The following is a 50,284-nucleotide window of genomic DNA, read 5'->3' as shown; positions in this document are numbered from 1 at the left end:
ACACCTTCGCTCGACAGCAGGTCGACTTCTCATGCAAGGTAGCCATGCACGAGAATACAGCAGAGAAAACAGACTTAACTCACTCATCCGCAACCACTAGCCGCGCTCACTTTCAACGGCATTTCCGCCACGCTTGCCCTTGGAGACAACGTCGCGCAGGAGGTAGCCGGAAACCATCCGGTTGACCACGTCTTTGAAGACCGAGGCGATGACGTCGCGCCGGTCGCCGCCGTTCGCGCCCGCTAGCCCGCGCAGGTACTTGAACAGGCCCGGGCCCTTCTTGCCGTCCGGGCCGCGCGCTTCCTCGCTGTTGATGAAGGAGGTCAGGTCGTCGCCGGTCAGCTTACACTCGTCTGCTGCCCAGTCGCGCCAGCGGTACGGCGCTTCGACCGCGGGCCGGAACCGCTTGCCTTCGAGCTTCGCCTCCTGCTCGCGCACCTTCTCCATGTCGTCGAGGAACTTGAGGAACATAATCCAGGTCAATTGCGGCAGCCGATCCAGGTCGCCCGAAAGCCCCCGGTCCTTGCGCATGATGTCCCGCGCCGACTTCACCAGGCTTGCCAATTGCTGGGCGGTAGTCAGAGGCACAGCGGCGTGCTTCGCGGTTCGACTCAAAGGTTACCTCCCGCCTGGCTCAAAGGCTGAAACGCTGAACGGCTCAAAGTGGAACGGCCCGGCCAGTCTCCGGTCCTTGCGCATGATATCCCGCGCCGACTTGACGAGGCTGGCGAGTTGCTGGGCGGTAGTCAGAGGCACAGCGGCGTGCTTCGCGGTTCGACTCAAGGGTTACCTCCAGCCTGGCTCAAAGGCTGAAACGCGGAACGGCTCAAGGCGGAGGGGCTCAAGGGCTGACGGCTATGTCCCATCGGAATGCCCGCGGTTGCGGATGTTGGCTTGCTGTGCGGCACGTAGGGCCTGGATGCGCTTCTCGACTTCTTCGGCGGCCTGATTGCGCGACGAGGGCGTGAACTTCGGCCCCTGCAACTTCGCGCCCTTGAGGTAGTTGATGAAGCTGGAGAGCATCCCGCTGATGATACGGCAGGTGTCGGACAGCCGCTCGCACTCGGCTTCGGTGATGTATCCCTGGTCCATTGCGACGGTGAGCTGTGCCCGCACTTCGCCGCATGAACCCTTGGCGATGTAAAGGAATTGGACGAACTCCACGTTGGACCCTCGCTCGAAGCCCTCGGCGATGTTGGACATGATGGAGACCGCGGCTCTCCGTATCTGGTCGGCAAGCCCCCAGTCCTTCGCAAACGCCGGCCGTCGGGTAAGCGCGTACACTTCGTTGACCAAGCCCCGCGCCCGCTGATAGACGATCAGCTCCTCGAATCTCTTCCCCTTTGTGCCTTCAGCCTTTGAGCTCCTCATCGTTACCTCCTAGGCCGCATACAGCAGCGCCTGCAATTCGCCTACTGCCTCGCGCAGCTTCTCCGGCCCGCCGAACTTGTCGGCTATCTCGGTCACTCGGCCGTGCTCTGATATCGGCGGGACCTTCAGGATGTCGGGTAACTCAAACTGAGCCGCTCCGAAGTCGGCATACTTCTCCAGCAGTTCATCCAGTATCTGCCGCGCCTCGGGCTGGTACTTCTCGAAGAACCGTTTCTCTTCCTTGCGGAGCCGCTCCGCCCGTTCCCGGCGCGAGCGCAGCGGCGCGTTGAAGGCAATGTTGCAGAGCAGGTCGAACGGATCAGCATCCGGCTGTTTCGTAACCCTGGCCAGGTCGTCGAAGGAGATGCCCCGCTCTGCCAGTTGCAGAATGATCTCCGTGCGCTGGCCGGCATCGGCCCACTTCTTGCGCAACTCGGCAGAGTTGGGAAAGAGCTTGCGCACCTTCTCGGCGGCATAGTCGGTCAGCTCCATCACGCGCAACTGCTTGCCGTCTGCATCCAGCTCATACACAAGCTGCGCGGCAATCTGGATGGTGCCGCCGTCAACGTAGTACTTGCGAGGGGGCTCCGATTGTCGGTCATGGATAATGACGACGGTCGTGCGCTCATCGGGCGGTAGCAATGGCTCGGGTTTGAGCGGCTTGGGCGGTGTCTTCGGTCTGCCGTTGTCGTCTATATCAACCTCATCCAGCAGCTCGGGTTCGCCGTCGAATTCGGGGTCGGCGAAGAGTCGGGTCGCGCTGCCCGTGTAGTCGAGGATGCTGAAGTAGAGCTTGCCGTAGTCATCGCGAACCCTCGTGCCGCGCCCAATCATCTGCTTGAACTCGACCAGTGAGTTGACCACGCGGGCTATCACTATGTTCCGACAGGTTGGCGCGTCAACGCCCGTGGTCAGGAGCTTCGACGTCGTCAGGATGACCGGCGAACGGGTCTCCACGTCCTGGAACTTGCCCAGGTGGCCCATGCCGATTTCCTTCTCGTCGGCGGTTACACGGCAGCAGTAATCGGGGTACTGGACCACGATGTCGGGGTTAAGCTTCACCAGCGCACTCCGCATCTCCCGCGCGTGTTCCTGGTCCACGCAGAAGACCATCGTCTTGGCGTAGCGATCGGTTGAAGCCAGAAAGTCGGAGATGTTGCGCGCGATCGCCTGCGTGCGCACGCGCAGGGCTACGACTCGCTCGAAGTCCTTAGTCTGGTACTCGCCGTCAGGAATCTCACGGCCGTAGCGGTCTAGTTGGCCCTTGTCCGGCCGCCAGCCGGCCGCGTCGAAGGAAGTCAGGATGCGATGAACGCGGTAAGGCGCAAGGAACCCGTCGTCGATACCCTGCTTGAGGCTGTAGGTGTAGACCGGGTTGCCGAAGTAGAGGTAGGTGTCACGGTTCTCCTCGCGCAGAGGCGTTGCGGTCATGCCCAGCTTGTAGGCCGGCTCGAAGTAGTCAAGAACCTCGCGCCAGTTGGAGTCGTCGCGCGCACTGCCGCGGTGGCACTCGTCCACCACAACGAGGTCGAAGAAGTCCTGCGGGTATTCCTTGTACAGGCCGGGTCTTGCCTCGTCCTTGGCCAACGCCTGGTAGATGGCGAAGTACATCTCGCGGCTCTTGTTCGCAACGCCGTTCTCTATCTTCCATGCCGCCTTGTCGAACGGCTTGAAGTCCTTCACTTTGGGGTCGTCCACGAGGATGTTCCGGTCGGACAGGTAGAGGATGCGCGGTCGGCGATACTCGCCGTTGCGGGTCCAGCGGCTGTTCCAGAGCCGCCAGCATATCTGAAAGGCGATGAACGTCTTGCCCGTGCCCGTTGCCAGCGTCAGGAGCGTGCGCTGCTTGCCGGAGAGGATGTGCTCCATCGCACGGTTAATTGCGATTTCCTGGTAGTAGCGCGGGGTCTTGCCCGGAGTATGCAGGCCGGGCGTGAGTAGACGTTCGGTGGATTCCTTCGATAGCTTTGACTTGCCCCGCAGGCGGAGCCACAACTCGTCCGGCGTCGGGAATGTCTCGACCTCACGTTCGCCGCCGGTCAGATAGTCGAACTCGATGATACCGCTGCCGTTGGTGGAGTAGGCGAACTTGAGGTTCAGAGTCTCGGCGTAGTCCTTGGCCTGCTGAATTCCATCGCCGGGCAGCTTGTACTCGGCCTTGGCCTCAACAACTGCGAGCGCAATGTCGCGGGTGTAGCGGAGCAGGTAGTCGGCACGCTTCTGCTTCCTGCGTCCCGTCTTGCCGCCGACAACGAAGATGCGGCCGTCGGTGAACGTTCTCTGCTCGGCTATGGAATGGGGGTCGCTATCCCAACCCGCGGCCAGCAGCTTCGGCAAGACGAACTTGCGACAAGTGTCGGCTTCGTTCAATCCCATCAGGCTGAACCGGTCTCTAACACGCTGGAGGTTATACCAGCATGAGAGGCGTGTGTCAAGCAGAGAAGACCAGGGGGCAAGGAATCCAGGATTCGAGGGGTCGAGGGTGGGGCACATTTTGGATTCTGGATTGCAGATTGTCGATTGGAGATTGGGCGGGCTTGTATGCAAATACGGCTACAAGACGCCGGGGCGGATGCCGGGGCTATCTGCTTGGTGCGCAAGGCGTTAGGCCTGTAGCTCGCAAGTCCACCCTCTCACCCCCTACACCGTTGGCAGGAGCCCCTGCCGGGCAGTGCAGGAGGTTGCGGACAGGGTTGCTTCGTAGGTCGTTCGGAGGGTTATCTCCACCGCAATTCCCGGATGAACCTCCACCGGAATTCGCCGGGTTGGTCTACGGGTTCCTCTCCGGTTAACTCTCCCGGTTAGTCTACGGGTTGCTCCATCGGTTCCTCTCCGGGTTGGTCGGAACGTTGCGGCCCGGGTAAGTCCGCGGGTTCCTGTCCGGGTTGCTCCCGAGTTAGCTCCGGCCGTTGCTCTCCGGTTTGCTCGGAGGTTTGTCTCCCGAGCCGAATGCGGGCCCGCTTCTTCGGTGCAAGGAGGCGGCGCTGGTGGAGGCTGAGGTGGATGGGGACCGACATCCGGACGGCAACCGGTCTATCCCGCCGCCGGGCCGACTCTGCTATCCGCCGGGCCTGCCTGTGCCTTCGTCACCGACCGGCCGGACGTCGTAGACCAGGTACGTTCCGTTGTCGGCCGCGAACAGGAGGGTGAAACGATAGCCGTCGCTCGTGTAGCTCTGGTGCCCGGCCATCGGCCCGAATAGCGGCAGGTAGGTGCGCTGGTCGGCGGGCATGAAGACGGCGAGCGCAGGCATCAGCCCGGACGGCTGGAATCTACCCCGCAGTATGTCGTAGTCGACCTCGCTGAAGGTACGAAAGGGCACGCTTTCCCCGCCGAACACGGTCGCGAACTCGCGGTTGGGCAAGAGGAGGATACGGTGTCCCGGAAAACCGGTCTCACGGACGAAGCTTGCGGTCTGCTCCAGGTCCCGGATGGGAGGCGCGTTGCGGAGCCGGTCGATGTCGGGAATCCTGAAGAAGGTGTCGCAGTCAGCGTAGTAGTATGCGCGGTTGGGGAATCGCAGCATGAGCAGGTAATTGGCGAGGCCGCCATTTCTGGCGTAGATAACCGGCCCGGCGAAGTCGAGCTTGTTGCGGAGGAACCCGGCGCCGTAGTAGTTCTGGAACGTGTCGGACGGCGGGCTGCCGAAGAAGATGATGGCATTGTTGATGCCGCGTCCCTTCACAATGGCGTCAATCCGGTTGTCCACGCCCCAATACCGGTTGCCGTAGGTCCGAAGCAGCCTGGGCAGGCCGACCGCCGCGGTCGTGGCCAGGGAAATGGCCATGCCGATGGCGAGCACGTTCTGCGTCCGGGTCTCGGCTGCGGCACCGACTGCCCGACGAATGAATCTCGGGAATTCAATCAGCCCGCGTGCGCTCAGCAGCAGCGCGGGCGCGACTGCTTCATAAAGGAACCGTGGCCCGAAGCAGAGGTCCTGATACCAGTAGCAGAAGTACAGCGCAGGCAGCGCGACAAATGCTCCGAGCAACGCCCAATCGGCCGGGTTGCGGGTGAACGTCAGGAAGAGCAGTAGGATGAGCAGGAGTCCGGGAAACGGACTCTGAAATAGATGCAGGTTGAGGGCGTTGAGGTTGTTGCCGGTCTGAATCAGCGCACGGAGCAGGGTGTACGGACCCAGGGCCGCGAATCCACGTTGGCCGAAGCCAGGACCCCAGCCGCCGTGGCAGTCCTTGAGCAGACCATCCGCCTCATAACCTGACAGGAGCGGGTTGCCGGTGGTCAGGTAGTTGTAGAGGCAGTACGCAGCGATGCCGAGCAGGACCGGCACCAGCAGAAGCAGAAACGCCGGCAACGTCCTCCATCGGGACTTGAGCAGAAGGTAGACGCCGTAGCCGGCAATCGGCAGAGAAACGGCCAGCGCGCTGAGCGGACGGATGTTCAGCGCCATCGCGAGGCACAGGCCGCTGAGTAGCGGGTCGGCGAAGCCCGATGAAGGGGCGAGGGACGAGGGACGAGGGGCGGGAGATGCTTCGGAACGGCGGAGCGGACGGACAGCGCGGAAGAAGAAGAGCAGGAACAACGAGAGAAACAGCAGCGCCGAGGCGTGGTTCATGTACTCCGAAGACATGAAGAGGAGAAAGGGTGAGGCCACGCCCAGCAGGGCAACGATGCGACCGGTCATCTCGTCATAGAGCTCCCGACCGAGGAAGTAGAGCACGACAATCTCACACGCCCCCAGCAGCGGGTTGACCAGCCATTCGGCGTGAATCAGGGTACCCAGCGCCAGCAGCAGCGAGTGTCCAAATGGGTACTGGGCATACATCCTCGAGCCGTCGTTGATCAGCTGACCGTAGCCGAAGAAGAAGTCCTCGAATCGTACCGGGAGAGTCACGCGTCCCGACGCAAAGACCCGGGCCTGGAAAACCTGGCTGACGCTGTCCTGTACGTGAGGGATATGCCGGAATACGAGCCAGGAAATCAGGTTGGCGAGCGTGAACACCGCGCCCGCCGAGAGCAACAGGAAAGGTGCGGGACTGAGCCCCTGAACCAGGAATCTCCATGCCGGGCGGAGGATTGCCAGCAGCCGTTCCAGAACCGGATACCCGACGGCAACCAGGAATGTGAGCGCGGCGCTGCCGACGGCGAGATTGACGACCATCAACCTGCCGCCGGCTCTCTCCGGCAGCAGGGTGAGCAGGAAGCTGATGACCGCGAGGACCGCTATCGTGGTGTGCGCACGTGATGCCCGAATCCGGTCGAGGAACTGACGTCCGCTCTTCCCGGACCTGAGCAGGAGCAGGGCGGCGACCGGTAAGAGCAGAATGACGACTAGCGCAATGACCAGATGCGCCCAATGCCCCGGCAAGACGGCCGGCCGCTCGTTTCCCACAAACCACGACCGCCAGGGCGCGAGGGACACGCACTTGCCGAAGATAATTGCGGCGACGATGGTCAGCGTGACGCGGGTTCCCGTGACCGGTTTCCGGGCAGGTTTCGACCTCGGTGACGCTGTTGCTTTCCGCGGGTGCATGGTGGAATCAGACGGCTTCGTCTTCGCGATGTTGAGGCTGATTCTATGGCCGACGCGCCACGTGTCAATCACATTACATGCTGCCCGCGGCGCAGTTGAAGCCGCGTGACATCCCACCCGGACAAGAAAAGGCGGGGCCTTGCGGCCCCGCCTTCCGGGTTAGGAGGCGCTAGTGAAGATGGAACTGGAAGGGTATTGAGACCCAGACGGCCACCGGTTTGTCACGCTCCCGGGCCGGGGTGAACTTCGCGCCCTGGGCCGCTTCACAGGACGCGGCGTCGAGGAGCGCGTTGCCCGAACTGGCCAGCATCTGCACGGCTGCGACCGAGCCGTCGGTGTCGATGAGCGCCTGGACCACGACCCGGCCTTCGATGCCGGCGACCCGAACCACTTCCGGGTAGGCAGGCACCGGAATGCTGACCGGTTGAGGTTTGACCTCGACCTTGACCCATGGAACGGCGACCGGGGGCACGCGGGTACGGACACCGATGATGGTCCGGACGCCATTCGCCGCGTACTTCTCGCCGACCAGCAGTGACTCAATCGACACCTGGTTGTTGCCGATGATGAGGGTTGGTCCGACCCCGCCGGGGTTCACGTCAATCACGTTCGGGTCGATCTTGCCCTGAGACCGGTCAGGGATCGCCGGACCGTTCGCGGTCTGGTTCGGCGCGACCTCGGGCAGGACCTGGGCGACTTCGGGCCGGTAGCTCGGGTCAACGGGCTGCTCGACCTGGTTCACGTCGTTGAATTCCACATTGGGGTTCTGCACCACTGCCGGGCCGGGATTCGGCCCCGGCGCGGTATGGGACCTGGAGAAGCAAAGGACGAGGCCGGCATGCAGCAATACCGCCATCATCAGCGCGGCCCCGAAGAAGCGGGCTTCATGCTGGCCGTCCATCCGGTGCAGGACGAGCGCGCCGGTGGCTGCCTCGCGGCCATTCCGGCCGCAGTTCACGGAATAGCTTCTGTCTTTCATGTTGACCTCCTGCACTCTCATATACCATGCGGTTGGAAGCCCAATTCCATCCCGGTCGAGCTGAGAGTCTTGAAAAGAAGCGGCGGTGGTAAACCACCGCCGCCCATGAATTTACGCCTGGAACTACTTCTTAGTCTCTTTTCTCAACGGCTGGCCCTTGTCGGCTTTCCTTGCTGCTGGCCGCTGTCCGGAGAATCGTCCTGTTTGTTGACGGTATCCTGCGACTTCACCGCCGGCTGGTCTCCCTGTTTCACTGATTTGTCGGTATGGTTCAGTTTCGTCGGCTGGCTCGGGGTCGCCGGCTGAACCGACTGCCTGGTCTGCGTCTTCTGTACGCGGAAAGGGTATTCGAAGGAAGCCGAAACGCTGCGGTTGTTCCTCACCGTGGCCTGGAACCGCGACCGGCGCATCTGACGCACGGCCACGCTGTCTACTTTGGCCGACCCCGAACTCCGGTGCACGGCGACGCTCAGGACCCGGCCGCCGGTGTCGGTCTTCACGCCGAGCAGGACGGTGCCGGTGTCGAGCGCGTCCTTGTCCGCCAGCGGCGGCGTCTCGAGCAGCACCGGTCCGGAGACGATCCGGCCGCGCGCGCCCGACGCGGCGGCAACCGGCTGGGCCGTCGCCGGCGGGAGTGAAGCCAGCTCGTCGCTCCTCTCCCCGGCCGCGGCCGACCGCGCAGGTGAGGCCCTGTTTTCCGCAAGGGATAGCTTTGCTCTCGATGGAGTACCGGCCGCGCCCAGGCCTTTGCCTCCGTAACCTGCCTCGGCTTTCGCGGCCCCCGGCCGGGTCGCGGCCAGCTCAACCTGCCCCTCGCTGGCTGCAGCCCCGGTGCCGACAGGCTTCGCTGCGGCAACCTGCCCACGCTCTTCGTGAGCCGCCACCGAAGGAGATTCTCGGCCCTGGCTCACTATGCGTTCCACGACCATTCCCCTGCCGGTCATGAATGACTTCTCGCTGAGCAGGTGCCAGCCGGCGACGACCGCTATCAGAAGCACCGCGGCGCTTATCACCGGCATGAGGAGTCTGGTCCACGCCTGCATGGGACGGCGGTTCAAGAGTGGCCGGCGGCCCTCGCTCAGAATCCCGCGCCAGACCCGGTCGCGCTGCCAGTCCCAGTAATCATCTACGAGCCGCGGGCGCTGCACGCCGCGAACGATCCTGCCGAGCCCTTCAATCTGGTCCAGCTCCCGCCTGCAGTCGGCGCAGGTCTCAAGGTGCTGCTGCACCTGACGGGTCCGGTCGGGGTCGAGTTCCTTGTCGGCGAACGCGCCGAGCAAAGGTCGGATGGCATCACATGCGCGTCTCATGTTGCCGGAAGATACTCCTGCAGGAGCCCACGGAGCTTCTCGCGTGCCCGGTTCAGCCGCGACATCACCGTGCCGACCGGGATGTTGAGCGCCTTGCTGATCTCGTCGTAACTCATTTCTTCGTCCACCCGCAGCACGAAAACGGCCCGCTGGTCGGGCGGCAGGTGAGCCAGCGCCGCATCCAGGTCCCGGCGCAGACCAGAGTCGGCCGCCGACGGGTTCGGATCCGCGATATCCACCGATTCCGCCTCGCCGTCAGACTCCGGTAAGGGCACGAAACGGAACTTCTTGCCGCGCTTCAGGTGGTTGAAACAGAGATTGACGGCGATCCGCCGCAGCCAGGTGTAGAACTGGTAGCGCTCGTCGAACCGGGCAATCGCCCGGTAGGCCCGGATGAATGTCTCCTGGGAGAGGTCGTCGGCATCCGCGTGGTTGCGGGTGAGCGAGTAGGTGACCTTGTACACGCTGGCGGCGTATCGTTTCATCAGTTCGTCAAAAGCATCGTTGTCGCCCGAACGGACGCGGTGTATAAGCTGGACGTCGCTTGCCCGCGCCTCGGGCTCACTCATTCAATCTACCGTTGTCGGGCGGAGGGTATTCCGGGATTATCCGAACGAACGGCCCTGGAACTTGCCACCCTTGACCAGGCCTTCATAGTGTCGCATCACCAGATGGGCTTCGATCTGCTGCAGGGTGTCGAGCGAAACGCCGACGATGATCATGAGGGTCGTGCCGCCGAAGTAGAATGGCACGCGGAGCGAATTCATCAGGAACCCGGGCAACAACGCGATAATCACCAGCGTCATCGCGCCGGGCAATGTGATAAGGGTCAGACTGCGGTCGATAAACTGGGCGGTCTTCTCCCCGGCCTGCTTTCCCGGGATCGCGCCGCCGTACTTCCTGAGGTTGTCGGCGATATCGCGCGCGTTGAACACGACCGATGTGTAGAAATACGTGAAGAAGATAATCAGGACCGCGTAGAGCAGGTCATACAGCCAGCCGCCGGCGACCAGCATGTGCTGCATGGACGAAAGCCATGGCACCCTCAGGAACTGGGCGAACGTCGAGGGGAATACGACGAGCGACTGCGCGAAAATGATGGGAATCACGCCCGCGGTCCAGACCCTGATCGGCAGGTTGGTGCGGTGCTCGCGGTACATCTGCCGGCCCACGACCCGGCCCTGGTAGACGACCGGTATCTTGAGCACGGCCATAGTCAGCAGGACAACCCCGGCGTAGACCGCGAAGATGAGCGCGGCCAGCAGCGCCAGCGCCAGCCAGGACGACTCACCGGAACGAACCATGCCCAGCGTGCGGCTGATGTAGTTCGGCGTGTCATCGAGGCAGCCGACGAAGATCAGGAACGACATGCCGTTCCCGATACCCCGGTCGGTGATCTGCTCGGCCAGCCACATGGCCAGGATGGTGCCCGCGGTGAGGGTCATGATCGTGATGATCCGGAATGAGAATCCCGGCTGCATGACGATTGTCCCGTACTGCGTAGTCGGCTGGTTCTCGAGATAGATGGCGATGGTCGAAGACTGGATGATGGCCAGCGCGACGGTCGCATAGCGGGTGTACTGGTTAATCTTCTTGCGGCCCTCTTCCTCTCGCTGCAGTCTCTCCAGGTACGGGAAGACCGAACCGAGCAGCTGGAACACGATCGATGCCGAGATGTAGGGCATCACGCCGAGCGCGAATAGCGACGCACGCGACAGCGCGCCGCCGACGAACACGTCGTAGAGCCCGAATACGGTTCCCCGCATCTGCGTCAGCATCCAGCCGAGGGCGTGGGCGTTGATGCCGGGAGTGGGGACGTGCGTCCCGAGCCGGTAGACCACTACCATCCCGAGCGTGAAAAGTATCTTCCGGCGCAGGTCCGGAATTCTGAAGACGCTGGTGAGCGAACCGGTCAACTTGCGACCTCGGCCTTGCCCCCGGCCTTCTCAATCTTCTCGCGTGCCATCTTCGAGAAGGCGTGGGCCGTAACCGACAGCGCCCGGCCGAGCTCGCCGTCACCCAGGACTTTCACCGACTCGTACCGACCGACAATGCCCTTTTCCCGCAGCAGCTCGACGGTAACGACGTCGACGTCGAGCTTCGCCAGGTCAGTCAGGTTGACCGGGGCAAACTCCTTCCGCGTAGGGTTGACGAATCCGCGCTTGGGAATCCGGCGATAGAACGGCATCTGGCCGCCCTCGAACCGCGCGTCGTGCCGCGGCGCCGAATGCTGACCCGCGCCCGTGTTCCCGCGGCACGAAGTCTTGCCATGGCCGGACCCGATGCCGCGGCCGATCCGCTTGCGCGGCTTGGTAGCGCCCGGCACGGGCTTCAACTCACCGAGCTTCACAGCTCCTCCACTTTCAGCAGGTGTTTCACCTGGAATATCATGCCCCTGATTGCCGGCGTGTCGTCATGGATGCGCGTGGCCCCTATCCGGCGCAGGCCGAGAGCGCGCGCGGTCCGCTTCAGGGTCTTCTTCTGATCAATCAGGCTCCTGGCCAGCGTGACCTTAAACTGCTTCATACTCTGGCTGCTTCCGGGTCAGGTGGCTCACCGGCTTGTTGCGCGCCGCCGCCACCTGCTCTATGGTTCTGAGCTGCTGCAACGCAACGATTGTCGCGCGGGCCGTGTTGTAAGCGTTGCGTGAACCGAGTGACTTGGAAAGTCCGTCGTTCAGGCCGGCTGCCTCGAGCACCGCCCGAACCTGCGGACAGGCGATCAGGCCGGTACCGCGCGCCGCCGGTTTCACCATCACGCGGCTCGCGCCGTACTTGCCGTTCGTCTCGTGAGGAATCGTATGGCCGGCAATCGACACCCTGACCATGTCCTTGCGCGCCCGGGTGGTTGCCTTGCGCACGGCCACCGCCACTTCCGCCGCCTTGCCGTGGCCCAGACCGACCATGCCCTTGCCGTCGCCGACGACAACCGATGCCGACAGCCTCATCCGCTTGCCGCCCTTCATCACCTTCGACACGCGCTTGATACTGATGACTCGTTCAATCAGTTCCGGCTCGAGCGACGCGCCCCGTCCTTGTTGCTGCATCAAAACTCCAGACCTCCTTCGCGCGCGCCGTCGGCCACTGCCTTGACGCGGCCGTGATAACGATAGCCGGCCCGGTCGAAAACGACCTGCTTGATACCGAGTTCCTTCGACTTGCCGGCAATCAGCTTGCCGACTTCCTTGGCCGCTTCGGTCCGCTTGAGCTTCTTTTCCCGGACTTCGGCGACCTGCGACGAAATCCCGGTCAACACGCGGTTCCGGCTGTCGTCAACCAGCATCGCGTAGATGTAGCGGTTGCTCCGTTTGACGCACAACCGTGGACGGTCGGGCGTTCCGGCGATACGCCGCCGGATGCTCATATGTCTGCGCTGCCGCGAGTCGCGAATCATTCCGTGAATACTAGTGAGAAACGTCTGGAAGTCAAGCCAATCGCCTGCATGAGACTACGCCAGCGCATCCGAGAGGATCCGGAATATCATTTCGTCGTAGGATATGCCGGCATTCTCGGCCTCGGCCGGGAAGTCCGAGATATCAGTCAGGCCAGGCAGTGTGTTTATCTCCAGGAAATATGGCAGCTTGCCCTGCTTGACCACCAGGTCGATCCGCGAGAATCCCGAACACCCGGTCAGGCGGTGCGCCTTCAGCGCCAGTTCCTTAATCTTGTCGGCGACCTTAGCGTCGATCCGCGCCGGCAGCACGAACTCCGTTTCCCCGCGCGTGTACTTGGCCTCGTAGTCGTAGAACGGCTGCTGCCTCGGCACGAGTTCGAGAATCGGCAGCGGTTCATCCAGCAGGATGCCGACGGTCGCAATCATGCCCGGGACGAACTGCTCGAGCAGAATGTCGCCGAATCCGCGGCGCACCCGCTCGCAGCGGTCAACGGCGCCCCGCCGGCCTTCCAGCAGTTCGATGCCGACGCTCGAACCCTCGGCCCGGGGCTTGGCGATCATTGGATAACCGAACTGCTTCTCCGCCTCCGCCACGACCGCGGACACGTCCGCACCCGTCTCGATGACGAAGTGCGGAGGCGTCGGTATGCCGACCCGCTCGAAGAGCATCTTGGTTATCACCTTGTCGATACAGATGGCCGACGCGGTCACGCCTGACCCGGTGTACGGTATGCCGAGCAGATCCAGATAGCCCTGAATTGTGCCGTCCTCGCCGGGCCGGCCGTGCAAGATGACAAACGCCAGGTCGATCTTGGCGTGCTTTATCTGGTCCGTGAAGTTGCGGCTGATGTCGATGCCCACCGCCTGGAAACCCTGGCCCTTCAGCGAGTTCAAGACCCGCTGTCCCGACAGGAGTGATATCTCGCGCTCGCTTGACCACCCGCCCATGAGGACTCCGATCTTGCGTTTACGCAATCGCCGGACGATGTCACTTCTGCTCATGTTCTAGTACCTCGCTTTCGGCTCGCGTCGAGCCTCGCGCTTCGGTTGCCTGCTCCTGACTATCATCTCCGCTACCACTGGCCGGTCTTTAGATACTCGTCGATCGAGTTCGCCGCCAGCCTGCCCGCTCCCATGGCCAGAATCACGGTCGCCGCACCGGTGACGATATCGCCACCCGCGAACACGCCCTTCTTCGAGGTCCGGCCCGTCTTTGGATCGGCCACGACGTTGCCGTGTTTCGCCGTTTCCAACCCGGGCGTAGTCTGAGGAATCAGGGGGTTCGGGCTGTTACCGATTGCCACCACCACCGTGTCGACCGGTATCTGGAACTCGCTGCCTTTGACGGGCACCGGCCGCCTCCGGCCGCCTGCGTCCGGCTCGCCCAGTTCCATTCGCAGACATTCGACCGCTTTCACCCAGCCCTTCTCATCGGCAATGTACCGCACCGGGTTCGTCAGCAGATTGAATTCGATCCCTTCCTGCTCGGCATGGTGCACCTCGGCCGTCCGCGCCGGCATCTCTTCCCGCGAACGCCTGTAGATAAGCATGGACTTGTCAGCACCGAGTCTCAGCGCGGTCCTGGCCGAGTCCATCGCCACGTTGCCGCCGCCGACCGTCGCGACGCGTTTGCCGCGCACAATCGGCGTGTCGTACTTCGGGAACAGGTACGCCTTCATCAGGTTTGAACGAGTCAGGTACTCGTTCGCCGAGTAGATGCCGAGCGAGTTCTCGCCCGGTATGTTCATGAATGACGGCTGACCTGCCCCGGTGCCCACGAACACAGCGTCAAATTCCTTCAGCAGCTCGTCGACGCTCTTGAGCTTCCCGACCACATGGTTGAGTTCGAGTTTCACGCCCATCGACGTCACGAAGCCCACTTCCCGTTCGACAATTGTCTTGGGCAGGCGGAACTCGGGGATACCGTAGACCAGCACTCCGCCCGGCTTGTGCAGGGCCTCGAACATCATCACCGAATGACCCAGCTTCGCGCAGTCGCTCGCCACGGTCAGTCCGGCCGGACCCGCCCCGACCACGGCCACCTTCTTGCCGGTCGCCGGCTGCATCTCGCACATGACGCACTCGTTCTGCTGCGCCTCCCAGTCGGCAATGAACCGCTCCAGGTTACCCACCGCCACCGGCTCGTTCTTCTTGCCGAGCACGCACTGCCCCTCGCACTGGCTCTCCTGTGGACATACCCGGCCGCAGATGGCAGGCAGCGTATTGGTCTGCTTCATTATCTTCATCGCTTCCCAGAAGTTGCCCAGAGCAATCTGGCCGATGAAGCCCGGAATGTTGATGTTGACCGGGCAGCCCTGCACGCAACCCGGCTTCTTGCAGGTAAGGCAGCGCTTCGCCTCTTCCACCGCCTCCTCCGGCGAGTACCCGTAGGGCACTTCCTCGAAGTTGCGGGCCCGGACCTGCGGGTCCTGTTCGCGCATCGGCGTCTTCTTCGGACTCGGCTTAGGCATGGCACGCTCCTTTTCCGCCGCAACACCCGCCGGTCAGATGCGTCGCCTCGAACAGTTCAAGGGACTGCTTCTCCTCGGGCAGGTAGGTGCGCAGCCGCGCCATCAGGAGGTCGAAATCCACCTTGTGACCATCAAACTCCGGCCCGTCCACGCAGGCAAGCTTCGTCTCGCCGCCCACCTCGACCCGGCATACTCCGCACATCCCGGTCGCGTCCAACATGATCGGGTTCAAAGACACCACAGTGGGAACCTTGTGGGGCAGGGTCACCTTCGACACCATCTTCATCATTATTACCGGGCCGACCGCGAACACGTGGTCAACCTTCTCTCCCCGGCCGATGACCTGGTTCAGCATGTCAGTCACAAAGCCCTTGGTGCCATTGGAACCGTCGTCGGTCGCGACTATCAACTCGTCGGAAACCGCACGCATCTCGTCCGCCATCAGGATCAGGTCCTTGTTGCGGAACCCTATGATGGAAATAACCTTGTTGCCGGCCTGCCTGAGTGCCCGGGCAACCGGGAGTATCTCGGGCGTGCCGACTCCGCCGCCCACGCATACCACGGTCCCGAACTTCTCGATATGCGATGGCCGGCCCAACGGCCCAATCAGGTCAAGAATCGAGTCGCCCTCGTTGAGCGAGCCGAGGAGTTTGGTCGACTTCCCGGCCTCCTGAAACACGATGACGAGAATGCCTTTGTCCGGCATCGTGTCCGCCACGGTCAACGGAATCCGCTCACCCTCTTCATTGACGCGTAGGACGACGAACTGCCCGGGCAGGGCCTTGCGCGCAATCTCCGCGGCATCCAGCTCGAATCGCTTGATGCCCGCAGAAAGCACCTGCTTCCTGAGAATCTTGGTCGTGACTCCTCCTAGAAATTAGGATTGTTGGCGCGAAAACGATGACGGCTGCAAGACCGCGAGGCGGCCGAGGCCCGTCCCCGCGGGCCACGGTCGGGGCTCGAGGCTTGCCTCCAGCCGCAGCGGGGGCAAGTATACTGATAATCGCAGTAAAGTCAATGGAACTGAAGGTCAGAGAGCCCGCCATCCGGATCGGTGCGGGCTCTCGCAGGAAGTGATCTGAGGCGGTCCCGGTAATTGTCGACCAAGCCATAAGAAACGTTCCGACAGCAACTTACGAACGGTCACCAGCGGCAACCGGCTGCCGTCAGCCTACCTGCAGTATGAAGCCGCGAAGGTATTCCGACTCGGGCATCGAGAGCAGGACCGGATGGTCCGGGCCCTGGGTCGTGCGGTCGAGAATGGTGAACTCGCGGCCCGCGTCCTGCGCCGCGGCCACGAGCATGTCGAGCATGTCCTGCCAGAACAGGTAGTGGGAGCAGGACGAAGAAACGAGTATCCCACCGGCGGGCAGGAGCTTCATTGCCAGCGCGTTGATCTGCCGATACCCACGCATTCCTGCATTCTTGTCTTTCAGCGCCTTGATGAACGCGGGCGGGTCAAGATTGATGAGGTCAAACTTCCTGCCCTGGGTATCAAGTTCAGCCAGGGCCGTGAACGCATTGTCGGTGGCGAACTGGCACTTGTCCGCGACTCCGTTCAGGACCGAGTTTTCCGTGGCAATGGTCGCGGCCGCAGCCGAGGCGTCAACAGCCAGCACGCTTTCGGCCCCGCCCAACGCCGCGTTGATGGCGAACGAACCGGTGTACGAGAAAACGTCGAGCACCCTACGCCCGGCCGAGAGCTGCCTCACCTTGCGCCGGGTCAGGCGATGGTCGAAGTAGTACCCGGTCTTCTGCCCGCCGGCCACGTCCACGTAGAACCTGGCCCCACTCTCGGAAATCACAATCCGCGGTTCGGGTGTGCCGAACAGCACGCCGGCGCGCCGAGGCAGGCCTTCGGGGTCGCGCAGCCGGAAGTCGTTCTTCTCGATTACTGAGGCGACCTCGAAGACCTCGCGCAGCGCGGCAACGACCAGTTCGTGTCGCATGTCCAGGCCCAGCGCATAGGTCTGAACCACGAAGTGGCTGCCGTACTTGTCTATCACCAGCCCGGGCACCCGGTCGCTCTCACTGAACATCAGCCGGAAGTCGTTCTCCCCCGGCAGCATCATCCTCCGGTACTGGAGTGCGGCCTCGATCCGTCGCCGTAGAAAAGCCGTGTCAAGTTCCTCGTTCTGGTCCGAGTAGAACCGAACACGGATGAGCGAATGTGCGTTGTAGATGCCGGAGCCGAGGAAACGCTTCCGGTCAAAGACCTGAACGGTTTCCCCGGGCCCGGGATTGCCTTCGGTCCGAGTTACTTCGTTGGAGAATACCCAGGCATGCAGACCCCGGCTCTTCTTGCGGACGACGTGGACGAGCTTGTCAGGCATAGTAAAAGGTCTAGGTTGAGGTTGAGGTTAGGGTCCAGGTTGAGGTTGAGGTGAAGGTTGAGATTCGGATGTCCTGACCTGACCTTGGCCTTGATCTAAACCTTAGCCTGTCCATTGCTCCTCCGGCCTGGCATCGAGTATCGTCAGCCGGCCGAAGTCATCGAGGGTATAGAGCAAACTGCTGGTCAGGCGCGTGTCAATCTGGACTCCCGGACGGGCCCGCAGGACCAGGTCCGGCCTGCCGGCGACGGTCCAGCCATCACTGCCGTACCGCAGTTCGGTCGGACCGGTCGCGAACACCGGCTGCGGATTACCCTCGCCGAAAGGTGCGAGTCTGACCAGCTCGGCGTCGAACTCCGCCGGCGCCAACACGGCATCGGCTCTGACGATGTTCTCGACCTGAACCCGGCCCGCGAAGTGCTCGTGCGCGTAGGCCTCGGCGCAACGCACGAACTCATCGACCATCTCATCCTTGATCGAGAACCCTGCCGCCTTCTTGTGCCCGCCGTAGTCCATGAAGAATCGGCTGCAGGCCGAAAGCAGGTCCATAAGATTCACGCCCTCGATTCCGCGGCCTTCACCGACCCACGCGTCACCGCGCCAGCCCATCACGATCGCCGGTGACTGATGCCTTTCCTTCAAGCGCATCGCGCACGAACCGAGCGCACGCAGCGAGAGCCCCCGGTCCCATGCGAACACAATACCGTCGCCGACCGACAGATGCTTCAGGGCAAGCCCGTAGGTCTCCTCAACCTGCCGCTGCCATTCCTCACGTCGCCGGGCCAGCTCAACTACCCACACGCGCGCCTCATCCATGTCCGCTCTCAGGAACTTCTCGACGCCCTCGTTGCCGTCGGCCGCGGCAAACAGCGGCAGCAACTCGGTAACGAAACCGTGCACGGTCAGCCGCTCGCCGGCGTTCAGGTACTCGAACACTGCCCGAACCGCCGGTACGGGGATCTCCGTGAGCTTGCTCAGGCTCGCGGCGACTATGGTCCGGTTCTCGCCGGTCAGCGGCACGCGGTCCGCCAGCGTGCCGAGCACGGCCATCGCGAACTCCTGCGGCTGCACCGAGATGAACTCGGCAACGGACAGCCCGAGTGCCGCGCGCGCGACGCCCATCGCCAGCTTCAACGCCACGCCGGCGCTCGCCAGACCGCGATACGGGTACTTCGAATCCGGCCGCTTGGGGTCAACGTTGGCAACCGCCTCAGGCATCAACTCGGCCACCTCGTGATGATCAGTTACCACCACGTCGATGCCCTTTGACCGCAGGAAGGCAACCTGCTCGCGGTTGGTGATGCCGCAATCAACGGTGACTACGAGGCCATGGTCTCCCCCCACAAGCTCGGCGGCAAGCTCACCGTTCAGCCCGTGCTTCTCCTTGCCGCGCTGAGGGATGTAGTACTTTACCCCGGCCCGCAGGTCTGTGAGCAACCGGCAGAGAATGACCGTCGATGTGATACCGTCCAGGTCGTCGTGCCCCCAGATGAGAATGGTCTCGCGCCCGGCGATGGCCCGGCGGATGCGTGCCACGGCCGGCGCGAAATCGGGCAGCAATTCGGGCGGGTAGAGATGACTGAGTTCCGGAGCCAGCCAGCGGCGCACGCCCTCCGCATCGCGCACTCCGCGCAGCCAGAGCAGGCGCGCGGTCAGACCCGGGACGCCGGATTCCTCGGCCAGCCGCGAGGCCGCGGGCTCATCGACATCGCGCAGGGGCCACATGCTAGGAAGAATGGCGAATTGCGAATGGCGAGTGGCAAATGGAAGATTCGGAGTCGAGAACTCGGGCTTCGGGGCTGGTCATTGAATGGTCATCGGGGTTGGGACGCCGGGGCGTTGCGCTCGGTCGTTGGCATGGCGTCCATTCTACTGCCTCACCCCTACCAGTCAAACCGCACCCGGCATCTTTGAACGCCGCACGCAGATTCCCGCATCCTCCCATCCTCACATCCCCCCAGAACCGATATTGAAGCCACGAAAGACACGAAACGAATTGGTGCAGGATGCCACAAGTCCGTTTCACTCCGTTTCCGTGTCTTCGTGGCCATCTATTCCGGATTCAGGGATACCTAGGCTGCTTGACAGAATCCAAACTAGGATTATTCTATGAGCGGCAATAAGCATATGTACGCCCCACCAGACGTCTGTCGGCAGATGTTACAGGGAGAGATGTGAGCGCTGAGACTCGCGTGCGCCGCCTGATTGTCCTGATGTGTGCCGGTTTCCTTGGGTTGCTTTCCCCAATTCAGGCAGGCTGGTGGAAAACCTACGGCACGCCCTACTATGACGACATCGGCCTGGCGCTTGAAAAGACCACCGACGGCGGATACATAATGACCGGTTATACCGCGCCCCATGGCGGGGGACATGCGGATGTCTACCTCATCAAGACCGATTCTTCGGGCGACACGCTTTGGACCAGAGCCTATGGCGGGACGCTGAACGACGTCGGCCGCTCGGTGGCATTGACAGCGGGCGGCGGATACATTGTTGCCGGCTCCACCGCGTCCTTCGGCGCAGGGAACTTTGATGTCTACCTCATCAAGACCAATGCCAGTGGCGACACACTCTGGGCCAGAACGTACGGTGGTGGCAGCCGGGATGAGGGCTACTCCGTCCAGCAGACAACCGACGGCGGATACGTCGTCGCCGGCTACACCGAGTCGTTCGGCGCAACGCTCGGTGATATCTACCTCGTGAAGACCGACGCGTTGGGAGACACGCTTTGGACCAAGACGTATGGTGGGTCGGGACAGACTTCTGCTGCGTCGGTCCAGCAGACTACGGATGGAGGTTACATTATCACGGGCTTGACCGGCCCAGACGGAAATTTCCACGCCGATGTCTATCTTGTCAAGACTAACGCTCAAGGCGACAGCACCTGGACTCGAACGTACGGCGGGCTAGGAAACGATTGCGGCAACTCGGTTCGGCAGACCTCGGACGGTGGCTACATTATTGCCGGCATCTACACCTTCAGCTCAACTAATTGCGACGTCTATCTCATCAAGACAGATTCCGTGGGCGATACAGCCTGGACCAGAACCTATGGCGGGGCGAGCAACGACGTCGGCAACTCGGTTAGACAGACTACCGACGGCGGCTACATCGTTGCCGGGTACACCGATTCCCACATGTCAGGGGACGACGATGTCTATCTCATCAAGACCAACTCCTCGGGCGATACGCTCTGGACGAGCACGTTCGGCGGGTCAGGCGCAGATCAGGGCAACACAGTCAGGCAGACGGCCGACGGCGGTTACGTCATCGCCGGCTACTCCAGTTCCTACGACGGAGCGTTAGCCGACGTCTACCTCATCAAGACCGACGCCAGCGGCAGACTCGACGTAGAAGAACCTCCGGCCAGGCATCCGGCAAGTACGACCAGCTTTCTGGTTCGGCCCAATCCCTTCACTTCCCTGGCCCGAGTTCCGGGGCATGAAACCGAGACCTTCACACTCTCGGACATTACCGGTCGCCGGGTCGCTGTCTGTAGGGGCGACCGAATCGGTGCAGGCCTCCGGCCCGGTATCTACTTCCTGTCGCCGGTCGGGTCCAAGACCGGCAAACCGATCACTACAACCATCATCAAGGCGGCGTTGCAGGAGCGCGGCCCGATTGCGCCCGGCCATCAATAGCTACTGCCTTGCCCTGGAGGCGCCAAGCATCAAGCCCAAGCACGAGCCATGCCATGTCGGATTGCAGGCTCTCGACTCCCGACTACCGGTCGCGGGTCGGCCGTAAACTACCGGCCGCGAGCAATGTCCCATGAAAAGGGGGCCGCGCCAACCGGCGCGGCCCCAGCGTTCCGGCCCGGCCTCGTCTACTTCGTGATCACCACTCTGCTCGTGGCCTGAGCCTGTTCCTCGCGGACAAAGTACACGCCCGGGGCAAGCGCCCGCACGTCGTTCGCGCCGGGATGGAGTTCCGCCACCTTCCTGCCGCCGATGTCGAGCAGCAAACACGACGCCTCACGCTCGACGCTCGCAGCCGGAAGGTACAAGACGCCGCGGACGATTGTGGCTCCGCCGCTCCTCACCCGCACTTTGGCGTTTGGCGTCTCCTCGATTCCCTGTCCGGGAGTCGGGTTCATGCAACCCCAGATCCGGTCCGTGTTGTAGGTCTTGTTCCCGATCATCCCGGCCCAGCCCTCGTACGCAAGGAACAACTGGCTGTCCGATCCGCGCACCATCGCCAGGTACGACTGAACCCCGTCCTGGGTAATAACCCGCCCGTAGTCGAAAACCGACCCGCTCTGTGACACCCGCGTCCCGTAGATGTCGGGCGAGCCGCTGTTGCATTCGTCCTCCCACAGCACGAGGTAGTTCGTGCCGTCAAACGCAAGGGCCGGGTCGAGCTGGTTGAATTCCGAAGTCGAGATGGCAATGCCCGCCGGGTCAAGCACCGCGCCGCCGGTCGACACACGAGCACCGAAGATGTCAGTGTAGATGCTCCGGCGGTAGTCTTCCCAGGCGACGAGGTAGTTCGAGCCGCTGTAGGCCAGGTGAGGACTCGCCTGGTTGCCCGGCGCCTGCGTGATGGCAATGCCCGATGGGTCAAGCACCGTGCCTCCGGGTGACACCCGGGCTCCGAAGATGTCAAAAAGAGTGCCGGTGTCGCGGTCGTCCTGCCAGACCGCGAGGTAGTTCGAGCCGTCAAATGCAAGCGCGGGACTGCGCTGCCGGTTTATTGCCTGCGAGATGACGAAGCCCGATGGGTCAAGCACCGTCCGTCCGGGCGTAACCCGCGCTCCGTAGATATCGGAAGTGCTGCCGTTGCGCGTATCTTGCCAGACTACGAGGAAGTTCGTGCCGTCAAAGCTGACGGCGGGATAACTCTGCACCCCTGCCGCATTCGAGATAACAAAACCGCCGGGGTCGAGCACGTTTCCCCCGCGCATCACGCGCGCTCCGTAAATATCACTGGAGTCGCTGTTGCGGTGGTCTTCCCACACCACGAGGTAGGTCGTATCGCCATAGGCGACGGCCGGAGCGACCTGGTCATTTGCCGCCGTCGAGATGGCGATCTCTGAAAGATCAAGCACCGTACCTCCGGGCGACACCCTTGTACCGTAGATATCGGAGTAGCCGCCGCGACGGTCGTCCCATACCACGAGGTAGTTCGTGTTGTCGAAGGCAACCGCCGGCGTGCGCTCTTCCCGTGCTGCTTCGGTGATGAGAATGCCGCTCGTGTCCAGCACGCCGCCACCGGGCGCCACCCGCGCCCCGTAGATGTCAGGCTCTCCCACTACGTTGCGCTCGTCCTGCCATACGGCAAGCGCGTTCGTGCCGTCAAAGGCAACGGCCGGAACCCCCTGGCCATTTGCCGCCCGGGTGACGGCAATGCCGCCGGCGTCGAGCACCGTGCCGGCGGGCGACACCCGCGTCCCGTAGATGTCGGTGGTGCCGCCGTTGCGAAGGTCCTGCCAAACCACAAGGAAGTTCGAGCTGTCAAGACCAACTGACGGTACCACCTGCTGGCCCGAGGCTGTGCAGAGCCCAAGTGGAGTACTGTCAAGCACCGCGCCCCCGGGTGTAATCCGCGTCCCGTAGATGCCCAGTTCGGGAGGGAAGCTGCCGCGCTCATCCTGCCACGCCAGGAGGAAGTTCGTCCCGTTGAAGCCGATGGCGGGAGAAAACTGCCCATTTGCCGTGTTCGAGACCAGAAAACCATTGGGAAGAATCACGCTCCCCTGCTGCGTCACCAACGTAGCATAGACAAACGAGATGCTGTCGGCGGCGCGCATGTCCTGCCATGCCACCAGGAAGTTCGTGCCGCCGAAACCGACGGCCGGATGGAACTGGGCGTGCGCGTGCGTCACGACGGCAAAACCGTTGGAGTCAAGAACCTGCCCGCCGGGCGTGACCCGCGCACCATAGATGTCGGAAGTGTCCGGCAGATTTCGGCTATCCTGCCAGACCACGAAGAAGTTCGTGTCGCCGAACGCAACCGCAGGATAGGTCTGATCGTTCGGGTCCGCGCAGACGGGAATGCCGTTAGCGTCGAGCACCGTGCCTTGCGGCGTCACCCGCGCACAATAGATGTCGTAGCCGGAGCCCCGTCGGGAGTCCTGCCACGCAACCATGAAGTTTGTCCCGTCAAAACCGACGTCGGGATAGCGCTGGTCGAACGGCGCAGCCGAAATGACAAAGCCTGATGGGTCCAGCAGTGCGCCTTGCGGCGACACCCGCGCACCGCAGATGTCGTAGCTGCCGCTGCGGTGGTCTTCCCACACGACGAGGTAGTCGTTGCCACCATAGGCGACGGCCGGCGCATTCTGCTCACCCGGCGCCGGCACCAGCGCGCTGTTCGTATCGATGAGGAACTCGCCGTCGAGCGGCGCGCCGCAGGCGGACGGCTGCCGGTCACTGAGCCCGCCTGTGGCCGCGCGCGGCTGGTCCGGATGCAACGCTGCGCCCATATCCCCGTGCGCGTGCACTTGCCGGACTACCTGCCTGGGGTCGAATCCCGGCCCGGGCTGGACCGAACCGAATGCGGTCAGAACGCATACCACCGAAACCAGAATGCACAGTCTCACAGGTTCCTCCTACTATCCTGCCACGATGCTGATTGAGTCGGACTGAAGGTCGCGCTCACAACGAATACTGCGAGTCGCGTTCATCACCTTTCCGACTAATCGATGCTAGTGTCAAATGCCGGATTGTCAAGCTGCGACTGGAACCGCGGACTGCGACAAACCACAAGTGACGCCAGGATTAGAAGCGACGCATCCGCAGACGACGCGCATTGTCATGCAAGGGCCGCAGAAACCAAGTGTCCCCCGGCTTGCGTCCGCAGCGCCCGCAGCCGCTTTGAGCCTGACCGGGGATTCACCCTTCATCCCTCATCCTTCAGCCTTCATGCTTTCTGGCCCACTTCCTTCGGTAGTGAAACAGAATCGGCATACTGACTTGGTGCCGGCAGAGCCGCCCCAGTTTAGTATAAGTCCCCAGCAAATCCGGCATCCGCATCTCCTAAGTTGGTCATTAGCAATTGGTTATTGGTCATTCGCCTATCTCCCCTATCCCGTCCCCCCGGCTATTCCGGAGATTACTCCCCGAGTTACCCCGAGGGCAATTCCGAGGGTTACCTGGAAGGCTATTCGGGGAGCAACTCGGAGAGCTACCCGGACAGCTATTCTGAGGACTACCCGGAAGGCCATCCTACCCGCTATTCGGGAATCTACCCGGGAATCTATCGGAAGAGCCATCCCGAGGATTGCTCGCGGAATTCCCCGGAGAATTGCTCGGCGAGTAATCCGGAGAGCAATCTACCGACCTATCGGGAGGATTACCCGGAGGATTACTCGGGGAACTCCAAGGCGGGTCGCCTGCCCGGCCATCCGACGAGCTGTCTGACGGACTCCGGTCGTGACCTACTCAGTGACGACGACCTTGCGGACAGCTTGTGCTTGAGCTTGCGCTTGCGCTTCTCTCACAAAGTACACGCCCGGTGCCAGCGCCCGCACGTCATTGGCGCCCGGTCTCAGGTTCATCACCTTCCGCCCGCTGATGTCGAGCAGACAGGGCTTGGGACACGATCCCAAATGCAGAACATTCGCGTCACGTCCCGCGCCGAGGAACAACACGCCGCGGATGATGGTCGGCCCGTCGTTCATCGTTCCGCGTTTCTCGTTAGTCGTTTCCTGGATTCCCAACATGGTATCGCTCACCACGGTTATGCTGCAGCTGCCCGGGTTCGACACGTAGACCCACGAGTGAACCGGGTTCCAGGCGAGAGCAGTTGATCCCCCGCGCACTTGGACATAGCGCAGGATACTGTCGGTCGTGCCATCAATCACCGTTACCCTACTCAGGTTGTCGGTGCAGTAGAACCGATTGGCCGCGTCCGATCGGCCGTTGTCAAGCATGTGCTCCACGCCCCATAGACCCAGATTCCGGTAGAGCGTGTCGGTCACAGCATTGACGATATCCAGCGCGGTGTCGGTCGAGAGGTAGACCTTGTCACAGTTTGAGTCACCGTAACAAACCCACCACCTGACGGCCAAGTCCGGACTCTTCATGACGGTGTCGCTGGTGCAATCGATGACCGCCAGTCCGCGGTAGCGGCGCACGTACACCCTATCGTGGTTCTGGCTCCAGCAGACCTGCCGGCAGGAGTCGGCGACCGGCACGGTCGCCACGACCGAATCCCGACCCACGTCGATAACGCTCACCTGCCCGCTGCTCCCCATCCCGGCGTACACCTTGTTGTCGGTGCGGTCGTAGCAGAGCGTTATTGGGTCGTAAGGAGTCCGCACAAACGCCCGGATGGAGTCGCCGCTCGGGTCGATGACCGCGACGCCGCCCGCCTTGGTGGTCACGTAGACCTTCCCGTTTTCGCTGCAGCACATCGCATCCGGCCTCGCGCCGGCTGCAACGGCCGCGGTAATGCTGTCGCTCGTGCAGTCGAGAATCGACACCGTGTTGTCCGCCGGGCTGCTGTAGTAGATCTTGTTGTTGGCCGGGTTCCAGACTATCGAGTCGGCCGAGTTCCCGGCCGGGATTTCCCTCCGTACCCGGTTGGAATCGCAGTCAATTTCCGCCAGGCCCCGCCCGAGGCAGTAGAGCCGGTCGTTGTCAGGATTGTAGCACGAGGCTCCGGGGCTGAAGACGCGAAACCATAGCATGTCGGTAAGCTGGTCCGTCGCGCCGTCTATCACGCCAACCGCGGCGCCGTCCGGGCTGGCCGCCCACGTGCTCGTGTCGACCGGGTCGTAGCAGACGAGTCGCGGGTCCTCACCGGCCCAGATCCGGGCCGCTACGGTGTCAGAGGTGGCGTCCACGACCACAACCTTGGCGCTCGAGGCGGCGAAGTAGACCTTGTCGCTAACCGGGTCAGAACTCATGCTCGACAGGTGCAGCCCAACCGGGATTGTGCGCGTCCCCACTGACTCGACCACCGTCACGACCGAGTCGGAGTAGCCGCCGCAGTACACCTTGCCCTCGGGCCCCACCAACATCCGGTCGGGACTGGAGCCAACCGCGACGACTCGAACGACGCTGTCGCCGGCGCAGTCGATGACCGAAGATGTGCCGCTCGTGTGGTTCAATGTGTACACGCAACTGGTCGCCGAGTCGTAACAGATGTCGGTGGGTTCGACGCCGCGCACCCAGATGGTGCTGATTACCGTGTCGGCGCCACAGTCGATGACGGCGACCTCGTTGGACAACGACTTGGCAACGTAGATGCGGTTCAGTTGCGGGTTGTAGCAGAGCGCCGATGGCCAGGATGGTACCCTCATCCTCGCAACCACACTGTCCGTCGTGCAGTCTATCACATCGACCAAAGTCTCCGACGGGCATGCAGCGTAGACCTTAGCAGTTCTCGGGACCAATCCCGCGGCATAGCACATGGCGCACGGCTGGCCGTCCAACGTCACTGTCGTGAGAATGTGGTTGGTCGCGCAGTTCATTACCCATACCGACTCGCCGCAAGACGTCGCGCAGTACAGCTTGTTGACGGCGGCACTGCTACTTGACAGCATGTTGACCGCCCCAGGGAAAGTGGTCCGCGCCACGGTCCTGCGCGTCCCGGCATCGACGGCAACCAGCACGCTGTCACCGGCTACGTAGACGGTGTGCGTCGGAGAGTGGAACTGAACGGAGCAGATGCTATCCAGCCGGGCCAGGGAGTCCGACAATCGTATCCGGTCCTCAATCCACTGTCCTGGCGCGAGCGACACGATGCAGAACAGGGCCAGCAGAGAAGGGACGAGTTTCGTTACTCCTCCCTACCTCGTAACAACGACCTTGATGACCGCTGGCGGCTTACGGCCCACGGTTGACGGTTCAGGACGCACGAAGTAGACCCCCGGCGCCAACGCACGCACGTCATTCGCGCCCGGTCTCAGGTTCATCACCTTCCGCCCGCTGATGTCGAGCAGACAGGGCTTGGGACACGATCCCAAATGTAGGCCATTTGGGTCATGTCCCGCGCCGGTCGTGTCCCGCGGCAAGTACAGCACACCACGGACGACCGTGGCCGAGCGCGTCCTTTGAGCCGCACCTCCTGTCACCTCAGCGATTCCCGGTGCAGCGGTATCGAGTATCACCGAAACGGTGGACCACCGGCTGTTCGCCACGTACATGCGTCTCTGGGCCGAATTCCAGGCGAAGGCCGATGGACCGGAGTCAACCTGGATAGTAGCAACCACCGCATTCGTCTTACCGTCAATCACCGTCACGCTGTCGCTGCCGGAGTTCGCGCAGTAGATTCGGTTGCCGTGCGGATTGTAGCAGAGCGCCTGAGGCTTGGTGCCGGCGGCCACGGTCGTGATAATCCTGTCGTTCTTGCCGTTAATGACGGTCACGTCGTCGCTGACGTAGTTGGCGCAGTAAACCTTGTTGTTGTACGTGTTACAGCAGAAGGCCAGAGGGTAGCTGCCCGCGCCCACGGTCGTGACCACGTGGTCGGTCAGGCCGTCAATCAAGGTCACGTCGTTGTGCACGGAATTGGCGCAGTAGATCCGGTCGTTGACCATGTTGTAGCAAAGGGCGCGGGGGGTCATGCCTACGGAATCGGTTGCGATGACGGCGTTGGTCGTGCCGTCAATCACGGTTACGTGGTAGTTGTTCTGGTCCGCGCAGTAGACCTTGTCGTCATTCGGGTTGTAGCACAGAGCACAGGGCAGGGTATCGGCGACCACGGTCGCGAGGATACCGTTCGTTGCACCGTCAATCACGGTCACGTTGACGCTCCAGAAGTTCGCGCAGTAGACCTTGTTGTCGACCACGTTGTAGCAGAGGGCCCAGGGCGGGGAACCCACTGGTACGGTCGCGACAATGCTGTCGGTCGCACCGTCAATCACCATCAACTCGTGGACCGAGCTGTCCGCGCAATAGACCTTGTCGTTGACCGGGTTATAGCAGAAGACCATGGGCTGACCGGCTGCGGGCACGGTCGCCACGACGCCGTTCGTTGCGCCGTCAATGACGAGCACGTCGGCGCTGTGGTAGCTTGCGCAGTAGACCTTGTTGTTGATCGGATTGTAGCAGAGGGCGCGAGGGTTGTAGCCCGTGGCCACGGTTGCGATAACCGCGTTGGTTGTGTCGCCGTTAATCACGGTCACGGTGTTGCTGGTATCGTTCGCGCAGTAAACCTTGTCGTTGGTCGGGTTGTAGCAGAAGGCACAGGGACCGGCACGTACAGGCACGGTCGCGATGACGCCGTCGGTTGTGCCGTTGATCACGGTCACGCTCCGGCCGAATGCATGCGCGCAGTAGACCCGGTCGTGAGCGGCATTGTGGCAAAGGGCCAGCGGGTGGCCGCCCCCGGTCTGGACGGTCTTGATGACCCCGTCGGTCGCGCCGTCAATTACGACCACGAAGTCGCTGCCGAGAGTGTAGTACCCGCAGTAGACCTTATCATCGGTCGGGTTGTAGCAAATGGACTGCGGCTGGCCGCTCACGGTCACGGTCGCGCGCACGCTGTTGGTCGCACCGTCTATCACGGTCGCGCTGGTGTTCGCGTAGTTCGCGCAGTAGACCTTGTTGTTGGTAGGGTTAAAGCAGAGAGCGACGGGTGCGCTACCTACGGTCACGGTAGCGATGACGCTGTCGGTCGCGCCGTCAATCACGGTCACAGTCGAGTCGAAGTCCGGGTACCCCCAGTTCGCGCAGTAGACCTTGTTATTGGTCAGGTTGTAGCAGAGGGCCCGAGGGGCGCTGCCTGCGGCCACGGTTGCGCGCAGACCATTGGTCGCGCCGTCAATCACGGTCACGTTGTTGCTTGCGTAGTTGGCGCAGTAGACCTTGTTGTTGGCCGAGTTGTAGCAGAGGGCGCGAGGACCGGACCCCACGGCCACGGTCGCGAGCACGCTGTCGGTCGCGCCGTCAATCACGGTTACGTTGTTGCTTGAGTAGTTCGCGCAGTAGACCTTGTTATTGGTCGGGTTGTGGCACAGGGCCATCACGTTAATCCCAGCCGGGATTCGAGCAATCTTCCGGTTGGTTGCGCCGTCAATGGCAATCACGCAGTCGCCGGAACCGCCGCCCACGTAGACTTTGTTGTTGATTGGGTTGTACGCGAGGCACTGCGGAAAGATCAGTCCCGCGAGCGAATCCGGAAGACATATGGTCTTCTCCAGGGTCTGCCCGATGACCGCCGACAGGCAGCAGCAAATGGCCAACAGCACGGCCACGGGTCGCACGGCCCGGATGTGTGAGGAAATGGTTCGAGCCAAAGAACGTCGAGCAGAGTCCGGTGACATTCTGCACCTCCAAGCGGAAATGACCCAGGCAGACTGGCGCCTGCAGGACATGTGGGCGGGCTCCCTTTGCCCCGCCGCACTCGGCGTCGCCAGTTTGAGCATAGCCTTGCGACAAGCAGGAGTCAATATCGCGCGTTCGCCGGCTTTACAGCCGCCGACTGCGGCGTAGAATGATTTGATGAACAGCGAGACATGGCATTCGACAACGATTATCGGCGTGCGCCGGAACGGCAAGGTCGCGATGGCCTCGGATGGACAGGTGACGATGGGCGAAACCATCATCAAGCAGACCGCCCATAAGGTCCGCAGGCTCCACGACGGCAAGGTGCTGGTCGGATTCGCCGGTGCGACCGCCGACGCCTTCACCCTGTTCGAGCGGTTCGAGCAGAAGCTCGACGAGTATTCGGGCAACCTGCCCCGGGCCGTGGTCGAGCTGGCCAAGGACTGGCGCACCGACCGCGTGCTGCGCAGGCTCGAGGCCCTGCTCGGGATCATGGACGGCCAGTATTCGTACGTAGTGTCGGGCTCCGGCGACGTGATTGAGCCGGACGACGGCGTCGTCGCGGTCGGTTCCGGAGGACCCTACGCGCTGGCCGCGGCCCGCCTGCTGCTGAAGCACACACAGCTTCCGGCCGACAAGATTGCGCGGGAGGCAATCGAGGCCGCCGCCGCGGTCTGCGTCTACACCAACACCGAAATCACGATAGAAACGATCTGAGGACGGAAGTCCGAAGGTCGAAGCTCGAAGTCCGATTCAAGTCCGACTTGCCGGACATTGGTTCATTCGAACTTGATTATTTGTCAGGACTTAGGAATTAGGAATTGCCAGTCCGCCTAGCGCGGACTGGCCAGCACGTCTTCGATCGTGTAGAAGCCCGGGCGGCGGCCTTTCAGGAATCTGACCGCCGCGACCACGCCGGTCGCGAACGCGGCGCGGCTTTCGGCCTTGTGGGTAAGCTCCAGCCGCTCGCCGGCACACCCGAAGACCACGGTGTGCTCGCCCACGACCCCGCCGGTCCGGATTGAGCTGACGCCGATTTCGCCCTTCGGTTTCTCCCCGACCTTGCCCTGCCGGCCGTGCACAACACTGGCCTGACCCGCGCCTGCCTTCAAGATGTCGACCAGCCTGACCGCTGTGCCGGACGGCGCGTCTTTCTTCATCCGGTGGTGCGTCTCGATGACCTCGACGTCGTAGTCCGGCCCGAGCCGGCGCGCCGCTTCAGCGACGAGAGCGCCCAGCACGCTCACACCAACCGAGAAGTTTGGTGCATGGATAACCGGAATCTGCTCTCCGCACTTCAGCAGTTCGCTGGTCTGGGTTGCACTAAGCCCGGTAACGCCGGTGATGAAGCTCCTGTCGGCGAACGCCGCGACCCGGCAGTTGGCAACAGTCGCCTCGGGAGTCGAGAAGTCCACGACGACGTCGCAGTTGTTGACCATCGCGCCCAGGTCAGGTCCGACCACGCCGGACCCGAGCTTCGCACCGATCGACGCGTTGCCATTGGCCTCGATGCCGCCGACCAGTTCAACATCTGCCTGTTCGGCGATGAGACGACAGACCTCTGCGCCCATTCTGCCTGAGCAGCCGACGACGATGACTTTCACAACAGGGAATCGGACCAATAGGACATAGAGGACCTATGCCGGCAGGCCGTAGTCAATCAGCGCCTGCCGGATGGCTTTCAGGCTCGCCTCCGACGGTGCGACCAGCGGCAGCCTCGGCTCGCCGGCCGCCATGTTGAGCATGTTCATTGCCGCCTTGACCGGCGTCGGGTTGGTCTCGATGAACATCGCCTTGATGAGCGGGAAGAGCTTGCGGTGCATGCCGGCCGCCAGTTCGACCTCGCCGGCCAGGTAGTGTTCAATCATCTTGGAAACGTCGAGCGGCGCGATGTTGGATACGACCGAGATGACGCCCTTGCCCCCGACCGCGAGTATCGGCAGGGTCAACGAGTCGTCACCGGAAAGCACCGTCACGCGGTTGCCGCACCGCTGGATAATCTCGCTCGACTGGTCTAGGCTGCCCGAGGCCTCTTTCACGGCCATGATGTTCCTGCAGTCCCTGGCCATCCGCTCAATCGTGGCGGGCAGGATGTTGACGACGCTGCGCGGCGGGATGTTGTAGACGATGACCGGCAGCTCCACTGCCTCGGCAATCGCCCGGAAGTGCTGGTACAGCCCTTCCTGGGTCGGTTTGTTGTAGTACGGCGCGACCACGAGCAGCGCGTCCGCACCGAGCGCCTCGGCCCGCTTTGCCTGTTTGATGGATTTCGCGGTGCTGTTGGTCCCGGCCCCGGCCACAATCTTGACGCGGCCATGGACTTCTTCGACGACCGCGGCCAGGGTTCGGTCGTACTCGGCTGAGCTCAGGTTCGGGGCCTCGCCGGTCGAGCCGTTGACCAGAAGCCCGCTGACCCGATTCTTCAGTTGGAATCGGACGTTCTCCTTCAGGCCCGTGACGTCGAGTCGCGCACCCTTGAACGGCGTCACCAGAGCCGTGATGCATCCGGAAAAAGATGTTGTCGTCTTCATGGCAGGTTGTTACGCGGCGACTTCCGGTGCCGCGGGCGGCGGCTCCGCGGGTTCCATGCGCATGGCCCGGTCTACTTCTTCGCCGTTCAGCGTCTCGCGCTCGAGCAGCGCCTTGGCCAGCGCGTCCAGCTTGTCCCGGTTGCTCGTGACCATGCCGCGCGCCCGGTCCGACTGCTCGTCGATTATCCTGCGTATCTCGTTGTCAATCGTCTGGGCTGTCTGGTCCGAGAAGGTCCGGCGCATGCCCAGCTCCCGGCCAAGGAAGACCTCTTCGCTCGGCGAGCCGAAGGTGAGCGGGCCGACCTTATCGCTCATACCCCATTCAGTGACCATCTTCCGCGCCAGCGTCGTCGCGTTGTCGATGTCGTTGTGGACGCCGGTCGAAAGGTCGGAGAAGACCAGTTGCTCGGCGGCCCGGCCCGCGAGCATTATCGCGAGTTGGTCGAGGCAGTAGGCGCGGGAGTAAATCCGCTTGTCATCCAGCGGCAGGCGCTGAGTCAAGCCTAGCGCTTGTCCGCGCGGGATGATGGTGACCTTGTGCACCGGGTCGCTGCCCGGAATCATCCGCGCCACCAGGGCATGTCCCGCCTCATGGTAGGCAATCCAACGCTTCTCCGGGTCGCTGATGAGCAGGCTTCGACGCTCGACGCCCATCAGGACCTTGTCCTTGGAATCCTCGAAATCCTGCATCGTCACCGCGGCCCGCGCCCGCCTTGCCGCGAGCAGCGCCGCCTCGTTCACCATATTCGCGAGGTCCGCCCCGGAAAAGCCCGGAGTCCCGCGGGCGAGCACGTTCAGATTGACGTCCGGCGCCATCGTAATCTTGCGGACGTGGACCTTGAGAATCTCCTCACGCCCGACCACATCGGGACGGTCAACGGTTATCTGCCGGTCGAACCTCCCCGGCCGCAGCAGGGCATGGTCGAGGATGTCGGGGCGGTTGGTCGCGGCCATGATGATGACACCGTCCTGGGTTTCAAAGCCGTCCATCTCAACGAGGAGCTGGTTCAGGGTCTGTTCGCGTTCGTCGTGCCCGCCGCCCATGCCGGCCCCGCGCTGCCTGCCGACCGCATCAATCTCGTCGATGAAGACGATGCAGGGCGCGTTCCGCTTGCTCTGCTCGAACAGGTCGCGCACGCGGGCCGCGCCCACGCCGACGAACATCTCCACGAAGTCCGAGCCGGAAATGGAGAGGAACGGCACGCCCGCCTCTCCGGCCACAGCCTTGGCGAGCAGCGTCTTGCCGGTCCCGGTCGGCCCGACCAGCAGCACGCCCTTGGGTATCCTGCCGCCGAGCTTCTGGAACTTGTGCGGCGCTTTCAGAAACGCGATGATCTCCTTCAGTTCTTCTTTGGCCTCCGGCACCCCGGCGACGTCGGCAAACGTGACCTTGGGTCGGTCCGACGCCATCGGCTTGGCCCGGGACTTGCCGAAACTGAACGCCCGGTCCTGGCCCGAAGACATCCTTCTCATGAAGAGCAGCCACACGCCGAGAATCAGTACCCAGGGCAGGATGTTTATCAGGATGGTAGTCCACTGCGACGGAGCCCGCGCGACGATCTTGACGTTGGCCGCGCGCAACTGCGTCACCAGTTGCGGGTCGTCGGGCATGTAGGTACGGAAGTCCTTGTACTTGACCGTTCCGCGCGGGGTCGAAGCCTCAGCGTCTTGCTTGAGCGAGCCGCTCAGGTCGTGCTCGACCATTGTCACGGCGTCCACATTGCCCGCCTGCAACTGGGTCGTAAAATCGGAATAATCGATGGAAACGCGGGCCCCATGTCGGCCGGCGAAGAAGTTCCACGCCACCCAGGCGGCCAGGAACACGAGCAGCCAGATAGCCAGCGGCCCGATGACCCGATTACGTTGGGTCTTGTCAGGCATCATTCAGAATCTCCTTAGTGCGTTCAAGTTCAATCATCCCCCGGTGCCGGTGCGCCCGCACGCCGCGGGTCAAAGTCAGCTTTCCGCCTGTGTCGCGATTGCAGAACTCAAGGACTCCTTCCACCGCGTGAGAATCCAGTTCGGGAAGAAGAAGCTTTAGAATCCGCCGTTTCAGAGCGACATTATAGGTCTTGAATCTGGGCAGGTCAATCCGCACCCGACCCTTGCCGCACTCTGCCACGTCGCGAACTGCCGCCTCTGACAGGCTGTCGAGGAACTCGCCTTCCTCGGTCAGGAGTTGCGCCGCCCTCCTGGCATTGGCAACTGCACCGGCGTTGAGCCTGAGCATGACCGGCACAACCTCATGCCGGAGCAGATTACGCCGGCAGTTCACATCAAGATTCGACTCATCTTCGACCCACCCGATGCCCCGCGCGCGCAGGTGCTGTTCAAGCTGGCTCCGCTCGATGTCAATCAGCGGCCTTGCGAACCTGACTCGCGTCCTTTGTGTCTTTGTGTCTTTGTGGTGAGATTCGGACGTCCGGGTCACCGGAATCCCGGCCAAGCCGCGCGGTCCCGCCCCTCGGGCGAGGTTCAGAAGCATCGTTTCGAGGTTGTCGTTGGCAGTATGCCCCAGCGCAATAATGCCGCAACCGAGCTTGCGGGCCGCGCGCTCCATGTGCCGGTAGCGCAACTCGCGCCCGGCCTCTTCGATACCCATCTTGTGCCGCTTCGCGTACCCGGCGACGTCGGCCCGCGCGGCCACCAACTCGACCCGCCAGTCCTGACACAGCTTCCTGACAAATCTCTCATCCCGCGCTGCCGACTCGCGCAGACCGTGGTTAAGGTGGAACGCCGCGAGCTTGAGGTTGAACCGGGGCTGGGCCAGTCGCAGCAAGTCGAGCAGGCAGACGGAATCTGCGCCACCGGAGACCGCGACCAGCACGCCGGAACCTTCGGGCAGCAGACCGTACTCCTTCACAGTGGCGAAGAACCGGCCCGAAACCGACAGCTTCCCGGCGCTCATTCCTTCCTGTCGAAGCCGGCCAGAACCTTTCCCACGACCTCGGCGGCGAGGTCAATGTCCTTCTCACGCGCGACCAGCGGCGGCCTGACCGCAATCGTATCAGCAGACACGGCCTGCAGCAGCAGCCCATGCTCGCGGCACTTCTGAGCCAGTCCCTCGGCAAAGTCTCTGCCCTTGCGAAGAACAATGGTCCGCACCAGCCCGACGCCCCAGAGCTCCGGCTCCAGCTTCGGGCTGGACAGAGCGCCGAACCGCTTCTCAAGGTGCGCGGCCAGCTTCCGGCCCTGCTCCAGCAGCCCGGACTCAAGCAGTCGGATAGTCTCAAGCGCCAGCGCGCAGCCCATCGGATTCCCGGCCGTCGCGCACTTCCAGCGCAGAGTGGAACTCCTGGTTACACAACTGCCGAAGGGGAATCCAGCAGCCCAGCCCCGGCCAAGCACATAGATGTCCGGCCGCACGTCCGAAAGCTCGATGGCCAGCATCCGACCGGCTGTGCCCGGGCCAATGCCTGCCTCGTCGTCAATCAGCAAAGCTCCAGCAGCATCGCACGCCTGCCTCGCGAATTTGATGCGCCCGTCCAGAGGATGCGCCACGACCGCGGCCACATCCTTGCCGATTGCCGGCTTCTCCTCAGCGCTGCGCGACAGATATGTCACACTCGTCCTATCGGTCTCATTCCTGGCCAGCTCAATCGCGCGTGCCAACGCCTCCCGCCCGGATTCACACACCAGCACCCGGCGGTTCATCCCGCCCGGCACCAACTCGGCCAGCTTTTGCATCAGTGCGACTTCGTCAGACGTGACGGCCTCGTCTGACCCGGGCGCGTGCCCGACCTGATTGAGAGTACGCCGAATATCAGGATGGTTGTAGCCGAGCGGCGCGCTCCCACCGGAGGCGAAGTCGAGAACTTTCCCGCCTTCGGCATCCCCCAGCCACGCGCCCTCGCCCTTCTCGGCAAAGACCGGCTCCGGCGCGTCCGGTCCAAGTGGCCCATAGCGCCGATACCACAAGCGCAGTTCGTCGTTCTTCACTTAGAGGGAATCATAGGCCGCAGTGCGCCCAAGTCAAACGCCCGCGCCCAAGGACACAGGCTATCTGGTGATTACTACCTTCTGTACGGCTTGGAGCTTGTGGCTTGAGGCTTGCGTTTCCTCCCGCACGAAGTACATTCCGGGTGCGAGACCCGACACGTCGTTTGCACCCGAGCGGAGGTCCGCAACCCGACGCCCGGTCATGTCGAAGAGCGCGGCGCGAACTGGGCGCGGAGAAACCGGAAGGTCTAGAACGTTCCGGACAAGCGCCGCTCTCGGCCACGAGCCGAGAACTGATGGCTCTCGCTGCTCCTCGCTCTGCCCGACGACGTCAACACCGTGCGCCAGGAAGACTCCCTGGCTGGTCGTGTACGCGACGAAAGGCTGTGACTGCTTGTCGATGATTAGGCTGAGAGCCGTTACTCCCGTGACCTGCAGGTCGAAGATGTGCCAAACCCCGACCTCAAGGTAGCGGTACAAGAGCCCGCCCGCGCTCGGTACATAGGCTATCTGAGGACGGTCCCGCGAGTCGAACTTAACTGCCGTTAGATTCACGATGGGGGTGTCGATCGCCGTATGGTCAAGGCACAATTCCGTGGGCCAGTAGCAGTAGCATGAGTGCACTGACCCTTGTCGGTCAACACACCCGGACGCGGCCCCAATCCCCCACGGGTTATCGCGGACAAGGACCACAGCGACTTCAGAATCACGCACCTGGAAGCTGTAGAGATCCATGCCGGACATGTAGCAGAGCGGAAAGTACATGAAGTGAGTGAACACACCCCACACCACACCTTCAGCCGTGGGACCAAGATCACAGCAGTGGAAATCATTTTCATAATCGGAGACGCCACTCATAAGCGTACGGGGCACCCACGTCGTGTCTCGCAGACAGGCGAGCTCGAACACATCGCCCGTCTGGACGGTGATTGTCGGGGCTCCGGCGGTATCCAGTGTTGTCAAGTAAGGATAGTGTGGTGGGATTTCGTTGAATGGCGTCGGGACATCAGTCCAGCCAGTATCAGTCTTCAGAGCGTACCTATGGTGATTGTCGGTGCTCGCATAGGACACACCAATACGCCCACGGCGGTCAATGTCGAATCCCTGCGATCCCGACAGGGTCGGATACCACTGCGGCAGGTCCTCGTAGGACCAGATTGAGTCCTTGGATGCTAGACGAATGATGCCGGACGTGGCGCTGTAGCAGAGGAACAGCCGGCCATCAGGATGCCAGCGCATGTCAACGGCGGCTCCCCAGCCCGCCGAGTCAACCTTTTCGATGTCCCAGTGCTGGGCCATGGCCAGCGCTACAAGCAGCGCCAAGAAAGTAATAGGTTTCACCGTTACCTCGACTACATCTTAGGACGAGCTTCCCACGTGTCAAGCCGCCGAAAACGCACGCCAGCGCCCGCCGACACGCTCCAGACAACCTAAATGGCTGAATCTCATGACGTTAATCGTCAGGACACCCACGAGAACAGACGCCCTGCGGGTCGCCGTGGGAACCGTTCCCGGAACGGTTCCCGGGGTGGTTCGGAGAGGGACTCGCGAGCTCGATTCCAGGGCGATTCTGCGGCCGGTTCGCACCGTGACTCCGACCACGAACCGGCAGGCTTGTCTCGGAGGCATTAGCGGGTTGATTCGCAGGTCCACTCGGACGGTCAGTTGCAGACCAACTTCCAGTGCGGTCGCCACGGCGACTGGCAAGGCGACTTGCGGAGGGACTCTGACAGCGGTTTGCAGGGTGACTCGAAGACCGACTCCGCTGACGCCTACCGGCTACCGCGGTGCTGACGAAGGCTGCGCCCAGCCCTTGATGGTCCGAGTACCTTGAGGGCCTCGCCCGCGAGGTAGAAGGAACCAGCAACCACAACAGGCAAGGATGAACGATGAAGGCTGAGGGATGAAGCCCGAGCTAAGGACAAGGCGGAGCGGACGTTGTCGGCCGTAACGAAGGGAATGCGCAGGTGCGTGAAGACTTGCTTGAGTTCGGCCAGCGGCATCGCACGAGGATTGTCGGGCTGGACCAGAATCGCCTGCTCCACGTATGGCGCGAGCGGAGCGACGGTCTCGGCCACAAGCTTGCCCGAAAGAGAGCCGTAGATCAGGACGACCTTCGGCGAAGGGCGATTCGCGATTGGCGGCTCGACACCCTCACCCCTTCCCTCTCCCTCTGGGAGAGGGCGAGGGTGAGGGAATCGGCGATTCGCAACCTTCGGCAAATGGTCTCGCAGGGTGTTGGCGAGTGCGCGACCCGATTCTGGGTTGTGGCAGGAATCGACGATGGTCAACGGCCTTCGCCTGACGATCTGGCACCTCGCGGGTATCGACACGCGTTCCATCCCTCGCGCGACGCAATGGAACTTGATGCGTCGGCCAAGCATCGAGAGCTCGTTGAGCACCGCCAGCGCAGTCCGGCAGTTCTCGGATTGATGCCTGCCAAGCAGCGGAAGGCGAATCTCGCCTGCCCCGAACCGGCAGCGCGCGTCGAGTCTCAGACCGTCTGCGACGGATTCGACAGATAGGACTGATACGACGGAGGACGGCACGGACCGTGCTCCTGACTCGCGCGCCTTACGTTTGAGCGCCGAGAGCGCCTCCGGTTCCTGCTCGCCGATGACGACCGGCCTGCCCTTACGCATGATGCCTGCCTTCTCCCCTGCAATCTTGGTCAACGTGTTGCCCAGCACCTTCAGGTGGTCATACCCGATGCGGGTGATAACCGAGATTGTCGGGTCGGAGAGATTGGTGGCGTCGAGTCTGCCGCCCAAGCCGACCTCTACAATTGAGTAGTCGGGCTGCCGTTCGGCAAAGAGCAGGAAAGCCATGGCCGTCGTCAGCTCGAAGTAGCTGACGGGGACTGCCGATTGGCGATTGGCGGGCTTCGAGGTCTGAACGAACGGGGCGAGGCGGGCGATGAGACTGGCGAAAAGGCTCTTTGGAATCGGCTTGCCGTCGAGCTGAATTCGCTCTCGCACGTCGAGGACGTGCGGCGAGATGAACATGCCGGTCGAGAGCCCGCAGCCACGCAAAGCCGCCTCAAGCATGTAGCAGACTGAACCTTTGCCCTTGGTACCCGCAACCAGAATGACGTTGCGCAGCTTTCGTTCGGGATTGCCGGCAAGCTCAAGAAGCCGGCGGATGTTGTCGAGCTTGAACTCGTTCCGCGGCCCGGCGAGCTTCTCGTAGTTGACGAGGCTGTCGAGGAAGGCGATGGAGGACCTATAGGTCATATAGGACCTATGGGACTACCGCAGGACAACCTTCTGCGACGAGTGGCCCGACCCGGTAACCTGCACCAGGTAGACTCCATGACGCAGCCCTCGCAGGTCCACTCTGTCCGCGTCCGAGGCAGTGGCCACGAGCGCACCGCAGGCATCAAAGACCTTGGCCGAGTATCGACCCGGAGGAGCTATCCGCACGACCCCATGGGTCGGATTTGGCAGCAAGCAGAAGCTGACGTGGCCGAGACATCGATTCGGCTCGGTGACTCCAGGACCCGGGCCCTGAAAAAGGTACAGGCTATCGTTCATGCCGCCGAAGTAGACGCGCCCGCTCTCGCCAATGGCCGGTGAGGACCAGATGTTGTTGCTGAAGACGAAGCTGTCACGAACGATTGAATCCGGCCCAATGCAGTAGAAGGTGCTGCTCATACTATTGGCCGTCCCGACGTAGACGCTGCCCTCGGCATCAACCGCAGGAGAGCAGTAGTTCGAGCCGCCCAGTGTCCTTCGCCAGCGGACAACTGAGTCAGTACCTATGCAATAAAGTCTTGCCCCGGCCAGAACGTACAGTGTGGAGTCGTTGGCGACCGACGGACAGGATTGAATCATGGCGGCCAGGCTGTCGCGCCACCTGAGCGTACCGTTAGGCCGGACCGCGTAGAAGTAGCGGCCGGCACCGACGTAGATGGTCGAATCCGGGCCGATGGCCGGCGACGCGTATTCAGCCTGGGCCGCAAGGTCAAAGGACCACGGCGACGTACCGTCCGGATTGAAGCCCCAGAGCTTGCGGCTCAGCGTGTCGCGGGTCGTGGCGACGTAGATGCGGCCGTCCATGCCGACTGCCGGTGCGGAATTGACGGCTGCTCCAAGGTCCCTCGCCCAGGCCAGGCTGCAGTCCGGGGTCAGCGCATAGAGCGAATCTGAGTAGCAGGCGAAGTAGACTTTGCCGTCTTGCCCGATGACCGGCGAGTGGCTGATGGAGAGGGAGTTGTTCGAAGGCCACGACCAGAGCACCGCGCCGCCGCTGCCGACCTTGACCAACCTACGGCTGGTAGTTATGTAGACGTTGCCTGAGTCGTCGAGCGCGGGCGAGGAGTAGTAGATATTAGAACCGTAGGGCGTGAGGTCCGCGACCCAGAGCAGCGTATCCAGGCGCGGCCCGAGGCAGTAGAGCTTCGCGTCGCGGGCTCCCACGAGGACACATCCGTCCTGGCGCACCACGGGCGAGCCCGAGATGGAAGTGTCGGCGGCGAATGCCGCCACCCGCTCCAGCGGTCTTCCGACCACGTTCACAGAGCTGCCGGTGTGCTGCGGGTCGCCGTGGAAGCAGGCCCACGGATTACCATGTGCGACGGCCACTGCGAGCAACGCGAGCAGAACGAATGCCTTCCTCAAGGCTCCTTCTCTCCCTGCCGTCCGCTGCGCAGCTCGATTCCGCGACTGCTCGACCTCATGAAGCGGACCAGTTCCTGAAGCTGTTCTTGGCCGCGGCCGGGCACGCTCTGCGGGAGCAGGTCGGCCTCGATTGCAGACAAGGCCTGAGTCAGGTTCAATCCCGCACGGTAGATGAGCCGGTGCGCCCGTCGCAGCAATGCCAGTGCCGTCGCAGTGACCCCGGCGCGCTGCAGCCCAACCGAGTTGATGCCGCGCACGCGGCACGGGTTGCCGGCGGCAAGCATGTATGGTGGTATGTCCTTGCTGACGTACGAACAGGCACCGACCATCGCGAGCGTGCCGACGCGGCAGAACTGGTGGATGCCGGCAAGCCCCCCGATGTTCGCATGGCTCCCGACCTCGGTGTATCCTGCAAGCTGTACGCCGTTGGTTACCACGCAACCATCACCAATCCGGCAGTTGTGGGCGATGTGAACGTAGGCCATGATGAAGTTATCGTCGCCGATGACGGTTGTGTTGCCTTCGCCGCTTGCGCGGTGCACCGTCGTGTATTCGAAGAATGTGTTACCGGCACCGATTCGCACGTCGGTGTCTTCACCAAGGTACTTAGTATCCATCGGCGGTCCACCAATTGCGACCCCGGTCGCGAATCGATTGCGCCCGCCCGCCGTGACCCTGCCCTCAAGATGGCAGAACGGCCCGACCTCGCAGTCCGGCCCGAGCCTGACCTGCGGGCCGACGATGGCGGAAGGGTGGACCGAACCCGAAGGGTTCGAGGGTTCCGGGGTTCCGGGGTTCAAGTGAACGTACCTGCCCGGCGTTCGTCGTGGGGCGTGCTACCGCAGCGCGCCGATGACGGTCGCCTCACATGCCAGTTCGTCGCCCACCTTGGCTGTGCCGTGAATCTTGTACACCGAAGAACGGCCGCTCAAGATATCCGCGGACAACAGCAAGCGGTCGCCGGGCCGAACCTGACGACGGAACCTCACGTTCTCTATACCGGCAAAGAGGGTGTTGCGTCCGCGGCGCTCCTCCTTCATCTTCAGCACCAGGAGGATTCCAGTCTGGGCAATGGCCTCGACCATCAGCACACCGGGCAGAACCGGGAAACCGGGAAAGTGCCCGGCGAAGTAGGACTCTTCCGGCTTGATGTCGCGGTATCCTTCAATCAAGTTCGGTTCGATCTTCGTGACCGCGTCTATGAATAGGAATGGTTGACGGTGGGGCAGCAGGTCCTTTATCTGTTCCATCCCGAGCAATACTTCGGTCATAAATCCTCCAGTTCTTTCTCAACTGTCCGGACAAAAGTGAGATTCAAATCGTGTCCAGGCATGAACGCGAAGACTTCGGCTTCAAGCGGCCTGCCGAGCAATGCCAGGTCACCGAGCAGGTCCAACGCCTTGTGTCGGCAGGGCTCATCCGTGAACCGCAGCCGCTCGGCGCACACGAACCGGCCGACCCGCCTGAGCCGGAAGCGCAAACCGTATCTCTTCTGGACCGCGGCCGGTGACATCTCGGTTCGCGCCAATGTCCGGGCTCGTGCCAGGGCACGCTGGAACGAAGCCGGCGTCACCGTGAGCGCACCGAACTGCGGCCCGAACTCAGGGAAACGCGTCAGACAGCTTAGCGCCAAGCCGTGGGCCGGGACCGCGGCAATGAACCGCGGGCCTTCCTTCACCAGCACTGGCCGGCCCAGGAGCGCCGGCCTTGGCCCTTCCTTGTACCGTACGATGCCGGCCTCACGCAACAGGCGCACGTACGGTCCGGCGCTGCCGTCACCGATGGGTAAGCCGTCCCCGCTTGTCTCCACGGCCAGGTCGGTGATACCCAGCCCTGAACAAGCCGCAAGCAGGTGTTCGACCATCCGGACCTTGTGACGACCTCGGCCGAGGGACATCATGTGGTCTGAGACGCTGGCGCCGGCGGTCGTCGCCCGTACATGCCCGTTGAACCATATTCCCGTACCGGGCCCGGCCGGACACAGTCGTACGCTCGCTTTGGCGCGGCCCATCCAATCCCTGCCGGTGAATCCGGCTGCACTTGATATCGTAGCCCCACTCATGCGTTGCGCCCGAACCGTCGCCAGAGGCTCGCCCAAAGCCGCTTCATCTCCGTGTGGGGTCTCGCCGGGATTCCGGAGTAGCGCGCGCCCGCCGGCACCGAACGGAACACCGCAGACTTCGCATAGATGACCGCGTCGTCGCCAATGGTGACGTGGTCGCTCACTCCGACCTGCCCCGCGAGGACCACGCGGTCGCCGATCATTGCACTGCCCGCGATTCCGACCTGTCCGGCTAGAATGCAGTCGCAGCCAATCACCACATTGTGACCGATGTGCACAAGACAGTCGATCTTCGTGCCGCGGCCGATTCGCGTTTCCCGTCCCGTCTTGGCCCGCGCAATCGTGCAGTTGGCGCCGATGTCAACGTCGTCCCCGATTATGACACGACCGCCGTGTTCGAGCGGCTGGTAGCGTCCGTCCCGCCTCTCATACCCGAACCCGGTACAGCCGATTACGGTGCCCGGACCGACGTGCACCCGCGCGCCGATTGTCGTACTGCCCTTGATGGTCACATTCGACTCCACAACCGAGCCCGGCCCGATTTCTACATCAGGACCAACGTAGACAAACGGCGAGAGCACGACGTCTGGCGCGAGCTTCGCGCCTCTCTCAACCCAGGCCGGCTCAGGGGTTCGCAACTGACGCAAGAAGGACCCGGATTACCGCGCCTACCTTTGACTTCATGTCCTCGGACGGGGCTATCTCGCCCTGCTGGCTCTTGAGCATGGTCCCTTGTTTCACGTCGGCAATCGAGAGCTGGAATTGGATCTTCTGGGCCTGCTTGCTGGCACTGCCGTATATCACGTAATCGGCGTTGAGCGCGCGACCGGCTTGGAGCGCCTTGTCGAGCGGCACCTGCCGATTCTGCAGCCCGTAGGACTGCAACTGCTGGTCGACCTGAGGGTCGGGAATCATGTCCACATTAGGTTGCGCGTGCACGATTGCGTAGGCGGAATCTCGAATCTCCTGCCCCGCGTGGTCCTGCGCCGCAAGGTCGTTGGAGTTGAAGACCGGCATCAGCGCATATACCTTCTTGTTCGTCACCGATGGCCCGACCGGGGCGAACTCGCGGTTCAAGTCGTCCACAACGTCCTGGGTCAGGTCGAGCCCGGCGTCCGAGTAGACGATCCCTGCCTTCGATGCATCCAGTATCAAGGCAAACCCCTCGTCCACCGCCAGTTTCCCCACCGTCGAGTCGATCTTCTGGACGATCGGCGCAATCAGCTCCTTGTAACGCTGGTCAATCAGACCGCCCGTACCGTAGACCTGAGAGATGTAGCTGTCGTAACGACTCTTTCGCTGGTCTACTTCGGCGTTCTTCGCACGTTTTCCCTCCTCGGAGAGCGTGAGCTGCTGGGAAGAGTACTCCGCCTGTGCTTTCTCATAGTCACTCTTCAGCGACTCAGCCTTCGCCTCGAAGCCGGCACGGACGGTATCCATGTCCTTTTTCGCATCCGCCGCACCCTCATACTTGGTAATGACCTGGTCATAGTCAACGTAGCCGACTCGGAACTCCTTGGCCGCAAGAACCGCAGCACCGGCCCCGAGATAGAGAATGATCGCCAGTCGCAAAGCTCTCACAAATCCTCCTAACTACTAAGGACTTCAAAGGTCAAGATGCAACATGCAAGGGTCAAGATGAGGAAACCGACGCCAGAGGTCATACATCTTGCAGTCTGCATCTTGCACTTTTCATGTTGCATCTCCAACATTCTCAGCTTAGGCCTCAGTGCCTGATTGTCAACACGGGCCGCCGGTTAAGACCAAGCCATCCTGACCGATGCGGAGGCTGACGAGCGCTCTCGGCGCAAATTGCTCGGTTGAGGTCACCTTCAGCCGCAGGTAGTTGTCGGTCAGGGCGGTCCGACTTGTCTCGACAATCGCCGGACGAACGGTTCCGACAAAGCGCGCCTGATAGTCGTGCCGGCGCCGGTCGGAAAAGGCCCGCAGGTCTGCGACCCGGTCGCGGACGACCCCATGGCGAACCGGCTCACCCCGGCAGGCAGGTTCGGTTCCGGGTCGGAGCGAGAACGGGAAAACGTGCAGGTAGCCGACCGGCGTACGGGCGAGGAACTCGCTGGTACGCCGAAATGACTCGCCGGTCTCGCCCGGAAAGCCGACCAGCACATCTGTCCCGATGTTCGTCTCCGGCCTGACCTTGAGGACAAGCTCGATCAGCCGGCCGAAATCCGCTGCTTGGTAGCGTCGGTTCATCATGGCAAGCACGGCGTCATCCCCTGACTGCAACGGCATGTGCAGGTGCGGACAGATCCGGCTGTCGGCGAGAACGGTGAGCAGGGCATCGTCGATGGTGTCGGGCTCGATTGACCCCAGCCGGATGCGCGCGCCGCAGCACGACTTAAGCAACATGTCCAGCAGTCCGACCAGCGTCGTCTCACCATCCCTGTAGGTGCCGAGGTTGAGGCCGGTAAGCACGACCTCGTGAAAGCCCGCCGCCAGCAGCCGTTCAAACTGCTCGCGGACCCTCTGCGCCGGAACCGACCGTGGGTCGCCCCGCAGGCCGGGGACGATACAGTACGAACAATGGTGGTCACAACCATCCTGGACTTTGAGTATCGCCCGGCTTCGGACCGGCGCAGGGTCGAGGCCCGCAATCTCGTCCTGCTTCCGCCGGTTGTTCCAGACCTCTGATACTCCGGCAATCTGCCTGACCTGCTCCGGCGAGCGCTCAGCCAGACACCCAAGCACCACGACGCGCGGCCTGCTCTCGGCCCGGCACGCCCGGCGCACCAACTGGACCGAACTTCGGTCGGCTTCGGCGGTCACGGTGCAGGTATTGACGTAGCAGGTGTCAGCCTGCTCCGGCGTATCAACCAGCACAACGCCCTGAAGCGCCAATCGGTGCCTCAGGGCGTCGCTCTCTGATTGATTAAGGCGGCAGCCGGCAGTCAGTACGGTCGCGGTAGGCTGCTTCACACCTAGGGCCGACTCGTCGGACAAGTCAGACCCGTCCGACTCTGCCTAAGCTTCCAGGTCGCGCTCTTCCTCGAACTCCCGGAGGTGGTCTTCGAGCGTGAATCGGTCGTTCAGTTCCTCTCCGCGATACCGCTCGCGGCCGCGGTCGCGGTCACGCTCGCGCTCCGGACGTTCCTCGGTTTCCCCTTCGACCGGTTCGGCATCGGGCTGCAGGGCCCGCTCGCTCAGGGCAATGCGGCGGTGCTCAAGATCGACGCGAATGACTCTCAACTCCAGTTCTTCGCCGATCTCGTATTTTTCCTTGGCCTTCTTGCCGCCGCGTGCCAACTGGCTCAACGGCACGAACCCCTCGATGTCGTAGTTGAGGCTCACGACCACGCCCGGCTTGGGCAGGTCGACAATCCGCGCCTTCACGACGTCGCCTTCCTTCAGCTCCTTGCTGATGCTGTAGAAAGGATCTTCCTGGGTCTGCTTCAGACCGAGCGTTATCCTGCGGTTCTCCTTATCGATACCGAGGATTATGGTATCGACCCGCTGACCCTTCTTGAGCTCTTCGCGCGGATGCTTGATACGTTTGGTCCACGAGATGTCGGCGTTGTGGATCAGGCCTTCGATGCCCTCCTCGATTTCGACAAAGGCTCCGAACTCCTTCAACGCCCGGACTCTGCCCTCGACGCGCTGTCCGACATGGTACTTCTCCTCGACCAGCGACCACGGGTCGGGCAGGGTCTGCTTCAGGCCCAGCGATATCCGCCGGTTCTCTTTGTCGATATTGAGAACGACCGTCTCGATTTCCTGGTCCATCGCCAAAATCTGCGAAGGATGGTGGATGGACTTGGTCCAGGACATTTCCGAGACGTGGATCAGGCCCTCGATGCCCTTTTCCAGCTCCACGAAGGCTCCGTACTCGGCCAGCGTCGTCACCCGGCCCCTCACCTTCCCGCCAACCGGGTACTTCTCCTCGACCCGTTCCCACGGGTGAGGCGTGAGCTGTTTCAGGCCTACGGTTATGCGCCCGGTGCCGGGGTCGGCCGAGAGGACCTTTATCTTCAACTGGTCACCGACGTTCACGACCTCGGTCGGGTGGACGACCTTGTTCCAGGCCAGGTCGGATATGTGCAGCAGGGCATCCACGCCGCCGATGTCGACGAACGCGCCGAAGTCGGTAATCGTCTTCACGGTCCCGTCGATCACGTCGCCCACGCTGAGCCGGCTGAACAGCTCGCGCCGGAGTTCTTCCTGGCGCTCCTCGAGCAACAGCCGCCGCGACACAACGATGTTCTTCTTGTACCAGTTTACGGACAGGATCTTGACCTCGAGTGGCTTGCCGATGAGGTCGTCGAGATTCGGCACCGGCCGCAGGTCAACCTGCGAGCCGGGCAGGAAAGCATCCAGCCCGAGAATCTCGACTGCCAGCCCGCCCTTCACACGCTTGATAACCGTGGCAGGCACGCCTTCGGCACTCTCGGACTTCTGCTTGATGGTTTCCCAGGCAAGCTGGAAATCGGCCTTCTTCTTGGATATCACCGGGAAGCCATCCCGGTCCTCGAAAGACTCGAGATAGACCTTCACCTCGCGTCCTTCCGTTGCGTCGTCGCGGTTCCTGAACTCCTCGACCGACAGCACCCCTTCGGCTTTCAGGCCGATATCCACCAGCACGGCATTGGTCAAACGCTTGACCACGCGACCGGTAACGATGTCACCAAGCCGCAGCCGCGGAAATGAATCCGCGTAGAGCTCGGCGGTCGTTTTCGGCGCCGGCCGCGTTGTGCTCGGTGCTTCAGACTCAGGCAGGCCGGTGGGGCCTTCCTGTTTGCTATCCTCAACTGACATTAAGACGGTCCTCCTTAGCGGGATTTCTGACAATCTCAACGATCTCTCGCACCACCCGTGACGGCGTGGATGAACCGGCCACGACTCCGACCCGGCCGGCCTTGGCGACGGCCCGGCGCGGAACTTCCGCTGCCCGCTCCACGAAGACGACGCGACAGCCCGCGTTGCGAGCAATCTCGGCCAGTCGGGAGCTGTTGGCGCTGTTGCGGCCGCCGACCACGACTACCAAGTCCACCTGCTGTGCGATTCTGGCAGCGGCCTGTTGTCGGGCAGCCACCTCCTCACAGATGGTGTCAAAGATCCGAAGCTCAGTATAGCGAAACCGGGAAAGGTTGGCAACAGCTTCCCTTAGCCGCTCCCGGGACATCGTGGTCTGGGCCACGACCCCGACCTTGCCGCCCCGCAGTCGCATCCGTGGCGAGTATACGCGGCCCCGGCCCTCGCAATAGCCGAGAATGGACTTCACCTCGGGATGATTCCGCTCGCCGACCACCACCACGGTGTACCCTTTCTCCTTCAGACGGCGGGCAACGTTCTGGACCTTGCGGACGTACGGACAGGTCGCATCCACGACCGAGATTCCCAGCCTGTGGCACTCCGCGAGAGTCTCGGGCGGACACCCATGGGCGCGGATGACCAGCGCACCGTCACTCACCTGTTGGGCACGACGGACCGACCTGATGCCCTCTCGTTCCAGCTCCTTGAGCACCAAGGGGTTGTGCACTAACTCGCCCAACGTCGAGATTCGGCCAAACTGTTTCTTCCCCGACTTAGCGAGTCCGATTGCCCGTTCCACCCCGAAACAGAACCCCGTCGGCCTGGCCACGATTACCGAATTCCGCCCGCTTTTCGCCTCTCGCCTTTCGCCTCTCGCCTTCTGCGTTTTGGCTCTTGCCTTTTGGCTTTTGGCCTTTGACTTCATCCTAACGTTCTGCCTTCTAGTTTCTAGCTTCTGACTTCGCTGCCAATTCCCGAACACGATTCTCCACTTCCTGCGTAAGTTCCTCGTATCCCTGCCTGTCGGCAGCAAATCCATCCGGGTAAACCGGGTCCGCAAATGCTATCCTGATGCCCTCGTTGTGCGTCGGCTTCTTCCGATACCCGCGCTTCACGAAGTCCCGGTCGACCAAATAGGAGATGATTGAGCGCGACACGCCACCCAAGTGAACCGGCACCACAGGCACATGGTTACTGATGGCCAGCATGCCTACGCCCGGCTTGAAGCCGTTAATGTCACCGGTCTTGCTTCTCGTCCCCTCGGGAAAGAGCACGATGGTCTGGCGCCTCTCCAGCAGCCACGAACAACTCCTGATTGCCCCTGCGTCTGCCCCGCCGCGTCGCACCGGCCAAGCGTTATAGGTACGAATGAGCCAGTCGAACCAGCGCGAAGCCTTGAACAGCTCCTCCTTGGCAAGAAAGTGAATCTCGCGCCGCGCTCCCAGTCCGACCAGCAGCGGGTCGAAGTTGCACACGTGGTTTGATGCAAGTATCTGCGGCCCTGGGACAAGCTTGTTCCGCCCACTAACGCGCACCTTCAGAACCATCCGTCCGAACGCGTACACAATCGCGTACCCGACCATCCAGCGTAACCGCATCTCACCGCCTCACGCGTTCCGCCCTCATCCTTCTCCTTGCCAGGTCACAAACCACGGAAACCTGTTCCTCTATTGTCAGGTGCGATGTATCGAGAAGCACCGCATCCGGCATCCTCCGCAATGGACTCACCTCGCGGCCCGAGTCAATCCGGTCGCGCTTGACCAAGTTGGCCAGGACTGCCTTCTGTCCGGTGCACACGCCCTGCCCGGCCAGCTCCAGTTGACGTCTTCGCGCCCTCTCGGCCACGTCGCACTCGATGAATATCTTCAGGTCGGCATCGGGAAAGACCACGCTGCCGATGTCGCGCCCTTCACAGACGACTGCCTGACCTTCGGCGACCCGCCTCTGCTCGGCGACCATCATCTTCCGCACCGCCGGAATCGCCGATACTTCGGAGACGAAACCGCTCACCTCCGGGCTCCGAATCGCCTCGCTCGCGTCCCTGCCGTCCAGCTTCACGCGCATGCCAGACCGGCTCCACCCCACCCCCACGCGAGTAGTTCTGAGCATCCGTGCCAGTCCGTGTCCGTCCGCGATGTCCGTGTTCGTCCACAAAGCCTTCAACGTCACCGCCCGGTACATCGCCCCGGTATCTAGATGCCGGAACCCGAGCCGTTCCGCGCACAGCCGCGCGGTCGTGCTCTTGCCCGAACCGGCAGGGCCGTCAATTGCAAGGATGAATCCGCGAGGATGCTTCATAGAGGGCACTATATCAAAGAACCGGCCCCTTTCAAGCCATCCCGCCTCCCCTGCTCGGAGTGACAGGCGGTTCTATGTCGGCTCTAGGGGCTCGACCTGCGTAGCGATGGTAACGCGGCCGTGGCCCGCAAAGCTCGGAAGCTTGCCCCGCGACTCGCCCTGAGAATCACCCTGCAAGTCATCTTCCGAATCACTCCACGAGTAGCAGTGAAGGTCATCTCGCGAGTGACGCCGCGGGTCACGACGCGAATTGCCGTCCGAGAGATACCGCCAGTCGCGTGCCGAGTCGCGGTGCGGGTAGCCCTCCAAACCACGGGACAAGTTGCCCTGAACATCGCCCGCCAAGTCCCTCCGAGAGTCCCCCTCCAAGTCATGTGCCGAACCGCCGTCGGAACCACCTTGGGAACCGTTCCCGGGGTGACCCCCAGGGCGAGTCGCACAGCGTCCCAAACCGCCACTAATCCAAGGACTTATCACCTATCCTTGCCATCTGCCCGCATGA

41 protein-coding genes and 1 pseudogene are annotated in these 50,284 nt (G+C 62.5%); 2 read left to right on the top strand and 40 right to left on the bottom strand.

Annotated features, from left to right (window positions below; genetic code table 11):
• Window positions 1–138 precede the first annotated feature (138 nt).
• The 18 genes and pseudogenes from VMH22_09965 to VMH22_09880 form a co-directional block, all read right to left on the bottom strand.
• Window positions 139–582: pseudogene (locus VMH22_09965) on the bottom strand (type I restriction-modification system subunit M N-terminal domain-containing protein).
• 36 nt (window positions 583–618) lie between these two features.
• Window positions 619–783: a hypothetical protein gene (locus VMH22_09960; protein HTW92020.1), complete on the bottom strand. Its 165-nt coding sequence runs from the start codon at window positions 781–783 to the stop codon at window positions 619–621.
• A gap of 72 nt (window positions 784–855) precedes the next feature.
• Complete coding sequence (locus VMH22_09955) at window positions 856–1,371, bottom strand: four helix bundle protein (GenBank protein ID HTW92019.1); 516 nt, start codon at window positions 1,369–1,371, stop codon at window positions 856–858.
• Window positions 1,372–1,380: 9 nt separating this feature from the next.
• Entirely contained in the window at window positions 1,381–3,747 is a 2,367-nt protein-coding gene (locus VMH22_09950) for a DEAD/DEAH box helicase family protein (protein ID HTW92018.1), read from the bottom strand.
• 682 nt (window positions 3,748–4,429) lie between these two features.
• The gene (locus tag VMH22_09945) at window positions 4,430–6,937 is read right to left on the bottom strand and encodes a hypothetical protein (GenBank protein ID HTW92017.1); all 2,508 of its coding nucleotides are present in this window, start codon (window positions 6,935–6,937) and stop codon (window positions 4,430–4,432) included.
• A gap of 97 nt (window positions 6,938–7,034) precedes the next feature.
• A complete protein-coding gene (locus tag VMH22_09940; GenBank protein ID HTW92016.1) occupies window positions 7,035–7,844 on the bottom strand; it encodes an energy transducer TonB in 810 nt (269 codons plus the stop codon).
• 143 nt (window positions 7,845–7,987) lie between these two features.
• Window positions 7,988–9,154: a TonB family protein gene (locus tag VMH22_09935; GenBank protein ID HTW92015.1), complete on the bottom strand. Its 1,167-nt coding sequence runs from the start codon at window positions 9,152–9,154 to the stop codon at window positions 7,988–7,990.
• Window positions 9,151–9,723 carry a sigma-70 family RNA polymerase sigma factor gene (locus tag VMH22_09930; protein ID HTW92014.1) on the bottom strand — a complete coding sequence of 191 codons (573 nt, stop codon included), beginning with the start codon at window positions 9,721–9,723 and terminating at the stop codon, window positions 9,151–9,153. The genes VMH22_09935 and VMH22_09930 overlap by 4 nt, the downstream gene beginning before the upstream one ends.
• A 36-nt stretch (window positions 9,724–9,759) precedes the next feature.
• Entirely contained in the window at window positions 9,760–11,070 is a 1,311-nt protein-coding gene (gene secY, locus VMH22_09925) for a preprotein translocase subunit SecY (protein ID HTW92013.1), read from the bottom strand.
• Window positions 11,067–11,504, bottom strand: a complete 438-nt coding sequence (gene rplO / locus VMH22_09920; GenBank protein HTW92012.1) for a 50S ribosomal protein L15 — start codon at window positions 11,502–11,504, stop codon at window positions 11,067–11,069. Before rplO ends, secY begins: the two co-directional genes overlap by 4 nt.
• Entirely contained in the window at window positions 11,501–11,680 is a 180-nt protein-coding gene (gene rpmD, locus VMH22_09915) for a 50S ribosomal protein L30 (protein ID HTW92011.1), read from the bottom strand. Before rpmD ends, rplO begins: the two co-directional genes overlap by 4 nt.
• Window positions 11,667–12,200 (bottom strand): 30S ribosomal protein S5, encoded by a 534-nt coding sequence (gene rpsE, locus VMH22_09910; protein HTW92010.1) that lies wholly within the window; start codon window positions 12,198–12,200, stop codon window positions 11,667–11,669. Before rpsE ends, rpmD begins: the two co-directional genes overlap by 14 nt.
• Window positions 12,200–12,547, bottom strand: a complete 348-nt coding sequence (rplR, locus tag VMH22_09905) for a 50S ribosomal protein L18 (GenBank protein HTW92009.1) — start codon at window positions 12,545–12,547, stop codon at window positions 12,200–12,202. Before rplR ends, rpsE begins: the two co-directional genes overlap by 1 nt.
• Window positions 12,548–12,601: 54 nt before the next feature.
• Window positions 12,602–13,549, bottom strand: a complete 948-nt coding sequence (locus VMH22_09900) for a D-alanine--D-alanine ligase (protein ID HTW92008.1) — start codon at window positions 13,547–13,549, stop codon at window positions 12,602–12,604.
• Window positions 13,550–13,620: 71 nt separating this feature from the next.
• Complete coding sequence (gene gltA / locus VMH22_09895; GenBank protein HTW92007.1) at window positions 13,621–15,018, bottom strand: NADPH-dependent glutamate synthase; 1,398 nt, start codon at window positions 15,016–15,018, stop codon at window positions 13,621–13,623.
• Window positions 15,011–15,856 carry a sulfide/dihydroorotate dehydrogenase-like FAD/NAD-binding protein gene (locus tag VMH22_09890; GenBank protein ID HTW92006.1) on the bottom strand — a complete coding sequence of 282 codons (846 nt, stop codon included), beginning with the start codon at window positions 15,854–15,856 and terminating at the stop codon, window positions 15,011–15,013. Before VMH22_09890 ends, gltA begins: the two co-directional genes overlap by 8 nt.
• A 328-nt stretch (window positions 15,857–16,184) precedes the next feature.
• Complete coding sequence (locus VMH22_09885) at window positions 16,185–17,351, bottom strand: class I SAM-dependent rRNA methyltransferase (GenBank protein HTW92005.1); 1,167 nt, start codon at window positions 17,349–17,351, stop codon at window positions 16,185–16,187.
• 102 nt (window positions 17,352–17,453) lie between these two features.
• Window positions 17,454–19,076 carry a DHH family phosphoesterase gene (locus tag VMH22_09880; protein HTW92004.1) on the bottom strand — a complete coding sequence of 541 codons (1,623 nt, stop codon included), beginning with the start codon at window positions 19,074–19,076 and terminating at the stop codon, window positions 17,454–17,456.
• Window positions 19,077–19,525: 449 nt separating this feature from the next.
• Between VMH22_09880 and VMH22_09875 the strand changes: the two genes are divergently transcribed.
• Window positions 19,526–20,992 carry a hypothetical protein gene (locus VMH22_09875; GenBank protein HTW92003.1) on the top strand — a complete coding sequence of 489 codons (1,467 nt, stop codon included), beginning with the start codon at window positions 19,526–19,528 and terminating at the stop codon, window positions 20,990–20,992.
• Between the two features lie 185 nt (window positions 20,993–21,177).
• On the opposite strand, the gene VMH22_09870 is transcribed toward VMH22_09875, so the two are convergent.
• The 3 genes from VMH22_09870 to VMH22_09860 form a co-directional block, all read right to left on the bottom strand.
• Window positions 21,178–23,892 carry a hypothetical protein gene (locus VMH22_09870; GenBank protein ID HTW92002.1) on the bottom strand — a complete coding sequence of 905 codons (2,715 nt, stop codon included), beginning with the start codon at window positions 23,890–23,892 and terminating at the stop codon, window positions 21,178–21,180.
• Between the two features lie 837 nt (window positions 23,893–24,729).
• A complete protein-coding gene (locus VMH22_09865) occupies window positions 24,730–27,039 on the bottom strand; it encodes a YncE family protein (GenBank protein ID HTW92001.1) in 2,310 nt (769 codons plus the stop codon).
• Between the two features lie 48 nt (window positions 27,040–27,087).
• Window positions 27,088–29,565 (bottom strand): beta-propeller fold lactonase family protein, encoded by a 2,478-nt coding sequence (locus tag VMH22_09860; GenBank protein HTW92000.1) that lies wholly within the window; start codon window positions 29,563–29,565, stop codon window positions 27,088–27,090.
• Between the two features lie 178 nt (window positions 29,566–29,743).
• Here VMH22_09860 and hslV point away from each other — a divergent pair, with 178 nt between their 5' ends.
• The gene (gene hslV, locus VMH22_09855; GenBank protein ID HTW91999.1) at window positions 29,744–30,283 is read left to right on the top strand and encodes an ATP-dependent protease subunit HslV; all 540 of its coding nucleotides are present in this window, start codon (window positions 29,744–29,746) and stop codon (window positions 30,281–30,283) included.
• 116 nt (window positions 30,284–30,399) lie between these two features.
• Here hslV and dapB read toward each other — a convergent pair whose 3' ends face one another.
• The 19 genes from dapB to VMH22_09760 form a co-directional block, all read right to left on the bottom strand.
• Complete coding sequence (gene dapB / locus VMH22_09850) at window positions 30,400–31,188, bottom strand: 4-hydroxy-tetrahydrodipicolinate reductase (protein HTW91998.1); 789 nt, start codon at window positions 31,186–31,188, stop codon at window positions 30,400–30,402.
• Window positions 31,189–31,203: 15 nt separating this feature from the next.
• Complete coding sequence (dapA, locus tag VMH22_09845) at window positions 31,204–32,097, bottom strand: 4-hydroxy-tetrahydrodipicolinate synthase (protein HTW91997.1); 894 nt, start codon at window positions 32,095–32,097, stop codon at window positions 31,204–31,206.
• Window positions 32,098–32,106: 9 nt separating this feature from the next.
• Window positions 32,107–33,981: an ATP-dependent zinc metalloprotease FtsH gene (gene ftsH, locus VMH22_09840; GenBank protein ID HTW91996.1), complete on the bottom strand. Its 1,875-nt coding sequence runs from the start codon at window positions 33,979–33,981 to the stop codon at window positions 32,107–32,109.
• Window positions 33,971–35,005, bottom strand: coding sequence for a tRNA lysidine(34) synthetase TilS (gene tilS / locus VMH22_09835; protein HTW91995.1), 1,035 nt, complete (start codon window positions 35,003–35,005; stop codon window positions 33,971–33,973). Before tilS ends, ftsH begins: the two co-directional genes overlap by 11 nt.
• Window positions 35,002–36,036 carry an aminotransferase class III-fold pyridoxal phosphate-dependent enzyme gene (locus tag VMH22_09830; GenBank protein HTW91994.1) on the bottom strand — a complete coding sequence of 345 codons (1,035 nt, stop codon included), beginning with the start codon at window positions 36,034–36,036 and terminating at the stop codon, window positions 35,002–35,004. The genes tilS and VMH22_09830 overlap by 4 nt, the downstream gene beginning before the upstream one ends.
• A 60-nt stretch (window positions 36,037–36,096) precedes the next feature.
• Entirely contained in the window at window positions 36,097–37,377 is a 1,281-nt protein-coding gene (locus tag VMH22_09825) for a hypothetical protein (protein ID HTW91993.1), read from the bottom strand.
• Between the two features lie 431 nt (window positions 37,378–37,808).
• Window positions 37,809–39,269, bottom strand: a complete 1,461-nt coding sequence (locus tag VMH22_09820) for a folylpolyglutamate synthase/dihydrofolate synthase family protein (GenBank protein HTW91992.1) — start codon at window positions 39,267–39,269, stop codon at window positions 37,809–37,811.
• A gap of 15 nt (window positions 39,270–39,284) precedes the next feature.
• On the bottom strand, window positions 39,285–40,655 hold the full coding sequence (locus tag VMH22_09815) for a PQQ-binding-like beta-propeller repeat protein (protein ID HTW91991.1): 1,371 nt from the start codon (window positions 40,653–40,655) through the stop codon (window positions 39,285–39,287).
• Window positions 40,652–41,455: an acyl-ACP--UDP-N-acetylglucosamine O-acyltransferase gene (lpxA, locus tag VMH22_09810; GenBank protein HTW91990.1), complete on the bottom strand. Its 804-nt coding sequence runs from the start codon at window positions 41,453–41,455 to the stop codon at window positions 40,652–40,654. Before lpxA ends, VMH22_09815 begins: the two co-directional genes overlap by 4 nt.
• Before the next feature lie 36 nt (window positions 41,456–41,491).
• Window positions 41,492–41,926: a 3-hydroxyacyl-ACP dehydratase FabZ gene (fabZ, locus tag VMH22_09805; protein ID HTW91989.1), complete on the bottom strand. Its 435-nt coding sequence runs from the start codon at window positions 41,924–41,926 to the stop codon at window positions 41,492–41,494.
• Window positions 41,923–42,717: a UDP-3-O-acyl-N-acetylglucosamine deacetylase gene (locus VMH22_09800; GenBank protein HTW91988.1), complete on the bottom strand. Its 795-nt coding sequence runs from the start codon at window positions 42,715–42,717 to the stop codon at window positions 41,923–41,925. The genes fabZ and VMH22_09800 overlap by 4 nt, the downstream gene beginning before the upstream one ends.
• A complete protein-coding gene (locus VMH22_09795) occupies window positions 42,714–43,364 on the bottom strand; it encodes a UDP-3-O-(3-hydroxymyristoyl)glucosamine N-acyltransferase (protein HTW91987.1) in 651 nt (216 codons plus the stop codon). The genes VMH22_09800 and VMH22_09795 overlap by 4 nt, the downstream gene beginning before the upstream one ends.
• The gene (locus VMH22_09790; protein HTW91986.1) at window positions 43,342–44,298 is read right to left on the bottom strand and encodes an OmpH family outer membrane protein; all 957 of its coding nucleotides are present in this window, start codon (window positions 44,296–44,298) and stop codon (window positions 43,342–43,344) included. Before VMH22_09790 ends, VMH22_09795 begins: the two co-directional genes overlap by 23 nt.
• A 159-nt stretch (window positions 44,299–44,457) precedes the next feature.
• A complete protein-coding gene (locus VMH22_09785; GenBank protein HTW91985.1) occupies window positions 44,458–45,654 on the bottom strand; it encodes a MiaB/RimO family radical SAM methylthiotransferase in 1,197 nt (398 codons plus the stop codon).
• 45 nt (window positions 45,655–45,699) lie between these two features.
• Complete coding sequence (locus VMH22_09780; protein ID HTW91984.1) at window positions 45,700–47,487, bottom strand: 30S ribosomal protein S1; 1,788 nt, start codon at window positions 47,485–47,487, stop codon at window positions 45,700–45,702.
• Window positions 47,477–48,313 carry a 4-hydroxy-3-methylbut-2-enyl diphosphate reductase gene (ispH, locus tag VMH22_09775; protein HTW91983.1) on the bottom strand — a complete coding sequence of 279 codons (837 nt, stop codon included), beginning with the start codon at window positions 48,311–48,313 and terminating at the stop codon, window positions 47,477–47,479. Before ispH ends, VMH22_09780 begins: the two co-directional genes overlap by 11 nt.
• A gap of 112 nt (window positions 48,314–48,425) precedes the next feature.
• Window positions 48,426–49,082: a lysophospholipid acyltransferase family protein gene (locus tag VMH22_09770; protein HTW91982.1), complete on the bottom strand. Its 657-nt coding sequence runs from the start codon at window positions 49,080–49,082 to the stop codon at window positions 48,426–48,428.
• Window position 49,083: 1 nt separating this feature from the next.
• Window positions 49,084–49,782: a (d)CMP kinase gene (gene cmk, locus VMH22_09765; protein HTW91981.1), complete on the bottom strand. Its 699-nt coding sequence runs from the start codon at window positions 49,780–49,782 to the stop codon at window positions 49,084–49,086.
• 72 nt (window positions 49,783–49,854) lie between these two features.
• Window positions 49,855–50,127 (bottom strand): hypothetical protein, encoded by a 273-nt coding sequence (locus VMH22_09760; protein ID HTW91980.1) that lies wholly within the window; start codon window positions 50,125–50,127, stop codon window positions 49,855–49,857.
• Window positions 50,128–50,284: the final 157 nt, after the last annotated feature.

Source organism: bacterium (assembly GCA_035505375.1).
Lineage (GTDB): Bacteria > Hydrothermota > Tepidihabitantia > Tepidihabitantales > Tepidihabitantaceae > UBA2258.
Note: the sequence above shows the minus strand (reverse complement) of the source record. Positions and strands in the feature narration are given on the sequence as shown.

Coding starts and splice junctions, on each gene's coding strand:
- VMH22_09900 (HTW92008.1), bottom strand. CDS start 13,549: ATGAGCAGAAGTGACATCGTCCGGCGATTGCGTAAACGCAAGATCGGA.
- VMH22_09820 (HTW91992.1), bottom strand. CDS start 39,269: ATGACCTATAGGTCCTCCATCGCCTTCCTCGACAGCCTCGTCAACTAC.
- VMH22_09800 (HTW91988.1), bottom strand. CDS start 42,717: ATGAGTGGGGCTACGATATCAAGTGCAGCCGGATTCACCGGCAGGGAT.
- VMH22_09770 (HTW91982.1), bottom strand. CDS start 49,082: ATGCGGTTACGCTGGATGGTCGGGTACGCGATTGTGTACGCGTTCGGA.
- VMH22_09780 (HTW91984.1), bottom strand. CDS start 47,487: ATGTCAGTTGAGGATAGCAAACAGGAAGGCCCCACCGGCCTGCCTGAG.
- VMH22_09880 (HTW92004.1), bottom strand. CDS start 19,076: ATGTGGCCCCTGCGCGATGTCGATGAGCCCGCGGCCTCGCGGCTGGCC.
- gltA (HTW92007.1), bottom strand. CDS start 15,018: ATGCCTAAGCCGAGTCCGAAGAAGACGCCGATGCGCGAACAGGACCCG.
- hslV (HTW91999.1), top strand. CDS start 29,744: ATGAACAGCGAGACATGGCATTCGACAACGATTATCGGCGTGCGCCGG.
- VMH22_09955 (HTW92019.1), bottom strand. CDS start 1,371: ATGAGGAGCTCAAAGGCTGAAGGCACAAAGGGGAAGAGATTCGAGGAG.
- fabZ (HTW91989.1), bottom strand. CDS start 41,926: ATGACCGAAGTATTGCTCGGGATGGAACAGATAAAGGACCTGCTGCCC.
- VMH22_09950 (HTW92018.1), bottom strand. CDS start 3,747: ATGGGATTGAACGAAGCCGACACTTGTCGCAAGTTCGTCTTGCCGAAG.
- rplR (HTW92009.1), bottom strand. CDS start 12,547: ATGATTCGCGACTCGCGGCAGCGCAGACATATGAGCATCCGGCGGCGT.
- VMH22_09935 (HTW92015.1), bottom strand. CDS start 9,154: ATGAGACGCGCATGTGATGCCATCCGACCTTTGCTCGGCGCGTTCGCC.
- tilS (HTW91995.1), bottom strand. CDS start 35,005: ATGAGCGCCGGGAAGCTGTCGGTTTCGGGCCGGTTCTTCGCCACTGTG.
- ftsH (HTW91996.1), bottom strand. CDS start 33,981: ATGATGCCTGACAAGACCCAACGTAATCGGGTCATCGGGCCGCTGGCT.
- rpmD (HTW92011.1), bottom strand. CDS start 11,680: ATGAAGCAGTTTAAGGTCACGCTGGCCAGGAGCCTGATTGATCAGAAG.
- dapA (HTW91997.1), bottom strand. CDS start 32,097: ATGAAGACGACAACATCTTTTTCCGGATGCATCACGGCTCTGGTGACG.
- VMH22_09940 (HTW92016.1), bottom strand. CDS start 7,844: ATGAAAGACAGAAGCTATTCCGTGAACTGCGGCCGGAATGGCCGCGAG.
- VMH22_09930 (HTW92014.1), bottom strand. CDS start 9,723: ATGAGTGAGCCCGAGGCGCGGGCAAGCGACGTCCAGCTTATACACCGC.
- VMH22_09885 (HTW92005.1), bottom strand. CDS start 17,351: ATGCCTGACAAGCTCGTCCACGTCGTCCGCAAGAAGAGCCGGGGTCTG.
- VMH22_09860 (HTW92000.1), bottom strand. CDS start 29,565: ATGTCACCGGACTCTGCTCGACGTTCTTTGGCTCGAACCATTTCCTCA.
- rpsE (HTW92010.1), bottom strand. CDS start 12,200: ATGCAGCAACAAGGACGGGGCGCGTCGCTCGAGCCGGAACTGATTGAA.
- cmk (HTW91981.1), bottom strand. CDS start 49,782: ATGAAGCATCCTCGCGGATTCATCCTTGCAATTGACGGCCCTGCCGGT.